A 57671-nucleotide genomic window follows, 5' to 3' on the forward strand; every position below is an offset into this window, starting at 1 on the left:
CTTCACGCGCATAGATATCAAAGGCTTGGCCAGTAAGCGTGTGAAGACATTTTACCCCGCGAACCAGATCACCCTGACGAATCAAACCGACCACTTGCGTGTGGTTAAAGATACGCCCGCCATGCTCTTTCGCATCAAGCACATTAGACGCACAAAGACGAAATGGATCGAGTGTGCCATCAGGCACTTGCACTGCACCCACCAAAGCTGGATTCACATTAGGCTCTAGCGCCAAGGCTTGAGAAGGCGTCAGCCTTTTTGTTTCAATCCCCGCGAGTGTACATTGTTGAATAAACGTGTCTTGGAACGCTAAATCGTCTTCCGGCAGAGTAATAAATAAGCCACTGGTTTGCTCGACACAATGACGAGCAATGTTTTTGAGAATCTTGTTTTCCTGGATGCACTCCTTCGCCGACTCAGAATCAGTGACAGCGTAACGAGCACCTGAATGCAATAAACCATGATTGCGCCCTGACGTACCAGAAGCGATATCGTCCTTTTCCAGTAAAATGCAGCTAATGCCACGCAACGAACAGTCGCGCATAATGCCAGTTCCCGTCGCACCACCACCAATGATCACCACTTCCGTTTCAAAATGACTGGAACTCACCATAGGTATCTTCCTATTCACTAATAAGCATACTGATAGTGTGTCATTTTTTTTCCTTCGTGTTCGATAACTCACTCACAAAATGAGCGTTCGAACATTTAACCTCATTAAATCGAGCAAAAGCTGGCGCTTTACGCTCAAAAAGCACATTTACGATACCTGCACATTACTGACAAAAAACACAATTGAGTAAAAACTCTACCTAGAACAAATCTCACATCTTTTATGTCAGAGAAAAAACAATTATTCGACATTTAAATTAAAAGTTAGGCACATATTCACATGACAATAATAAATTGAATTTCTTCAAGAGCATTTTTGAACCAAGATCACACTCATTTTATTTATTTTTTATAAAACAAATTATATTGACGAAATAACTAGTTAACTCGGGAATATATAAGTGAATTTTAAATTAGCATTATTATCTGTTATGACCGTTGCTGTTTTTTCATCCGTCTTATTTTTTAATAGTGAGATTGAATTAAGTAAAAACGTTATTACTGAAGAAAAATCAAACAACTTAAATGACGTAATTAATGAGAATAAAGTCTCTTCTTCGGATAATTTAGCCGTTGATATTCAGCCTATCGAAACGATTATTGAGCCCCACAAAAAGCCAGAAGAAAGCATCATAGAAGAAGTCGTCATTACAGAAGAGAAGATCAAACAACCGCAAAAATTCGATTCAGTCTGGTCAGACACTAACCCTCAGCAAGAGATCGAGCGTTTTAAACCGACCAGCCCATACATAGAAAACATTAAAGCCGTTGAAATTGCAGATATTAATCAATTTAAGGCACTCAATGAGGGCGATGTCATTACGATGAGTTTGCCAAGCAATGACAACATCGATATCAAAATTGATAACAACGAATTTCAGAATGAAGGTATTCGTATGTGGTCGGGAAATTTTGAACTAGAGGGTCAAAGTTATCCCGTTACGTTTACTTTTGGAAAAACTTCGATTTTGGGCTTTATTGGCCATCCTGAAGGACAAATTAAAATTGAAGGAAAAGGGAGCAGTGCATGGGTTTACGAATTACCTGCCAATCATGGATTTGATCACTAACACCTCTATCTATTAGTTTTACAAACACAACCAAGTAGGAAATAAATATGAAAAGAACGTTATTGGCGTTTGCCATAGCGTCAGGCATTGCTGTGCCTGCAGTGGCTGAAACAACGCAAATTGATGTGCTAGGCGTATATACAAAAGCAACATCTGAATGGTTTGAACAAGATCAACTTGCCGCGATTCAACATCGTTTTAACGTGGGCAACGTTATATTAAAAAACAGTGGCCTTGATATTAAGGTGAATCTTGTAGCAACAAAAGAATACAACTTTGATTCACAAGCGGGTATGAAGAAATCGCAAAAACAAGCGCTTAATGCCCTGACGCCAAGCCGTGCTCAAGATCCTATTTTTAGCGATATCGAAAGTGAACGAAAGAAAGCGGGGGCAGACATGGTCGCGATGTTCCGTAACCTCGATCTGAAAAACACGCCAGATTACGATGCCAGAAAAGGCCTCATCAGCTGTGGTCTAGCATGGGTGATCCCAGCGTCTGATTGGCGTTCTAACCCTCGCTATGCCAAAAGTCGCATGTACAGCCATTCTTACATGAACCAGTGCGGCGATGACACCTTTATCCACGAACTCGGCCACAACTGGGGCTTAAACCACGCGCACGAGCAATATGAAAATACGCCGCATTTCGGAAACGGCACGGAAAAAGATGCGTATGGTTATGGCGTTAAAGACAAGTTTGCCACCACCATGGCTTACGGCTTCTTGTTTGGCGTTCGTGGTCGCTCGTACACTTTCTCAACACCAGACAAGCAGTGCGAAGGCACACCTTGCGGCAAGAAAGATTACGCGAACGCTGTACGCGCTATTGGCTTGAGTGCACCACACGTCGCGAGTATTTACGCTTCAAAAGCAGCGACTCCAGATGACGGCACAACAGACACCGTAACGCCGCCAGCCGTCACAACAGGTAAAAATCAATACTTGCTTGAATCGCCACGCGCCTTGCCGGATGCCACTCAACTCGAACTGCCTTTTGATGTGAATTACCAAGGTGAGTTAACGAAAACCACCATTCGCGTCAACATTGAGCATCAGTTTATTGGCGATGTTTCTGTCTCTCTAGTGGCTCCTTCTGGCAAACAGTGGTCACTAAAAGAGAGCAATGGTCGTGATCGTGGTAATCGCTACCATGTTCTTTTCACGCTCAATGATGTTGAAAAGAGTGACGTGTTGGGCCAGTGGAAAGTGCTTGTCTCGGACGACTACGAAAAAGACACTGGCATCATCAAAGAAGTAGAGCTGCTGTTTAAGTAGAACCCCTCTTCATTATGTCTCCACCCGCCATAGTACTGTGGCGGGTTTTTACTACCCCTTAAACCTTTCACCAGCAGGCGAAGTGATCTTCGGTTAAACCAAGTACGTTTTCCAATCGGTGCTCTGCGCCATCATCGCCTTTGAGCACACCGTCGAAATGGCCAACAAATTGGCGAAAATTACTTTTGAGCACCAACAAGTTGAGCTTTTCTTTGCGGCAGTTCATGGGGGTAAACGTCAGATCAATGCGTTTGTCTGCACTGTATATACGCCAAGCCTCGTTTGGCTTAAAGCGATCAAAATCGAAATAGACCGCTGGAAGAAAGTGTCGTTCTCCCTCAACCCAAAGTACGTTTTCACAGCCTCCGGTCTCGTTCACCCCAGCCGCGAGATTCAAGCCCAGGCGAATGCCTTGCTGCTGAGTGTTAATGCTCGCCCAGCGCCAACTGGTTTCTCTACGCATATAACCCGCAGAAAAATCATACCCTGCTAACGCCGTTTTAAGGTCAACGGCTTTACCGAACACGTTTAACTCGCCATTCACCTTTAGTGCATTGTGCTTTTGTGTGTAAGTCCAACCTTGATAGCCGGTCGGCGTACACATGGCTAATGGCTGTTCGCTGTTTTCTGCCAACAATACCATATCAGCTTTCACCCATTTCGTATTGAGCACGACTCGCCACTGGCCTTGTTTGATGTCAAACATCAGCGCTTGATTGGCAATATGCGCTTTCCCCTCATAGGGTGAAGCCCGCATGCCACTATCAAAAAACAGCGGACGTAACCAACTTTGCTCAACCAACTGACCCGTTTCAAGGTCAACCACATAGCAAAATGCCGAACAGAGATAGCGGATGTCTGCGATCGCGATACCAATGAGATATCGTTCGCTCATAACGCTGACAAACTGAAATTGTTTGTAATGAAAATAGCGCGCCAATTTACTGGCCGATTTATCCATCACATTGCGGTAATCAAACTGCTCCGGTGCTAATTCACGGACCATCTGTTCAAAATGGCCATAGTGTGGCTGGCCTTGGTCATTTATTAGCGTCTCTGGGGCGGTTATCGCTTGGTTCATCCTGTTTTTTGTTCCTTTTTGGGTTGCACTTTCCTTGGCCTGCTTAGAACAAGCGGCGCTTTAAGCCTGTTTTTTCGAGCACTCTGGTCGAAATCTCTTCAACAGACAGCGACGTTGTATTGATATACGGAATGGCTTCACGCCTGAACAAAGCTTCGACATTGGCCAGTTCATGCTGACACTGCTCGGTGCTTGCGTAATCGCTGCCCGCCAAGCGGTTCTCTCGAATCTCAGTCAACCGCTTGGGATCAATCGTCAAACCAAACAATTTGTGGCGATGAATTTCAAACTCCGGCAACAGTTTCAATCCCTTGATGTCGTCATCAATGTAGGGGTAATTCACCACCCGCAAACCAAACTGCATCGCCATGTATAAACTGGTGGGTGTTTTGCCACTGCGTGAAACGCCTAGCAAAATAATGTCCGCCAACTCTAAACCTTTTAACGAAATGCCATCGTCGTGCGCCAAGGTGTACTCAATCGCCGCAATACGATCAAAATAGGTATCGGTGTCTTTTCCGACACTGCGCGAGCGTTGCAACTTTGGCGTCGGTTCCATTTGGATATCATCTTTCACCCGCTGCACAATGCTTTCCAACACATCGTAGCAATACGCCGGAGACTCCATTAAACGCGCTTTGAGATCAGGCAATACCAGAGAAAAAAACACCAGAGGTTTTATCCCATTGGTTTGGAATGAAATTTCAATGTGTTTGATTAATTCAGTGAGTTTCTCTTCACTTTCGACAAATGGGAAGGTTTTCTCATTGGCCACAAAGGGGAACTGCCCCAAAACGACGTGCCCTAACGTTTCACAGGTAATTGCCGTTCCGTCAGAAACGTAGAACACATCACGACTTTGCTTTTCTGTTTGCATTTTTGTTTAAAACTTAAAAATATTTTGAGTAGGATGTTAACCATAATACAAATAATAAACCCAGGCGTGCCATTACGTGCCCCACAGCTTTGAAAATTGATTTCTCTTTTTTTGAGCCCTCGCGTAATCGTTTGCCTATCCCTACGAAAGCTGCAATGTTTCTGGAGAAAGACATGCAAAAGAACACCCTCTGGTTCAATAGCCTATCCATGGAAGATGTCGATAAAGTCGGCGGTAAGAACGCATCTCTTGGCGAAATGGTGTCTAACCTCGCCAATGCTGGTGTGTCGGTACCTAATGGTTTTGCGACGACCTCATACGCTTTTAACCAGTTCCTTGACTACGAAGGACTGGATGAGCGTATCCACCAACTGCTGGATGAACTGGATGTCGATGATGTGGACGCTCTGCGTAAGACAGGCGCAACGATTCGTCAATGGGTTTTAGAAGCCCCATTCCCTGCTGACCTCGAGCAGGACATCCGTGAAAATTATTCAACACTGACCGATGGAAACGATGAAATTTCTGTCGCGGTACGCTCTTCTGCAACCGCAGAAGATCTCCCCGACGCATCGTTTGCCGGTCAACAAGAAACGTTTCTTAACGTGCGTGGTATCGATGCCGTATTAGAAGCAACGAAACACGTTTATGCATCTTTGTTTAACGATCGTGCGATTTCGTATCGCGTCCACCAAGGGTTTGACCACCGAGGCATTGCGCTTTCGGCAGGCATTCAGCGCATGGTACGTTCAGACAAAGCCGCTTCGGGCGTGATGTTCACGCTGGATACCGAATCTGGCTTCGACAAAGTGGTGTTTATCACTTCAGCTTGGGGATTAGGCGAAATGGTCGTACAAGGTGCGGTGAACCCTGATGAGTTCTACGTGCACAAACCGCTGCTTGAAGCGGGCCAAGCCCCCATTGTGAAGAAAACCTTTGGTTCTAAACTGAGTAAGATGATCTACGCCAACAGCCAAGTGATTGGTAAGCAAGTTGAGATTGTCGATACCTCAGAGGCTGAACGTAACCAGTTTTCTCTCACCGACGCTGAAATCGTAGAACTGGCCAAGCAAGCGATGATCATTGAGAAGCACTATCAACGCCCAATGGACATTGAGTGGGCCAAAGATGGCATTGATGGTCAGCTTTACATTGTTCAAGCTCGCCCAGAGACGGTCTGCTCTCAGTCTGACGCTAACGTCATCGAGCGCTATGAATTGAGCCACAAAGCGGAAGTACTGATTGAAGGCCGAGCCATTGGTCAACGCATTGGTTCTGGTGTGGTGCGTTTGGTGGACTCATTGGATCAAATGTCTTTGGTTCAAACTGGCGATGTTCTTGTCACGGACATGACAGACCCAGATTGGGAGCCAGTGATGAAGAAAGCCTCAGCGATTGTCACCAACCGTGGTGGCCGCACATGCCACGCAGCGATCATTGCGCGCGAACTTGGTATTCCGGCCATCGTGGGTTGTGGCAATGCCACCAGCCAACTGACGGATGGTGATTTGGTCACTGTCTCCTGCGCAGAAGGCGAAACAGGTTATGTCTACCAAGGTCAACTCGATTTTGAAGTACGCCGCTCAACGGTTGATGAACTGCCAATGCTGCCAACCAAAGTGATGATGAACGTGGGCAACCCAGATCGCGCATTCGATTTCGCGCAAATCCCGAACGAAGGTGTCGGCCTTGCTCGCCTTGAATTCATCATCAATAAGATGATTGGTATTCACCCGAAAGCGCTGCTCAACTTCGACCAACAATCGGAAAGCTTGAAGGCCGAAATCACCCAACGCATTCGTGGTTACCAAGACCCTATCGACTTCTACGTGAGTAAGTTGACGGAAGGGATTGCCACCATCGCCTCGGCTTTCTGGCCAAAACGCGTTATTGTGCGTATGTCCGACTTTAAGTCTAATGAGTACAGTAACTTGGTCGGCGGTAAAGCCTATGAGCCGCATGAAGAGAACCCGATGCTCGGTTTCCGCGGTGCTTCACGCTATATCTCTCCTGTGTTTGAAGATTGCTTCGAGCTTGAAACTCAAGCGATCAAACGCGTTCGCAATGAGATGGGCTTGAAGAACGTCGAAATCATGATTCCATTTGTTCGCACGCCAAGTGAAGCGGCTCAGGTCGTTGACCTGCTTGCGAAGTTCGATCTTCGCCGTGGCGAGCAAGGGTTAAAAGTGATCATGATGTGCGAACTGCCTTCCAACGCCGTGTTGGCCGATGAGTTCCTCAAGTATTTTGATGGCTTCTCGATCGGTTCAAACGACATGACGCAGCTGACCTTGGGCCTAGATCGTGACTCCGGTGATGTCGCGCATCTGTTTGATGAACGTAACCCAGCCGTGAAAGCGATGCTGAAAATGGCGATTGATGCCGCAACCAAAGCGGGCAAATACGTCGGTATTTGTGGCCAAGGCCCATCAGACCATGAAGATTTCGCTGAGTGGTTGATGGAACAAGGCATCAGCTCCGTCTCGCTCAATCCAGATACGGTGATCGATACTTGGATTCAATTGGGCAAAGCGAACCAAAAGTAAACGCTCCCTTCACCCAATGAAAAAGCGCCATTGTGGCGCTTTTTGTTCTCTATATCGAGAGACAAAAACAGTACGACGATTCCGCCAAATTAATTTGATAAAAACACCTCACAGTAAGAATTTTTTTCCTCCACCCTCGGTCATCTTGATGCTATTTATTGTGGAGAAAAAGCAAAATGAAAAAACAAAACACTGACTTAGGCACGCAAGGCCTAGGCTATCTTCTTGGTGTATTTGGGGTGGTATTGGTTTTATTGTGGATTGGTGTTTATAAGTTTACCCCAACGGAAGCCAAGCTTATTGAACCCTTGGTCGTGAACCATCCATTAATGAGTTGGTTGTACAACCTCTTCTCTGTACAAATGGTCTCTAACTTTATCGGTGCAACGGAAATTATTGTTGCGATTGGTTTGGTTATCGGTCTGAAGAAGCCGCAGATTGGTTACTGGTCTGGCATTGCAGCTAGCGTTATTTTCGTTGCAACGCTGAGCTTTTTGCTCACCACACCCAATGCGTGGAAAGTCTCAGATGGGATTTTGGTCACGAACTTCTTCCTAGTGAAAGATATTCTGTTTCTTGCGGTGGCAATCAGTGTAATTGAGCGCAGTAAGGCATTGATGTTGAAGGAACAACAATCTTAGTCCCCTTCAAAACAACCAAGATGGTTTGCATGACAAACCATCTTGGTTTCTTACTCCACTATTGAGTGAGTATCACTAAAAACTACGCCAAGCCATTCGCCGATGCGCTGCTTTGGTAGTTGCCAAGCAATGCCTGATAGATATGTTCCGTATCGAGCACGCCAACAAATTGATCATCTTCTGCCAACAAAATCGGCTGCCTGTTTTTCTTTTTCAACGCGATCATCTCGCGCATATCCAGATCAGGTGAAGCGACAAGAAGCACATTGTCATCAACCACTGGATCTTGCTGCTCACAAGGCCAAGCCAGCAGACGCTTGTCTGAATTGCGTAAGGTCATCTGCTTGTCCGACTGCTCCAACCACAAATCCTGCCTACCACACACTTGCCATGCGCCATCAGTCTGCGTCAATGATTCTTTGCTGAGCATCAAAGTACGCCCTTTCAGTACATTGAGAGGATTGGTGTGGGCCACGAAATCCTTCACATAATCGGTTTCTGGTGACAACACAATCTCTTCTGGCGCGCCATGCTGTATCAAGCAACCGGATTCCATGATCGCAATGTTGTTACCAATTTTTAGTGCTTCGTCTAAATCATGGCTAACAAAGAGAATGGTTTTGTTCATTTTTTTCTGCAGTTGAATCAGTTCATCTTGCAACTGAGCGCGAATCAACGGATCTAGGGCGGAAAAAGGTTCGTCCATCAAGAGAATATCGGTGTCCATCGCGAACGCTCTCGCTAGGCCAACACGTTGCTGCATGCCTCCCGACAGTTCATGTGGATACTTATCCTGCCATTCCGAAAGCCCCACCATTTCAAGCTGTTCTTTGGCTTTTTTACGGCGTTGCTTTTTCGCCATGCCTTGCATTTCTAGGCCAAACGCAACATTGTCGAGTACCGTGAGCCAAGGCATCAGCGCAAACTTTTGGAAAACCATGGAAACACGATGCGTTCGTAAATGCCTTAACGTTGCTTCGTCACATTGTGCTAGATCGACCTGTTGGTCCCCATCTTTTATACGCAACGACCCACGAGAAATGCTGTTCAAACCATTCACCGCTCGCAATAAGCTCGACTTACCAGAACCGGACAAACCCATCAACACACAGATTTCGCCTTCTTTGATTGAGAGAGAAACCTTGTTCACCCCCACCACTTGGCCTGCTTCATCAATGATTTCTTGGCGCGTTTTACCTTGATCGAGCAGCGCCAAAGCGTGCTCTGGCTTGTCGCCAAAAACCACATCAACATTCTCAATTGTAATGGCATCCATGATTAAGCCTCCTTCTGCTGAGGTATTTTACAAAGGCGATCCAAAATTATCGCCACCAGAACGATCGCCAAACCGGCTTCAAAACCTTGAGCGATGTTCACCGTGTTGAGCGCGCGAACCACAGGTTTGCCTAATCCATCCGCACCAACGAGCGCAGCAATCACCACCATCGAAAGCGACAACATAATGCACTGAGTAATACCGGCCATTATGCTAGGCAAAGCAGCAGGCAGTTCTACTTTAAGCAGTAACTTGAGTCGGTTAGCGCCAAAAGCTTTGCCCGCTTCAACCAGCTCTTCAGGCACTTTGGTAATGCCGAGGTAGGTCAAACGTATCGGCGCGGCGATAGCAAAAATAATGGTTGAGATAAGCCCAGGTACAATGCCTAAGCCAAATAACACCAAGGTAGGAATCAAGTAAACGAAAGTCGGCACGGTTTGCATCAGGTCAAGTATTGGCCTTAGCAAGGTGTATATCCAACGACGATGCGCAGCCATGATCCCAATCGGCACACCAATTAATACGGAAATCGTTGTCGCGGCGAAGACCAAAACAAAGGTTTCCAGCATTTCTTGCCAGTAGCCAAGATTTAAAATGGTCAGCAGAGCCAAGACCACAAAGAGGACTAACCCAATACTGCGATGCAGAAACCAAGCGATCAGTGCTGTAGCGATAATTGGCATCGCTGGCGGCATCCATTTAAATAGGTCCACAACGAATAAAATGATGCTTTCCAAAAAGAAAGCGACCGCATCAAAAAAACCGGCTGCGTTGAGTGTTAACCAATCGACGCCCATTTCCATCCACTCACCGAACGGGAGTTTGTTTTCAGTTATAAAGTTCACTGTATTGCCTTTGTTTTGTTGGGCGGGCTGTCGATTGCCCGCCTATCGGTATCTCTTAAGCTTGTGTGTTTACGTAGTCAATCACGGCTTGAGCTGCTGGTTTGCCCTCTAGCGTTTTTACGCCTTCAAGCCACGCTTTTATCTGCTCTGGGTGCTGCTTTAGCCAGTTCAACGCCGCCTTGGCAGGTTTCTCTTTTTGGTTGAGAATGGCTTCCATGAGCTGGTTTTCCATTTCTAAGCTGAACGTCAGGTTTTGCAGCAACTGACCTACATTCGGACACGCAGAGAGATAACCCTCTCGCACATTGGTGTAGACATTGGCGCCGCCGTAGTTTGGCCCAAAGAAGTCATCCCCTCCCGACAGGTACACCATCTCTACATTGCTGTTCATTGGATGCGGAGCCCAACCCAGATAGACGATCCATTGGTTTCGGCGCACTGCTCTCGCCACTTGCGACACCATGCCTGCTTCACTGGATTCCACCAAGCTGAATCCTTTTAAATCAAAGGCGTTTTGGTCAATCATGCTTTGAATTAGGCGGTTGCCATCGTTACCGGGTTCAATGCCGTAGATACGATTTTTGAACTTATCTGCGTACTTGCTGATATCGGCAAAGCTCTGCACGCCTTGCTCATAGACATATTTAGGTACCGCTAAGGTGTACTTAGCGCCTTCAAGATTGGCTTTGACTGTCTCCACTTCCCCTGAGTCTCGGTATTTCGCGATATCCCCTTCCATGGTTGGCATCCAGTTTCCGAGAAAGACATCCACATCACCGTTGGCCATTGACGAATAGGTCACAGGAACAGAAAGCAGATCCGTTTTGGTTTGATACCCCATTCCTTTGAGCAGCTGGCTAGTCACTGCGGTTGTTGCTGTGATATCGGTCCAGCCGACATCCGCAAAACGGACTGTTTGGCATTGATTGGCAGCGGCGGTAAACGAAAAGGCACTCAGGGCCAAGATTGAAAGTGTTTTTGTCGTCATAGACATTGTTTTTTCCTTGTAATGATTACTGACTTTTATGAGGGCACGCTGTTTGGCGTGGCTTATCTCATCGGCTCTCCAGTCCGCTGCTGAGTTTCCCAACTCGGGGCTAGCCAAACCTTTGAGCGCTGCGGAGGCAACGGCTGTTTATGCAAAATTAAATCGGCGGCTCTTTCCGCCACCATGATGGTAGGCGCATTAAGATTGCCGTTAGGAATCGAGGGAAAAACGGAGGAGTCCACTACGCGCAGGTTGGTGATCCCTCGTACACGACACTCTTCATCGAGCACCGCCATTGGGTCATCGTCTGCGCCCATTTTGCATGAGCATGAAGGGTGATACGCGCTCTCGACGTTCTCTTTCACCCACTGATCGATTTCCGCATCGGTCGCGACATTGATGCCGGGCTGTATCTCTTCACCACGGAACGCATCCATTGCTGGCTGTGCCAAAATTTCGCGAGTAAGGCGGATACAATCTCGCCAATCTTGACGATCGCGCTCGGTCGATAAGTAGTTAAACTGAATTTTGGGTTTGTCCAATGGATTGGCTGAGACGATCTCAACACGGCCTCGGCTCTCAGGCTTGTTTGGCCCAACATGGACTTGGAAGCCATGACCATCAAAGGCGGCTTGTCCATCGTAACGCATTGCCGCGGGCAAAAAGTGGTACTGAATATTCGGCCATTTTAAACCTGCACGAGAGCGAATAAAGGCGCAAGACTCAAAGTGATTGGTCGCCCCAAGCCCTTTGCGCGTTAAAATCCACTCGGCTCCAATCAACCCTTTGCTGAACCAGTCCAATTTTCCATTCAATGTGATGGGCTTTTGACAATGGTATTGGAAATAGACTTCGAGATGGTCTTGCAAGTTTTGTCCAACGCCTGGCAGATGGTGAACGGGCGTCACCCCCGCCTTATCAAGTACCGTTTTAGGGCCAATGCCAGACAGCTGTAACAGTTGCACCGAGCCAATCGAACCCGCACTGGAAATCACTTCATTTTTGGCAAAACAAGTACGCAGTTCGCCTGCCAGTTCAAACTCGACCCCTACGGCACGCTTTTCTTCCAGTAAGATACGTTGAACCACAACGCCTTTGATCAGTTTGAAATTGCTTCTTTTTTTGGCACGGCTTAAGTATGCGTTTGAGGTTGAAGCTCGCACACCATTTTTAACCGTCATATGCATCGGACCAAAGCCTTCTTGTTGGTAGCCATTGTAGTCCGATGTTTCTGGGTATCCGGCCTCCTTACCCGCGTCAATGAACGCGCGATAGAGTGGATTCAGCGTCATCTTATTGCCAGCACAGGTACTTAATGGCCCATCGCCACCGCGATACTCATCTTCCCCCTCAACCCAGTTTTCTGCTCGACGGAAATACGGCAGACACGCTTGGTAATTCCAACCTTTTGCACCCTGCTCTTCCCATTCATCAAAATCACAGGCGTGACCACGAACATAAACCATGCCGTTGATGGAGGAACTGCCTCCGAGCACTTTCCCTCTTGGGCAATGTAAACGGCGGCCATCTAAGTTCGCTTCTACATCGGTTTCAAATTGCCAAGCGTACTTCTCTGAGTTCATAGGGTAAGAGAGCGCCGTTGGCATTTGAATGAAAATACTCTTGTCGGAACCGCCCGCTTCGAGTAATAAAACACTGTGATCACCACTCTCTGATAGTCGATCCGCTAGCACACAGCCAGCGGAACCCGCACCGACGATAATGTAATCGTAGTGTTGCTGCATCTTTTTCTCCTAACTATTGATTGATTAAGCGTAAGGGGAGTCGAACGCACCCAGTTCGACAAACACGCTTTTGGTCTGCGTATAGTGCAGTAACGTCTCTTGGCCATTTTCGCGACCAATGCCCGACAGCTTGTAGCCACCCACCGGCATCTCTGCGGGTGAATTTCCCCAAGTGTTTATCCAGCAGATGCCCGCTTGCAGTTGATGAATGACGCTATGGGCTTTGGATAGATTTTGCGTAAATACCCCAGCGGCCAAGCCGTATTGAGTGTTATTCGCGCGAGCAATGACTTCATCTTCGTCATCAAACACCAGCACTGACATGACAGGTCCAAAGATTTCATTTTGCACATGAGGCATCTCATCGCGGCAATCGACAAAGACGGTAGGCGCAACAAAACACCCTTTCTCTAGCCCTCTTTCCGTCACTTGGAAACCACCAGTGAGCAACGTTGCACCGCTCTCTTTCGCACTGGAAATAGCACCGAGTACTTTTTCTAGATGCGATTTAGAAATCAGTGAGCCAATTTGCGTTTCCATGTTCATCGGATCGCCGACTATGAGCTTTTCCGTGCGTTCTTTTAGCTGTTCAACAAACGCGTCGTACATCGCTCGTTGAACATAAACTCGCGTGCCATGGGTACATACCTCACCTTGAGTGTAAAAATTTGCCACCATTGCTGCCGAGACAGCATCATCGAGATCGGTATCATCGAAAATAATCAAGGGCGATTTCCCCCCCAATTCCATGGTGACGGGTTTGAGTGTCGCAGCGCTGTCGGCCATCACTTTCTTGCCAGTGCCGGACTCACCAGTGAATGAGACTTTGGCGATTTCAGGATGCGCGGTGAGCATTTGCCCAACACGATAGTCGCCTTGAACAACGTTAAACACGCCATCAGGTACGCCCGCTTGCGTAAAGAGTTCAGCCAGTTTGAGTGCCGAAAGTGGCGTTTCTTCTGAGGGTTTAAAGATCATCGCGTTGCCAGCGGCTAATGCAGGCGCGGCTTTCCACATTGCAATTTGAATCGGGTAATTCCAAGCGCCGATGCCGGCACAAATGCCCAGAGGTTCTCTTCTGGTGTAAAAAAACTGATTCGAACCAAGGGATTGTTGCTCGCCACCTAAGCCATTCGCTAATCCAGCAAAATACTCGATAACATCTGCGCCAGTGGCAATGTCAACCACACTCGCTTCTTGAATTGGTTTGCCCGTATCGCGCACTTCCAACTCTGCCAGTTCATCATTGTGATCGCGAATCAGCTGCGCCGCTTTGAGTAAGCATCGGCTGCGCTCGGCAGCGCTCATAGATGACCACACAGAAAAGCCAAGCTTCGCGCTCTCGATGGCGTCAGCTAACACCCTTTCGTCGGCTTGCTCGATGTGCGCTAACACTTCTCCGGTTGCTGGATTTAAGGTCGCAAAAGATTCGCCAGTCTCACCAACGAAAGGCTCCCCTCCAATGTAATGTGCTGTAACTTCCATCTGAAATTTGACTCTAGGTTATTGTTGTGAATAAAACGTGAGCTGTTTTTCTAAATAATCGTTAATAATGATGCGCGCTTTATCCGCATTAATACCTTCAGGATTAAGCGCTCCACGCAGCCAGATCCCGTCGATAAGCGCGGCAATGCCTTGGGCGACAATGTCGGCTTGCTCTTTGCTCATCAACGCTTTGAGTTCTCGCTTTAAATGTGAAAGCAAGCGCTTTTCATTAACGCGCTGTAAACGCTTTAACGCTTCGTCATGCATGGAATAAGACCAAAACGCCAACCATGTTTTGATCACCTTGCTTTCAGATTGAAAGCCAACGAAATTAGCATCCAATATCGCGTTGATTCTCTGCATATGCGCCTGCTTCGGTAGTGAATTCAAGCGTTTTGTTGCATCACAAGATAGCTGCCTCAAAATATCGCGCATCGTTTCTTCAAGCAGTCCATGCTTACCACCAAAGTAGTGGTTGATGATGCCACTAGAGACACCAGCCTCTTGGCTAATCAAAGAAACACTGGCTCCGTGCAAGCCCACACGGTCAATGACCGTCATGGTCGCACTCACTAATTGTGGCCTGCGAATCTTTGGCATTCCTACCTTGGGCATCCGTGCTCCTTTTTTTATTTGAACGATTAGTTAAATTAAAATGGCACAAAAATAATTAGATCTCAAACCATAAAGCCACTTTTACCGTCGATCATAAAGCTCAATCACCCAACAAACCCATACACAATTCAACACATCCAACGCCACTCGCGCACAAAAACCAAACAAAAATGAAATTCTTAACACATTGTTTTTAAAGGAAAGCAGCTAAACCTAGTAACAAAACACGATAATTAACACCCAATTCACCAATTAACCTCTATTTGTTAACAAATAAAAAATTAAAAGAAATTTACTTAGACATCGAATCATTTAACGTTTTAGAATTGCCCTCTCTTAACTGAGTGAGAGATGGAGTATTGGATGGTGGGCGAAAGCAGTTCTGTGCATTCTGTTTTTCGTTATTCACACTCCGAACCGCTATTCGCACAACATACCTAAAGGTGGAGCCGTCCTTCTATGCGAGTTTTATTCATGTTTATGATGCTAATCAGCATCAACTTGCCCGCACAGGCCGAGCAGCAAACGTATTCCGACAGTGAGTTGCTCGATAGGCCATTAATGGAGAGATACATCCTTGATGAGCTCAAATCGCTAAGACAAGATCAACAAGACTTAGAAAAGCGATTAACCGTTCAGTTTACGGAGCGCGAACTCTCGGTAGCCGATAAGTCACTAAACTATGCCAATGTGACAGTGACTTACTTCTTCTACATCATTGCCGGTGTTGCTTCTCTTGTCGCCTTTGTTGGCTGGCAATCATTAAGGGAGTTAAAAAACAACACCAAAGCAATGGCCGATAAAAGGCTAGAAACCATTGCAGAGAAGTATGAGAAGAAGTTCATTGCGTTAGAAAGAGATTTGAAACGCAAAACACGCATCATCAGTGAAAACAACCGGGAGATCGAAATCATCAATGAGATTCATAATCTCTGGTTGAGAGCGCAAAGTATGCCAACCGCTGAGCAGCGTATTGATGTGTACGATGAGATTCTGGCGATAAGGCCGGGCGACCTAGAGGCCGTGACCTACAAAGCCGATGCTGCAATGGAAATCAAAGAGTACAACTGGGCACTCAGTCTTTGTAACCGCGTACTGGATATGGACAGTTCTAATGCCCCCGCGCTCTACCAAAGAGCCTGTGCATATTCTCGTCTGGGTTTGGAAGAGCAGTCGATCGAAGATCTCGAACGAGCAATCGAAGCAAGCCCATCGATACGTGACCTCATCGCCAATGAGCCCGATTTAGAACCATTACACGGTAACCCAAGCTTTGATCGCATGCTGACAAAAGGGCAAGAGAGTTAATTTAGAAGGCTAGAAACGTCAAATCTAGCCGTAACTCATGGAGATACAACTCGAGGCAACTAATGCCTCGAGTTGCTGTTCACTACAAGCCAAAAAAGCGGGTGAACCATGTGATTTCACCAAACGCAATTAAGTCGTAAATAGTGAAGAAAATTGCGCAGATTACCGCAAGTTTAATAAGCTTAATGGCAATTAACATCCTACTTTCTTCCATCATTTTCGTTGCGCACAGTGTAGCGGAAAGGTGAATAGAAACAATCAAAACAACCTGTGGTTAGCTTTGATTCCACCGTACCGTTTGAAGAATAAACCGCTCGGGATCGATAAAACCACTGAAAATGGGATGTCGCTCCGTATACCCTGCCATCCAACGCTCATCACCACTGCTTGGATAATCCGCTTTTTCTCCCAAACGTAACGCAAAATGCAGATGAGAGACCGTACCTATCCCATAACTCTCAGAGGGCTCGGCAATATAGCCGACAATATCCCCTCGTTTGATTGGCCCTAGTTCCACCATGTCACTTTTGAGAGATAAATGGCCATAAAGTGAATACAGCGATTCCTTACTGTGATCAATAACCACGAGGCCTGCGTAGCCATCCATTTCACCGGAAAAGCTCACCACACCGTCCGCCGCTGCGTACACTGGCGAACCCGGTTCTACCCTATAATCTATTGCTGCATGATGGAGGTTGGGATATCGAGTGGAGGTATTAAAAGACGCATAGTTCTGCAATAAAGAACGATTATCGAGTGGAAACAAATACGGTTGGTTCATCACATCGACCACAACCTGCAACTCGCCATGCACATGGTCTAACTCTTTCTCCGCTTTAACACGGTAGTTTTCTGAGTACGTTTTTGCGCCCCAAAACAAAAAAAACATTACTAAAAGCGTGACAAACGTCCATGTCAGCTTCTTACTTCGTTGATTCATCTAGCCATCCATTTCTTATAGATTTAATAATGTAACCTGAACTCAGGTTAATGAGCCTAAATCGTCTCAAGATGAAATTGCCAGAGCGAGCGTAGGGTTGTTGCGTGCAATAACAGGCGACAACGGCGATTTTCTATTCGACCCTCAAGAATGGAAATCATAGACCCCCTGATAAAACACGCTGCACTGCTTTGCCAACACATCAAGAAGTGATTTAGGAATAAACACACCTTTCACCGTCCGATCATTGTCAAAAAACAACCTAAAACAACCATAGTGACTGCGATTTTCGATCTGATTCACTCATCCAGCGCACCGTTAACCGATTGCTGCGACTGATGTTCACCCTCATCAAACATCAAACGGCGAATAAATCACCGACACTTTTATGACTCACTTCACAATTAACGCCAAATGCAATCGATTACACATTCACGTTCACAATACCCAGGTGGTTTTATATGCAACAGAATAATTTATAAAATAACCAGAGAGAAAGTAATGATTAGAACCTTTGTAATATCCGGAATTTTGTTGCTCATAACCGCTTGTGGCGGTGGGTCTTCTGGCGACAACACCTCAACAGCGCCCCCTTCCAGCCGAGATTTATCCGTCGAACTGGGTCAAGACCTTTTCCACAATGCCAATGACACCATAGAAATCGTTCCTCAATACCAGCATGACAGCGCATTTCCCCCCACGTTTCAGTGGCGACAAACCGAAGGTCCTAGCTTAGATACCTCCCCCTCTCACCAGAAAAGTCTTACGTTCACCCTTCCATCTGTCGCAGTTGAAACCACCGTCGCGTTTGAACTGACGTTAACCGACGGTCAAGGCAATCAAGCACAAGATACGATTCGCATTACCATCAAACCCACTCCTCAGCCAGACAACATCCCTCCCACCGTGCAAGCAGGTTCGCCCTTTAGCGTAGAAGAAGGCGCCTTTGCCGACGGACTGAGTGTCACCGCCCAAGATGAAGACGGGCAGATAGAAAAGATCGAATGGCAACAAACGGGTGGCCCGACGGTGTCCCTTTCTAACGTCAATTCAGCCTCACCGAAGTTCAAAGCACCTTTAGTGGATAACGATACGGATCTGGTGTTTAGCGTCACCGTGACTGACAACTTAGGGGCAACCGCGCAAGACCAACAGATCGTCACCGTACAGGACAGCGCGATCAATCAGCGTCCGCAAGTTTCAATTGGAGAAGACAAAGCCGTGGTAGAAGGCACGGAAGTGACACTCACAGCAAACGCCACGGATCCGGATGCTGATGGCAACATCGTCGCGTATCGTTGGAGACAGTTATCGGGACCAAGCGTCACGCTAAATGATGCCACTCAAGCCACTGTGACCTTTTCTGTGCCGACACAATGGACGCAAGGCGATAGCATCGGCTTAATGGTCAGCGTGACAGACAATCAAGGCGGCATTGGCAACGCCAGAATAACGCTGACCATCACTGCCGCAGAGCACAGCTTTAACGCCATTGAATACCTCGACCCGGAACTCAAACGTTGTGTAGATCAACACCGCACGCTGAAAGGCTGGCAGAATACACTCGAAGTGACGGAACTTGACTGCGCTTCTTCTTTCCAAATCAATACCAGCCGCGATTTGGTCAACTTTACCAACCTTGCAAAATTGACCATCAAGTCTCGTCTGTTTACCGATTTTTCTTCGGACCATGTACCCAACATTGAAAGCTTGTCGTTCCAAGGTTCTGCACTGAAAACACTCGACTTCTCGGGCAATAAGTCGCTTCGTTCACTGACGTTAGTCAGTATTAACACGCTGCAAAGCCTCGCCCTATCGCAAAACTTTGCTCTGACACAACTGACGGTCAATGGCAGTCAGATAGCAGATTTGGATTTGAGTCAGCAAACCGCTTTGCAATCCTTGTCCCTTCATATGGCGAGGCTAAGTCAACTGCAATTAGCAAACATGCCGGATTTAACCACGCTCAAAATCACAGGAACACAGCTCACCCAGTTTATTGCGCCCTCTCTACCGCAACTACGCACCTTGAACGTGAGCGACAACAAACTGCAAACCTTGGGTGTGACAGAGTTACCCGCTCTGACCGCTCTCTATGCAGGCAATAATGCACTGACGGGACTGAGCTTAGCCAACAACCTCGCGCTCACCGACGTTCGCGTGTCGAAAAACCCGCTGTCGACACTCAATATTCGACCACTTCTCGAGTTAGAAAGATTAGAGATCAGCGAAACCGACCTCACCACCATCGACTTTTCGCAAAGCCAGAAAATAGCGGCGCTTCTTGCAGGCAATAGCACTCAATTGCAAACCCTAAATGGCCCGCTTCTCCCCATCAAAGAAATCGATGTAAGTCATACTCGCGTCACCGATATCGACTTCAATCATCTTCAAGAGGGTATGGTGTTGATTGGCGCGTCAGGCAAGGGGCTCACCCAGTTTAATGCGGCGCGATATCCGAACTTGCAAACACTCTATATTGCAGATAACGCACTCACCACCTTGGCGTTATCACACAATCCTCAACTGCTTCTGCTTGATGCAAAAAACAACCAGCTCACTCAACTCGATTTGAGCGCTAACCGAGAGCTGGCGGATCTGGATGCGGCTCACAATCGCCTCACTTCTGTTCAATTGGCCGAAGAAAGCCGACTGAGTTTCATCGTGCTTTCTCACAATCAGTTGAAAGACGTGGATTTGTCTCCAGCGGTCAATGTTTTTGATGTGGAAGTGCAAAATAACCCATTGGTGAACATCGAGTTATCGGGGCTGCGTCAATTACGAACTTTGGATGTGTCAAACTCAGAGTTGGTTGACTTCGCACCGCCCCCTTCTACACACTTTTGGTGCCTGAGAGCGGAAAATAACCGCTTCAGTACCCAACTGCTTGAACAACTGGCGCAGTTTGACCAACTGCTTGGTAAGGTATTTTTGACAACGCCCATGAGCAAAAGCACCTTAAATGAAGAGTGCCACGCGCACCTTTAATAAAAAAAGCCGTGAAAGGCCACCTTTCACGGCTTTTGTCGTTTGCGACAAGATTAGAACAGATTGCTCAACCAACGCTTAAACCAATCGGTAATGCGTTTAAACAGCCCACCTTGCTCGACGGATTCTAACGCCACAAGGTCGACCTCCTTCACCACCTTATCTTCCACTTTATAAACCACCTGACCAACCACCTGATCACGCAAGATGGGGGCAGATAAGTCCGGCAGATAAATCAGCTCAGCTTGAAGCTTTTTGGTATCCCCTTTGGGTAAAGTAAGGAAAATGTCCTCTCTAAGACCAACGCTTAACTGATTCTTCTCTCCCATCCAAACTCGAGTGTCTGCCAGCGGCTGATTCGCTTTCGTTGGGGAAACCGTATCGAAGAAGCGGAAACCGTAGCTCAGCAGTTGTTTGCTCTCCGCTTCACGGCTTGAAGTACTGTTGGACCCCATCACCACCGAAATTAAGCGCATGTTGCCACTGGTGGCAGAGGTCGCCAAACTGTAACCCGCACCACTGGTGAAGCCCGTTTTCATGCCATCCACAGCAATACTTCGGTCTCGCAACAAACCGTTGCGGTTGTATTGCGTAATGCCGTTGTAGGTAAACGAGGTTTCACTGTACATCGGGTAAACGCTAGGCAAATCACGAATGATCGCCTGCCCCAACTTGGCAATGTCACGTGGTGTTGAGTAGAGACCCGTGCTGTCCAAGCCATGAGGGTTGGTGAAGGCGGAATTTTGTAAACCAAGCTTGTCGGCCCACGAGTTCATCAAACTGACAAACGCATCTTGGCTACCGGCCACATGCTCGGCGATGGCGACACTCGCGTCATTGCCCGACTGGATGATCAGACCTCGGTAAAGGTCTTCTAAACTCACAGAAGTACCCACTTCGATAAACATTTTCGAAGAGTCTGGGAAGTTTTTTGCCCATGCGTTGCGGCTGATCACCACTTGATCTGAAAAGCGAATGTTGCCGCGATTCATTTCTTGCCCCGCCACATACGCCGTCATCAACTTGGTTAAACTGGCAGGATTTAACTGGGTATCGGCATTTTTGGCGACCAAGACCTCCCCTGAATGGTAGTCCATCAGCACATAGCCTTTGGCCCCCAAAGCGGGAGGATCGGGAATGACGGTCGGCGCGGCATGAGCGGAAAAAGCCATAACGCTGGCACACAAAGCGGAAGTAAGAGAAACAATAGATTTCATGAAAGCAGCCATCCGTTAAATAAGACTTTCTCGAGTATATTCAAGGGAATTTTGCTTACAGCCTCTCTGTTACTAATGGTTACGTTTCTTCGAAAAATGTCTCAATTTGCCTGAAAAATCCATTGATCGGCAAAAAGAAGTGAACAAATTCATAGCTCAAATCTATTGTTCTCAATATTTTATCGTCGTTACAGCAACTCTTTGGCGATGAGACGCAGTAGGAAAGTTTCGCGCTCAATGCTCATGCCTTTTTTGGGGCTTTCCGCCATAGTCTGCTCATTATGTGCTATCGCTTGATGGATATTGACCCAAAGTGGCTTCATGCCATTTTTCACTTCGTATTCCTCAAAGCGCGTTTCGCCTAACTCTCGGTCAATCTTGCAGGTGTAGCAGTAAGAATGCATGTGCATCACGTTTGCTTCCCCTTTGTACCAAGGACGAAACTCTTCATAGATGCCAAATGGTTTGATGTTGTGGATGTTCTTTGCGCCAGTTTCTTCTTCAAGTTCGCGAACCAACCCGGCGATCACATCCTCTCCTTCATCGATGCCACCACCAGGAATGGTGTAATCGTGGTAGCGCTCGGTGTAGAGCAATAAAATATCTTCACCATCGACACAAATGGCGCGCGCGGCGCTGCGTTGGAAAATGATTTTTTCGTCTAGATGTTCGATATCAGGGTGAATCGTTGTTTTCAGATGTCTCATGAGAAAAACGCGCTGTGCTGAAGTCCAAAATTAATTTGGCGGCATACTAACAAAAAAAGCCTCGCGAATGCGAGGCTATTGGTCTTTAACCGTCCCGATTTATCTGCTCAATCAGTTGAGCTTGGACACGCTCTGCGTCTTCAAGGTTGATCTGACAGGTACCTGCCGCTTGGTGCCCACCACCGCCATATTTCAACATCAATTCGCCCACGTTGGTTTTAGAGCCTCGATCGAAAATCGATTTGCCCGTTGCGAAAACCACGTTTTGCTTTTGAAAACCCCACATTTTATGGATTGAAATATTGCAGTCAGGAAACAGGGCATAAATGATGAAGCGGTTGCCTGCGTAAATGGTCTCTTCGTTGGTGAGATCCAACAGCACCAAATTCTTATGCACCGTGGCACAACGTTGAATCTGCTCTTTAAACTTAATTTCGTGTTCGCGATATAAATCAATGCGCTCTTTGACGTCTGGCAAGTCGAGAATTTGCTCGATGGTGTGATTCTTACAATAGTCAATCAAGTCCATCATCAAGTTATAGTTGGAAATGCGAAACTCTCTGAAACGCCCCAAACCAGTACGCGCATCCATCAGAAAATTGAGTAAGTTCCACCCTTTTGAGTCCAAAACGTCATCGCGACTAAACTGAGCAGAATCACCTTTGTCTACCGCTTCCATCATTTCAATCCATTCAACGGGGAACACCGAAGTGCCACCATAGTAATCCCACACCACTCGTGCGGCAGATGGGGCATTAGGGTTGATAATATGGTTCTCATGGCGACCACGATTACGGATGGTTTCAGAGAGATGGTGGTCGAACACTAAGTGTGCTTCTGCGACATAAGGCAAGTTGGTAACAATATCGTTTTCCGTAATATCAATCAGGCCGTCTTGCATATCTTTGGGATGGACAAATTTTATCTCATCAATCAAATCTTGTTGTTTTAATAAAACAGCACAAACCAAGCCGTCAAAATCACTGCGGGTTACCAAACGGAATTTTTGTTGTGACATTTACATTTCCTTTGCCAATGATGGGTTGCGATACGATAACCGCAGAGCGAAAAGTGACGCAACAAACCTGTTAATATCAATGGTAAAAATCGGAGCTTTACCACTTGAAACTCTTCTAAGCGTAGTCGAGCGTGCGCTAACTTCCAAATTACTCAATAAGGTTCATCAGTCCCTTAAAGCCTGTTCCGGATCGAAGCGACGATTTAGCCCCACTAAGGTGTGGTTAAAACAACGAGCAATCTGAGAAATCGTTGCCGCCTCTTGCTCAATATCGCTCTCTTCGATCCACTGCTGAAGCTGCGCAAAATCGTGATAATAAGGAGACCAATCCGTATTTTGTGCCAGCACGGAACGAATGGCGCTTAATGCATCTTGGGCTTTTTGGTAGGGAATACGGCGCACCTCTTTTAATGGCCGTTGAAACACGCCGCGCGCCACCCCTTCCAGATACACGCGATAGGTGGTGAGCTCATCAATCAACAAAAACAGTTGTGCTTCGCCGCCGACATTTGGGTACGGGACACTCACATGCGCCTCCAGATCATGGCGGATGTCAAGGTGCACACCGTGTTGAGCACATCGCTCACGCAACACGCGCAATAGCCCTTGTTCGTCCATTAATTGTTGGATTTCAAAGATACGCTTGAGATGGTAATCATTGGAAACGAAAGTGACTTTCAAAACGCTGCCCTCTGAACACTGACCACGTTGAATCAGCAAACGGGACACTTCAAAAATGTTCTCTACTGTGCTGGTCGAACGTTCTTCCAGCAAAATGTTCTGAGCCGAAAAAGTCAGGTTTTTCGCAAGGCAACACTGTTGGAAGTAATCGAACATGGCGTTGGCTTCTGAGCGAGCCTGCCCCTGAGTGACGCCACCACAAAATGCAATACGACTCCCAGGCTCAATCTGCCCCGAAGCCATTGCCTCAACCAAAGCCTCCACTCGGCTAACACCTTCTGGCGTTAACGCGTTTTTAAACAGTCTTTTACCCAGCACGATGACCAGACGTTTCTCTTCCATTATTTACAGATCTCTCGTTTTAAACACATCTCTCTCATCTTCTGCTGTACTTTTGTTCAAGCTGAGGCTATTTTCACCGCATTAAGATTCATTAACAAAATTTCAACATACATACTCAAGATGAACTGGTACAACACACTGCTTCATCCATACTTACTAGCAGGTTGTCAGATAGGAAATCATTATGCTGTCGATTTTTGATATTTTTAAGATTGGCGTTGGCCCTTCAAGCTCTCACACCAATGGTCCCATGATTGCGGGTTATCAGTTTACGCAATTGTTGGCAAATGATCTTGATAAAGTGCAACGAATTCAGGTCGATCTCTACGGTTCTTTGTCGCTAACAGGAAAAGGCCACCACACCGATCGCGCCGTCATTTTAGGGCTGTTAGGCAATCGCCCTGATACCATCCGTATTAGCAGTGCCAATCAAGCGATGCGACAAGCCATTCACGAAGGGCAACTCTCGCTACGTGGCGAGCGCTTTATTGAATTCGACTTTGCCAGTGACATTCTCTTCCATACCGAGAACTTGCCTCTGCATGAGAATGGCATGACCATCAGTGCGTTCGACGAAGCCAATCAACGTATCCATTTCGAAACCTACTACTCCATCGGTGGTGGTTTTATTGCCACCGAGGATGAACTGAAAAATGGCAAACAAGAATCGCCTATAAAGGTGGATTTCCCCTTTAGAAATGCCGATGAAATGCTAGAAATGGCGGAAAAGAACGGGCTGAGCCTGGGAGGAATGGTGCTGCGCAACGAGCAGACGTTCCACAATATGGACACCATCGATGCCAAAGCCGAGCAAATTTGGAAAGTGATGAGCTTGTGCATGAAGCGCGGTTTTGAAACCGAAGGCATACTTGAAGGTGGCTTGAGTGTCACTCGCCGCGCCCCCAACTTGCTGAAAAAGCTCGAAGCCAATGCTGCGATTGAAAACGATCCGATGGAAATCATGGATTGGATTAACTTGTTTGCCTTCGCCGTCAGCGAAGAAAACGCGGCCGGTGGCCAAGTGGTCACCTCCCCGACCAACGGCGCAGCAGGTGTGATTCCAGCGGTGTTAATGTACTACCACAAGTTCATCAAAGAGCTCGATACCAAGCAGTTGAAAGACTTCCTTGCCGTGTCTGGCGCAATTGGCATTTTATACAAAACCAATGCCTCTATCTCCGGAGCGGAAGTGGGCTGCCAAGGTGAAATTGGTGTTTCCTCCTCAATGGCGGCGGCGGGATTGACCGCATTACGGGGTGGCAGCAACGAGCAAATTTGCATTGCCGCAGAAATCGCGATGGAACATTCACTCGGCATGACGTGCGATCCGATTGGCGGCTTGGTTCAAGTGCCGTGCATTGAACGCAATGCGATGGGCGCAATGAAAGCGATAAACGCTTCGCGCATGGCCTTAAAGCGCACAAGTAAGTGCCTCATCTCATTAGATAAAGTTATCGAGACCATGTACCAAACGGGCAAAGACATGAATAAAAAATATCGAGAAACCTCGCTCGGCGGTTTGGCTCTGATTCACATGGCGCCTCCGTGTGAATAGCCTGTCATTTCATCAACTTGACTAAATAAACATCACAAAGGGTAGCGCTGCTGCCCTTTCTTTGTCTGGCTTGTGCGCAACCTCACTGCCCCTCTCTTCTTCCTCTTTTCTGTGCGCTTTTACTTACCAATACCAATACATTTGTGAAATTTCACAAAAAACTGCCGTTAGTTTCATCTGACGAATATTAACCCAATCAACACATTTGATTTAGAACAATGCATTAGTTATGCAATCGTTTGTCATTAGAAAATGTAGTGCAAAACTTTTACTTTGTGCGACAATTGTTTCAAAATATTACACACCATTAATCTACAATAAATCCAGTCATAACCACTGCAAATAATCCAACAGTGAGCAATAAATTATGTGGAATAAACTCAATAAATCCATGATGTTCTGCCAAATGATGTTTGGCTTGTCATTTTACGGCGTGCTCGTTAGCTTAACGCGCTTTTTCTTAGAGGATCTGAATTACAACGAAGCAGATACAATGATGATCGTCGGCGCATTCTCCGCCATCGGTCCATTGTTTGCGATTGCGGGTGGCTTTATCGCGGATAAATTTTTAGGCGCATATCGCTCATTGTCTATCGCATTCCTTGCGTTTTCTTCTGGCTATGTGCTGTTGGTGCTGGGCGCATCCGCCAGTAACGTTCCCCTTTCAATGTGCGGTATCGCGTTGGCCAGCTATGGCCGTGGCTTGATGTCGCCATCCTACCCAAGCCTGTACAAGCGCACTTTCAACTCTCAAGAAGATTTTGAAAAGGGCTACCCTATCAACTATTCCGTTAACAACGTTGGGGCATTTTTAGGTCAATACCTCTTCCCAATGCTGGTGTTGGTCATTGGCTTTAACGGCGGTTTCGTCATTTCAGCCGTGATGGCAGCCGCGGCACTGGTCACTTTGATTATTTTCCGCAAAGGCTTGGTGGGTGTCGCAACGGATTTGGATAGACAGTCCGTGAGTGTAAAAAATTGGGTCTTCTTTGCTGTGATTTCTGCAGCCATGATTGCGTTGGTGTTCTTCATGTTCTCAAACATGGCGATTGGCCAAAACATCGTTTACGCCATTGGCGGCGCAGCCATCCTCTACTTTATCTCTTTGATGTTTAAAGTGAGCAAGTCAGAGTCATTGAAGATGGGCACCATCTTAATCGTGACATTCCTGACTACATGTTTCTTCGTCTACTACGGTCAGATGATGACGTCGATGAATATGGTGGCGATCAACACGCTAAAAGGCGACCTCTTTGGCTTCATTCCACTTGAGCCAGAAGCGGCCATGGCGATGAACCCATTGTGGTGTATGGTGGGTGGTCCTATCGTGGCGGGTTTCTTTGCAATGCTAGAGAAGCGCGATATCTTCCTCTCAACCGCAACAAAGATCGCTTTGGCATTTGTTTTAACCGCCATTGCCTTTGGTATTCTGACCTTCGCCGTCATCAATATCAGTGAAGATGTGATCATCCTGCCAGAGATTTTCCTCGCGATTCACTTCTTCCAAGCGATTGCTGAAGTTATCGTGGGCTCAATGGTGGTTGCGTTTATCCTATCGGTTGCACCAAAACACATTGAGAACTTCTCTGTCAGCTTGTTCTCTGTGGCGCTTGCGCTCAGTGGCATCGTTGGCGCGGTATTCTCTACTTCTATCGCCCTAGAGAAAGGCCAAGCCATCACGCAAGAGATCGTGCAAACGGTCTACGGTGATTACTTCCAATTGCTCACCGTATTGGCGGTTGTCATGGTGGGTGTAGCGCTGGCTGCTTCTTGGATTATTCGTAAGATGCTTGATGCAGCAAAAGAGAGCGAACAGCCTGAAGTGCTAGCAGAAGCTGAAGTGCAAGGTTAATCACTGACGCATTCTAAACGAATCAAGCCCGCGTTTTGCGGGCTTTTTGATCGTACGATGCCTTAGTTCGTTCTTCGTGTTTGAGTCGTTTATCTCGCGAGGCCTTGCAGCACTCCTTGGGTGATCGCATGGCGATATTTATTGAGATAATCGATGTCATTCAGATAGGCCAAGTGATGACCTTGTGCGATATTTTCTGCGAACTGTGCATTCCCTTCACTGGCTTGAGTTCGCATGTAATCCACCAGCACGGTCAGTCGTAACGTCATGGTTTCAACCAACTCCTCTCGTTGTAGTCGGCTGCACTCATAGGCATCACAAAATATTCTCGCTCGGGTAATTTGCTCTTCTAAGGTGCCGAGTTGATCATGGATATCGGTTTTAAACGGTGCCCAGCCATAAACCGCAAAGGCAATGTCCCATATTCTTGGTGCTGGGTGCGCGGTATCAAAATCAAACACGCCAACCACTACATCTTCTTCAAGCACCACGTTGTAAGGCATAAAGTCACCATGACAAATGACCTCCATCGGCGCTCTCTCGGGCAGCATCCAGTGTAGGTTCTCATGCGAATGTAAACTGAGAAAAGATTGTGATGCGTCATGCAGGTTTCTCAGTAGGCGAGCCGCTGATTTGAGAGCATTGATTGACGTGATTTTGCCACTTAACGGGTAGTTATAGCAGTCCCCTTGCACAAAGCTAACGGTTTCGCGACCTTGCTCAAGATCCAACGGCTCTGGGCAGGCATGAAATCCATGCTGATGCAGATGTCGCAGCAGTTGATGGACTGTCACGGTTGATGCGCTCGCCGGACGAGTGACATGATTTCCTTGTCGCAAAATGACCCCTTCTCGTCCCCCATTGAGTACTTCCATTTCACTCCTCCCGCTTTTGTTCCGCACCACATACAGCGGAAAAATATCGGTGAGATAGTAACAACGATTGCCTTTGATTCGAAAAGAGCAAACGCGTAATTTGTCTGCCGCCTCTCAGCGATTTTTGCAACAATCTGTAAGCCAGTGAACAAACGCATCCACTTGAGGTTTGTCTGCGTTTCGTACAATCAAATGATGTGCGCCAGCACTGGGCATAGACCACTCTCCCACTTGAACCAAGCTGCCTTGGCGTAAGTGGTCATCCACCAATAAATCCCGTACCAACAGCACACCCAGTTGATGCACTGCCGCTTCGATGGAGAGTGTCGAATGGTCAAACTCTAAAGCCATTTTGCCGCAGGCGGCGGAGATTTCATGGTAGTCAAACCAGCGTGGCCAGGTTTCCACATACCCACTGGTCGCCAAGCGAGGCACATTGATGAGATCGTCTAACGTGGCTATCGGATTGAGTTGCAGGAAGCCGGGGCTCGCGACCAATATCCAGTTTTCCTCTGTTAATTTCGTCACTTGATCGTATTGCCAATCACCATAGCCATTGATGATCTCAACATCTGCCGTGGCGCTGTTATCAGGTAAAGTATTTGATGTTGTGGAAATTTTTAGCGGCCATTGTGGATAGCGACGTCGAAAATCGCCCAAACGTGGTAACAGCCATTGCAAACAGAAACTGTGCGCCACGTGTAAAACCAATTGCCCATTTTGCCTACGATTGAACAATTGATCAGTGGTCACCGCCAATTGCTGAAAAAGATTGGAAACCACGGGCAAATAATCTCTCGCCGCCTCAGTGAGAACCAACTGCGCGCCGTGCCGCTCAAACAAAACCGCCTCTAATTGAGATTCAAGCGCTTTCACTTGCTGACTCACGGCAGCACGGGTGACGTTTAACTCCTCCGCCGCCTTGGTAAAACTCTGCAATCGCGCAGCGGCTTCAAACGCTTTCAGCGCATTCAGTGGTGGTAGGTTTTGCATTCATTACTCTCACTTGAGCGAAACCAAACACGCGCCCCAAATAAGAAGACAACCGCGTGTTTGTTTTCCAATTTACAATGTAAAGAGCAGCCTATCGTCGGTTAGTGACAGTAATATTATTCAAGCTTGTCCGCCTTGCCAGCAGGGCCAGCGAGCTTCGCCAGCCATTTATCCCAAATCCAAGGCGTTTGTTCGTTGTCTTCCGCCTCTTCTTTTCGTCTCACTGCATTGCGCACCATCATGGCACCCAACCAACGAAACGGCTCTGGTGGAAATTGCCCTAACGGACCTTTCGCCAAGCCGCACTGGCTCCATTCGTTCTCGATTCCCAACACCAAAGAGGACAAAATCTTGCCCCCCATGCGCGTTTGAGCCACGCCATTGCCTGAATAACCAAAACCGTAGAAAACATTACTTTGTCCTGCTAAGTGATCGAAAAAAGGGAAACCCGTGGCAGAACGATCCGAACCACCTGTCCAACTGTAAGCAAATTCTTCGCCTTTTAAGCTTGGAAAGAGCTTATCGAAGGAACGACGTAGCAAATCTTGGTAGCGTGTAGCACGCTGGAACATCGGCTCTACCGCATTGTTATAGGAAAAATGGTTCCCCCCCTTTCCAAGCATTAAGCGGCCATCAACCGTATCGCGGTAATAATGCACAAAAATTCGCGAGTCCAACACGCTGCTTCCTACCTTCCAACCAGCATCAGCGAAAGCTTCAGGTGCAAGCGGTTGGGTAATCACCATATCTGACGAGACCACCACGATACTGCGCTTAAATTGCGGAAACTGTTCCACCATCCAAGCATTCAGCGCAAGAACCACTTGCTGTGCATAAATTTCCCCTTGAGGCGTAGTGACTTTCGCTGGTTCTCCATATGCTAACGCTGTCATTGGTGTGTGTTCATAGATCTGCACGCCCATCTCAATGGCCACTTTTCGTAGCCCTCTTGCTAACATTGCAGGTTGAACCGTGGCCGCGATCGCCGAATAGTGACCATCAACATTGCGAGGCGAGCCGCTATGGGTGGCGAGTTCGTGTTGCTCACAATGACGCCAACTGTTGATATTCAAACGCTCTAGCTCCGCGACTACTGGCTGTAATGCGCCTTTCTGCGCCGAGTTGGTGGCGGTGTAATAAACGCCCTTTGACGAAAGTTGTGCGTCAATTTGGTGTCGTTGGCAAAATGCCTCAATGTCTAAGACGGCTTGTTCCGATTGCTCAACCAACCACTTGGCGTGGGCTTCACCAAACAGTCGCTTGAGCGTCGGATACTTGGTTGACCATGTCAGCATACAGCCACCATTTGCGCCCGAGGCTCCGCTGCCACACAGCCCCTTTTCAATGACTGTAATCTGTTTTTCTGGTGCCTGCTCTTTGAGCATGATGGCCGTCCACAACCCCGTGTAGCCACCACCAACAATCAAAACGTCCGTCTCGAGCGGCCCCTGCAATGGTTTTGCTGATGGAGGTTGCTCCTGTTCGATCGCTTGTTTAAACCAGAAAGAAGGGTGTGAATGGCTCGACGATGAGTCCGATTGTTCTGTGGCATTAACATTCCGCATGGGGTTTTCCTTTGCAATAATCATAGCGATAAATTACAAAACACTCGCCAAAGGCACGAGCGAGAAAAACTGTTGTACAGCGTAAGAAATGATAACGATGACTGAAAAACGCAACTTGACTCGGCACCTAAGCCAAGAGTGTTTAGGTAAGCGTTAACACTAATCCAGCCACGATAGAAGCAACGCCAATCCCACGTGTGAGGTACCATTTCTCACCCAAAAATTGAATACCCATCAGCAAACCAAACACGATGCTGACTTGGCGCAAAGCAACCACCAAACTGACGTTATCAGTCATGGTCATCGCAAACAGCACCAAACCATAAGTCGATGCCATCATTACCCCAGCCAAACTTGCGCTCAAGCGGATATTCCAGGCATAGTCAAATTCGGTGCGCTTGGAGAACTTTAAACACCAAAGCAACATAGGTAACCCCATTGCCCAGAACTGAATACCAAGATAAAAAATAGCACTGTATTGATCCGCCAAAACGGAGTGCGCGGTTTGCGTGACCAACGCCAACGCTTCTTTGTCGATCACCGAGTAACCTGCGGTACCCAACGCTGCCACCAGCGCCCAAGCAACCCCAACATTCAGGTAAGAGGCTGGTCTCATCTGGTTAAAATGAGTCAATGGCACCAGCATGCAACCTAAAGTGATCAGCATAAAACCGAACCATTGTTGGGCAGTAAGCTCGTATCCCAACACTAGGCTTACTCCACCCACCATCATGACTGGCAGTGAACGCGCGATGGGATACACCACACCAACGTCAGCGTGTTTGTACGCGATGATGAGGCCAACCAGATAGATCATTTGTGAAATGCCGCTAATAATCAGCAGCCACCAGAACGTTCCGGGTAACGCTGACCAACCAACTTGGCTTAGGTACCAGATCAGATAAGGCGTGAGCAATAGGGAGGCAGCCAAGCTGGCCACCATAGTAAAGGTAGGGCCTGAACCCGAATGGCTCTTACCAAGGATATTCCAACCTGCATGAAAAACGGCTGAAATGATGACTAACACTATCGCCAATGAATTCATCTGCGTTCCTTATAGAAAAGGCTCCAGATGGAGCCTTAACACTGCATAGAAGAATGCTTATCGATTAGGAAAATACTCGGATATGAAACAGACTTCAATCGGCTTATTTCACCACGTGATCATCTTGCCAATTCTGCGAGAGACTCGATACAAATGGCATCGTGACGCCAGTATTCAATATCGCAGTCAATGAGTTCGCCATGCTGATTGTAGTTAATGCGCTCCACCACCATTGCAGGCGTCCCAGAAGTTGCACGTAGTGCCTGTGCCATCTCTCCGAGCAAGGTACTGGTGGAAATGCGGTAGCGCGTTTTTTGATAGCTGACCCCAAAGTGCTCACGATAGATATCCGTCAGTGAGTTCGACAAATCGTGGTCTAACAGATTGGGAAACAACTCAGGGCGAACGTAGTTTGTTACGTACACCACAGGGCGGTCTTCAAGATAACGCACACGATCCACTCGAAACACATCAGAAAATGGCTGAAGGTTAAGTAAGCGAGCCGCCACTTTGTTGGCTAAAATCGCTTTTGCGCCAAGCAGTTGTGTTTTCGGTACTCGATTCTGCGCTAACGCCATATTGGTAAAATTCAGTGTTTGAGTTGGGTCGTAACGCAACGGTACAGGCGAGATAAACCAACCGCGGCGGTCTTCGCGATAGATTCGACCTTCCGCTTCCAATAGAGACAACGCCTCGCGTAGCGTAACTCGTGTGGTATCAAACGACTCTGCCAATTTGCGCTCTGCTGGCAACTTTTGTCTTGGCGCTAACATGCCCGCTTCAATCTGTTCAACAATCGAATCTTTAATTTTTACGTATTGCACGAAGTGTCCTTATCTTTTCCGCCAAGCTTGAGTGCGACTGTCTAACCATTGGCCCAATATCATTTGCACGATTTTTGCGATAGCTGCCGATAGCATGATCATCACCGCCATTGCTGCCGCTGCGCCCGTTTGGCCTGCATCGTCCATATTTAGAATCGATACTGACGCAGGAATGGTATCCGTCGAGTAGAGGAATACTACCGCAGAAGTGGTGGTTAATGCATTAACAAACAAGTAGCTAGCAATATCCAAAACCGCAGGAAAGCACACTGGCAAACTCACTTTGAAAAAGAGCTTGTACTGTGGCAGCTTGACCGATGCCGCTGTGGCTTCAATTTCCGAAGGCAGTTGCTTGAGAGCGGTTAATGCGGTCATATGGCCGACCGTGTAATAGTGCACTACGGTGTTAATCACCAGAAACGCCATCGTACCGTAAAGCACGTTCAAAGGATTGTTCGCATCGTTGAAGTAAAATATGTAACCCAAACCAAGCACCATCCCCGGAACCGCCATTGGTACTACGCTGAGCATTTGCATCACTTGACGAATTGGACCAAACGCACGCCCTTTTTCAATGCAGTAAGCGCCGACAAAGATGATGGCTGTACCAATAACCGCGGTCCAACCTGCCAGCGTTAGCGAGTTAAAGAATGGACTCCAACCGTAAGTGCTCATTTCAGCAAAATTGTAATTGTTTAGCGTCAGTGCTTTGTTCCAAGGCCAGAACGTGACCAACGAGCCGTAAACTGCCATACCCAATACTGCCAGCACTGCGATAGAAATGATGCTGCAGTAAACTAGGCAGATGCTGTCGCGCGCTTTGTTGGGTTCTGGCTGATAAGGCACTGAACGTGTGTCGAATAAGCTCTTCTGTTTTTTCTGTACCCAGCGGTCTGCACCGAACGCCATGACCGCAGGAAATAGCAGCATAATGCTGGTTACCGCCCCCATGGCAAAGTTTTGTTGCCCCACCACTTGCTTGAAGATGTCCGTCGCCAGAACGTTATAGTTGCCACCAATCACTTTCGGCACACCAAAGTCCGTGATAACCAGCGTAAAGACCACGATTAGCGTACTGATCAAACCGTATTTCGCCGCAGGTAAGGTCACCATAAAGAAGGTTTTGATGGGTGAGGTTTTTAGCGCTCGGGCGGCTTCGTACAAACGAGCATCGGAAGTACGCATCGAAGTGGTCAAAATCATCAATGCATGAGGGAAGGTCCAAAAGATCAACCCCATTGAAATACCAATCACGCCGTAAACCGAGTTTCCTAACAGCATTTCTTTGGCAATGCCTTGATTGCCGAAAAGGAAGATCAAACTGATCGCTGGCAACAACGAAGGCGCAAGGATTGGCGCAGTACCTAGGATTTGAAACAAGCCTTTCAACGGCATACATGAACGAGTCAGCGCGTAGGCATAACCAAACGCAAGCACACCCACAACCGAGGTCACTATCACGCCCAAAGTAAAGGTGTTGCCCACTGACACCCACAAGCTTGAAGAGGCAAAGTAAGTCACAAAGTTGGCTAACCCAACAAACTCACCATCGCTGTTTTGTACGCTTTTGGTTAACATTGCCCAAAGCGGCATTAAGATGAACAGCACCATCAATACCGATAAACCTGCCAACAAGCCAAACAACACGAGGTTGTCACGACTGATGCGTCCAAGTAAAGATTTCGCTTTGTCATGAGTGGTGAGGCTATTCATTGTCATTATCTTTGCGTCCATGTTTACACCTACGCCGCTAGCGCTTTATCAACCGAAGGCACGGGGTAACCATGCAACCCTTCTTCCGCAAACTGGACGTAACGTACATCGCCCGCCTTGATATTGAGTTTTTGAACCGTTTCTACAGGCACATCCACCACCATGGTTTGGTTTGAGCTGTCATTTTGCAATACACAATCAATGCGGAAAAACGCCCCCAGAAACTCGGTTGCGGTCACTCGCACAGGTAAAGCGTTGCTGTAGTTCTCAACGAACTTGATGCGTTCAGGGCGTACTGCCAGATCAAATCGGTCACCACGTTCGATCTTACGGTTGGTCAGGCTTGGCGCTGGCATCAAGGTTTCCGCAATACGCACTTGGGAATCCGTCGCGACTGAGGTTTCAATAAAGTTCATACTGCCGACAAACTCAGCAACAAAGCGCGTGGCTGGCTGCTGGTAGATTTCTTGAGGCGAGCCAACTTGCTCAATCACCCCATGGTTCATCACCACGATGCGATCGGCCATCGACAGGGCTTCGTCCTGATCGTGTGTCACCATAATGGTGGTGATGCCGAGCTTGCGTTGCAGCTTGCAAATTTCATTGCGCAAGTGAACGCGCACTTTTGCATCCAGTGCGGACAAAGGCTCATCGAGTAACAGTAGACCTGGAGACAACGCCAACGCGCGAGCCAAAGCAACACGCTGCTGTTGCCCACCGGAAAGCTGGTTCGGGAATTTCTCACCGGAAGTTGGCAAGCCAATAGTTTCTAACCACTTCTCCACAGTCTCTAACGCTTCTTTATTCGACATGCCTTGGTTCTTCAAACCCACCGCAATGTTCTCTTGCACCGTTAGGTTCGGAAACAGCGCGTAAGATTGGAATACGATGCCAAAGTCGCGCTTCTCGGGTGGTAGGAATGTGGTCTCTTGGCCGTTTTGAAAGATTGCACCAGACGTTGGTAGGTCTAAGCCAGCGATGGCTCGTAATAACGTGGTTTTACCGCAGCCAGAAGGGCCCAAGAAACAAACGAATTCGCCTTTTTCGATCGCCAGCGAGATATTTTTTAATGCCGTGAACTGACCGAATTGCTTCACAACATTTTCAATACTTAGGTAAGGTTGGTTAGTTGACATAACACACACTCCAAATGGTATATACCAAATTTAGTTTTAGAGTGTTACGTTCCAATGACAAATTTATAGCCAGAAGATGACAAATAGATGAAGGGAGGTTATCGCCTCAACCTAGCACAACTCATCGTTAAAAAATCTATGACCAACTTAAGCGCCAGCACCAAGCAATTACCATGGATCCCCGATCACGCGCCTTCGTCGCTATCGGGAATAACACTTAAAGCGCGACACTTCCATTATCAAAGAGTGCGTCATTCCGGACGAGCCTGAGCGAGCTATCCGGAATCCATTCCGCCGCGAGCACCCATAAAACGAATGACATCGAACCTAAAGCGTCGAAACGATAAAAGACAACCTCACCTTAGTGCCAATAACAAACAATCCATTTCTATCGTGGTGAACTTTCGCATTCGCGCCAGAAAACACCATGGATCCCCGAACACGCTCCTTCGTCGCTATCGGGAATGACACTTAAAGCGCGACACTCCCATTATCAAAGAGTGCGTCATTCCGGACGAGCCTGAGCGAGCTATCCGGAATCCATTGTGACGCGAGCACCCTAGAACGAATGACATCGAACCTAAAGCGTCGAAACGATAAAAGACAGCCTCGCCTAGGTGTGGATAACAAACAATCCATTTCTATCGTGGTGAACTTTCGCATTCGCGCCAGAAAATACCATGGCTCCCCGATCACGCTCCTTCGTCGCTATCGGGAATGACACTTAAAGCGCGACACTTCCATAATCAATAAGCACGTCATTCCGAACGATCCTGAGCGAGTTATCCGGAATCCATTCTGCCGCAAGCACCCATAAAACGAATGACATCGAACCTAAAGCGTCGAAACGATAAAAGACAGCCTCGCCTAGGTGTGGATAATAAACAATCCATTTCTATCGTGGTAAACTTTCGCATTCGCGCCAGAAAATACCATGGGTCCCCGATCACGCTCCTCCGTCGCTATCGGGAATGACACTTAAAGCGCGACACTTCCATTATCCAAGAGCGCGTCATTCCGGACGAGCCTGAGCGAGCTATCCGGAATCCATTGTGCCGCGAGCACCCATAGAACGAATGACATCGAACCTAAAGCGTCGAAACGATAAAAGACAGCCTCGCCTAGGTGTGGATAACAAACAATCCATTTCTATCGTGGTGAACTTTTGCATTCGCGCCAGAAAATACCATGGTTCCCCGACCACGCTCCTTCGTCGCTATCGGGAATGACACTTAAAGCGCGACACTTCCATTATCAAAGAGTGCGTCATTCCGGACGAGCCTGAGCGAGCTATCCGGAATCCATTGTGCCGCGAGTACCCATAAAACGAATGACATCGAACCTAAAGCGTCGAAACGATAAAAGCCAACCTCGACTTGGTGCCGACAACAAACAATCCATTTCTATCGTGGTGAACTTTTGCATTCGCGCCAGAAAATACCATGGCTCCCCGATCACGCTCCTTCGTCGCTATCGGGAATGACACTTAAAGCGCGACACTTCCATTATCAAAAAGCACGTCATTCCGGACGAGCCTGAGCGAGCTATCCGGAATCCATTGTGCCGCGAGCACCCATAAAACGAATGACATCGAACCTAAAGCGTCGAAACGATAAAAGACAACCTCACCTTAGTGCCAATAACAAACAATCCATTTCTATCGCGGTAAACTTTCGCATTCGCGCCAGAAAACACCATGGATCCCCGATCACGCTCCTTCGTCGCTATCGGGAATGACACTTAAAGCGCGACACTTCCATAATCAAAAAGCATGTCATTCCGGACGAGCCTGAGCGAGTTATCCGGAATCCATTGTGCCGCGAGCACCCATAAAACGAATGACATCGAATCTAAAGCGTCGAAACGATAAAAGACAGCCTCGCCTAGGTGTGGATAACAAACAATCCATTTCTATCGTGGTGAACTTTCGCATTCGCGCCAGAAAATACCATGGCTCCCCAATCACGCTCCTTCGTCGCTATCAGGAATGACACTTAAAGCGCGACACTCCCATTATCAAAGAGTGCGTCATTCCGGACGAGCCTGAGCGAGCTATCCGGAATCCATTCCGCCGCAAACACCCATAAAACGAATGACATCGAACCTAAAGCGTCGAAACGATAAAAGCCAACCTCGACTTGGTGCCGACAACAAACAATCCATTTCTATCGTGGTGAACTTTTGCATTCGCGCCAGAAAATACCATGGCTCCCCGATCACGCTCCTTCGTCGCTATCGGGAATGACACTTAAAGCGCGACACTTCCATTATCAAAAAGCACGTCATTCCGGACGAGCCTGAGCGAGCTATCCGGAATCCATTGTGCCGCGAGCACCCATAAAACGAATGACATCGAACCTAAAGCGTCGAAACGATAAAAGACAACCTCACCTTGGTGCCGACAACAAAAAATCCACCTCAACCGAGGTGGATTTCAACATTCAACGCAAAGCAAATTCAATTAAGATTTTGGCTCTGATTTCGCGTCGAACTTCTTAGACCATGTCGCTAGAATTTCTGCACGCTTGCTGCCCATTTGCGCAAAGTCCATCTTCGCCATATTCTCTTGAACGTTCGGGAAGTTAGACACGATCGCTTTCACCTGTTTGTGACCCACCACTGGGTACATTTCTACGTAAAGCTCATTTGCCGCTTTAGAGATTGACCAGTCGACAACGCGCTTCGCTGCATCCGACTCTTTTACTAAACCCACCGCTTCTGATTCCCAGCCGATGCCTTTTGGTGTGATAACCGCTAGTGGTGCACCTTGTGTTTTCAGTTTCGCGCCGCGGCTTGCCATCGAAATACCGATAGCCACTTCACCCATGCCCGCTTGCACACATGGCTTAGAGCCCGAGTGCGTGTAGTGTGCAATGTTCTTATCTAGCTCACGCATGTAGTTCCATGCCTGATCTTCACCCATGTTTTGTAACCAAGCAGAAACCTGCATGTAACCCGTGCCTGAAGACGCTGGGTTCGGCATTGCAATGTGACCTTTGTAAACCGGCTTCGTTAAGTCTTCCCAAGACGTTGGTTTCGGCAGGTTAAGTTGTTTCGCTACCGCTTCGTTGAAACAAACTGCGTTAAAAAACGCATCGTTACCAAACCAAGCTTGGTTTGATTGAGGGTCGTTTAGGTTCGCGTGCAGCTCTTCCAAACCTTTTGGTGTATATGGTTTTAAAAGGCCTTCTTCTTTAAGCAGTGCCATTGACGAGCCAGCAAGACCCCAAACAACTTCCGCTTGAGGGTTGTTCTTTTCTGCCAGCAATTTCGCCGTCATGATACCGGTTGAATCGCGAACCCACTTAATCTTGATATCTGGGTTGTCTTTCTCAAACGCAGACTTGTATTTCGCAAGAATGTCAGTTTCGAAAGCGGTATAAACCGTGACTTCCTGTGCTGCCATTGCATTCGTAGCTAGCAGAGAGACAAGTGCAGCCAGCGATCCTTTCATCAAACGGTTTTTCATCATTTTCTCCAGTTAATTTGGCCAAGTTTTCACTTGGTCTGTACCAGTTGACGATAACCACCCTACTGAGCCTTTGTGACGAAATCATGACCATAAAATGGCAGTTTTGAGAAAATTATCGATAAATAGGCGACCAACTGATCGGTGAAATTTTGGATATGAAAGTTTTATGAAATTCACTGAATGGCTATTTACGACCCTTTTTCATCCTTGCTAGAGTGAACCCAATTTCTGGTGTAGACCAATTAATTTATTCTGATGGAAATCGAGATGAAAAACGAATACCTACTACTGACTCCAGGTCCTCTATCTACTTCTGAAGCGGTACGCGAAGCCATGCTTAAAGACTGGTGTACTTGGGATGATGAATACAACAAAGACATTGTAGAAGTGATCCGCACTAAGCTTGTAAAACTGGCGACAAAGCATAGCGGCTACACCAGCGTACTCATGCAAGGTAGCGGCACCGCATCAGTAGAAGCGACGATTGGCAGCGCCATTGGCAAAGAGGGGAAATTATTAGTTGTCGACAACGGTGCTTACGGTGCGCGTATCGCTCAGATCGCTGATTACCTAAATATTCCATGCCATGCCGTTTCCCCAGGCGAAACATCACAGCCACACTTGAACGAGGTGGAAACTGCATTGGCATCGGACCCTGCTATCACACACGTGGCGATTGTTCACTGTGAGACAACCACTGGCATGCTTAACCCAATTGAGGCATTTGCTTCTGCGGCAAAAGCACATGGTAAAGTGGTGATTCTCGATGCCATGTCGAGCTTCGGCGGGATTCCTATCGATATCGCAGAGCTTGGCATCGATTTTATGATCAGCTCTGCAAACAAATGTATTCAAGGCGTGCCGGGCTTTGGCTTTGTGATTGCGAAAAAAACAGAGCTCGAAAAGTGCCAAGGTCAGGCACGTTCACTCAGCCTTGATCTTTACGACCAGTGGCACTGCATGGAAGTGAACCACGGCAAATGGCGTTTCACCTCTCCAACGCACACGGTTCGCGCTTTCTATCAAGCATTGTTAGAGCTGGAACAAGAAGGCGGCATTGAGGCTCGTCATAACCGTTACCAAACTAACCAGAAAACACTGGTTGCAGGTATGCGTTCTTTGGGGTTTGAGCCACTACTGAGTGATGACCTTCACTCACCAATCATCACTTCTTTCTACTCTCCGACGCACAGTGATTACCAATTCAAAGCGTTCTACACACGTTTGAAAGAGCAAGGTTTTGTGATTTATCCGGGTAAGGTGTCGAACGCAGATTGCTTCCGTATCGGCAACATTGGCGAAGTTTACCCAGCAGATATCGAGCGCTTAATCGGTGCGATTGAAAAAGCAATGTACTGGCAAGTTGCGTAAAGCAGCCTTCTGATTGAGAGAGCGCTATGACTCAGAATATAAAGCCGACTCATTTCCGCAGCGAAGGCGATGTCAACACGACACCGGCGCGCCAAGCTTGGAATGCATCGATGGACGACGAACGCACGCAAGCATTACTAAAGCGTGATTCGGAGGTCTTTCTTCATCAAGCTATGTCGACGCCTTGCTTAGATACCTTGGAAGCAGCAGAAGGCATCTACATCCAAGATGCTACGGGCAAAAAGTACATGGATTTTCATGGCAATAACGTCCATCAGCTGGGCTACGGTCATCCGCATGTGATTAAACGTGTGCAAGAGCAAATTGCCAAACTGCCGTTTTCACCACGTCGTTTTACCAACGAGACCGCGATTGAATGTGCCGAAAAGCTCACCCAAATCTGTGGCGGCGAATTGAACCGCGTGCTGTTTGCTCCTGGTGGCACATCTGCGGTTGGCATGGCACTTAAACTAGCGCGCCACATCACGGGCAACTACAAGGTGGTGTCTCTGTGGGACTCCTTCCACGGCGCATCGTTGGATGCCATCTCTGTGGGCGGCGAAGCGTGTTTCCGCCAAGGCATGGGACCATTAATGGCAGGTGTTGAACGCATTCCACCAGCGGTGTCTTATCGTGGTGCTTTCCCTGTCGCGGACGGCAGCGATGTGCATTACGCCGACTACCTTGAATACGTGATTGAGAAAGAAGGCGGCGTGGGCGCATTTATCGCAGAAGCGGTTCGCAACACGGATGTTCAAGTGCCGAGCAAAGCCTACTGGAAACGCATCCGCGAAATCTGTGACAAACACAATGTCATGTTGATCATCGACGACATCCCGAATGGCATGGGTCGCAGCGGCGAATGGTTTACCTACCAAGCCTACGACATCGAGCCAGATATGCTCTGCATCGGTAAAGGTTTGGGCGGAGGCTTAGTGCCTATCGCAGCCATGGTAACCAAAGACAAATACAACACCGCCGAGCAAATCTCCATGGGTCATTACACTCATGAGAAAAGCCCTATCGGTTGTGCTGCGGCGCTGGCAACCATGGAAGCGATTGAGCAGGGCGGCTTGTTAGATAAAGCCAAAACCGACAGCCAGTTTATGCGTGAAAAGTTGCTAGAGATGAAAGCCAAGTACCCAGTGATTGGTGATGTACGTGGCATCGGCATGTTGTGGGGCATTGAACTGGTTACTGACCACGAAAGCAAAGCGCGTGCGTATGACGAAGCGGAAGCTGTGTTGTACCAATGCCTCAACAATGGCGTGAGCTTCAAGGTATCTCAAGGCAACGTGATTCAACTCAGCCCACCGCTGATCATTACTCGCGAACAACTAACAGAAGCGTTGGCGATCTTCGAAGAAGCCATCGCCAAAGTGTGTAAAGACTTTAACTACTTTTAGGGTCAATAGACCTCAACAAAAACCAATTTACCCAGAGCGCGGTTCCTACGTGTAGGCAAGCGCTCTGGCAAGCAAGAAAAAGGATTGAACATGAGCAACTCACCAATTCAAGCAGTGATCTTTGACTGGGCTGGTACTATCGTCGATTTCGGCTCTTTTGCACCAACCAGTATCTTTGTGGAAGCGTTCAAACAAGGCTTTGATTTTGAAATCGGTCTTGAAGAAGCGCGTGAACCAATGGGGCTTGGTAAGTGGGATCACATCCAAGCAGTGGGTCGTATTCCTGCGGTTGATAAGCGTTGGAATGAGAAGTTTGGGCGCTCAATGACCAACGAAGACATCGACGCAATTTACGCGGCATTTATGCCTCTGCAAAAAGCAAAAGTGGCTGACCACGCAGAACCAATCCTCAACGCAGTTGAAGTGGTAAACGGTCTGAAAGACAAAGGTATCAAGATCGGTTCTTGTTCTGGTTACCCTCGCGAAGTGATGGACGTGCTGATTCCGGAGGCAGCGGATTACGGCTACAAACCGGATTACGTAGTCGCAACGGATGACCTGCCACAAGGTGGTCGCCCTGCGCCATTTATGGCACTCAAGAACGTGATTGAGCTGAACGTGACCGACGTAAATGCCTGTATCAAAGTGGATGACGCAGCCCCGGGTATCGATGAAGGTCATAACGCCGGTATGTGGACCGTTGGTTTACTGCTTTCTGGCAACGAAGCAGGTCTTACGTTTGAAGAGTACCAAGCCGCGGACGAAGCGACACTTAATGCCGCTCGTGAAAAAGCGCGTGCAAAATTACTCAAGAGCTCGCCGCATTACCTCATCGACACCATTGCTGACTTCCCAGAAGTGGTAGCAGATATCGAACGTCGCCTAGCAGCAGGTGAGCGTCCATAGCGATTAAAATCACGGCACCATAAAACGCCGCGTGGATAACACGTGGCGAACTCGTCCTCAGAAAAGCGCCTCAGAAAAAACTGATAGGCAGATAAAAATCCAGCTCGAACGCTTCACTTTCATTGACAAAATGATTGCTGTGATAGTGTACATAAGCGGGCGTTGAGCGCAGTTTGAAGCCTGACGCTGGCAACCATTTTTCCAACACCATGCTGATTTGAGGCAGCAATTCCCCATACACCCCATGCAGACGAAACACCGCGTGCAAACCACCAGGAATCACCATTTGATTCACCACTCCCCGATATTTCAAAGGCTTATCTATCGCGATACAGGCCACATAACGGCACTTATCCAACTCAACCCACGCTGGGTTGGAATGGTGCAAGCCAAATTGCACCTCAAATGAGCGCCCTTCACTGTTTGCCCACGCTTTGAGGATCAGCCACGCATTTTTGATCGAACGGTTATATCCCACATGGCGCACATACGCCGCCATGCGCTCTGGCACTTCGGTAATTTTCGGTTCGGGTAAGGTCCGTTTCGCCACGCGATGATAACCCGCCGCTACCTCAGGATCCTTCAAATAGGGTTTATCGGAGATGTGTAAATCGTGACAACGCCACTCTCCGGGCGCCATAGAGAATGTCGCTTTGAACGCTCGGCTAAACGAAGAGACCGAGCTAAAACCGCATTTGTTGGCAATATCGAGTACCGACGAGCGCGTATCAAACATCAATTGATTGGCCGCGTACTCCATTCTAGTGCGCCGAATATATTGATGAATGGACTCGCCAACGACCTGTTTAAACACGCGATGAAAATGCTGCTCGGAGTAAGCTGCCACATCGGCCAGTGCTTTGGCAGACAGTTCACGACTGATGTCTTGATGAATGAAGTAAAGAACGTCATTGATACGGGATATGTGCTGCTGGCTCATCAACGAAAATAGCATAAATGGACATATTCAAGAGCATAAATGGACATTTCACAAAACTCAACCCCATGTACTATCAGTCGAATAAACAAAATAAAAGACAGACAGGAAACACAATGGAAATCGCTCGTTCGTTACAACAAATTCAATCGTCCTATATTCGCGAAATCCTCGCTGCTGCGAGCGATCCTAGTGTCATTTCTCTTGCTGGTGGTTTGCCTGATGAGCAAACTTTCCCAATCGAGTTAATGAAACCGACATTGGAAAAACTCTCTGAGATGCCGCAAGTATTCCAATACGGTGCCACGGCGGGTTACGCCCCACTGCTTAACTTTCTAAAAACCTACATGTCGCTGCCTGAAACACACATGGCAATGGCGTGTACCGGTTCGCAGCAAGGGCTCGACCTCATCGCTCGCGCTTATATTAACCCGGGCGACACCGTGGTGATGGAAGCGCCAAGCTATCTTGGTGCGATGCAAGTGTTTGGCCTTGTCAGTGCCAACATTGTCACGGTTTCTCAAACCGAAGCAGGGCCGAATCTTGACGAACTTGAAGCGTGTTTTAAGCAGCATTCGCCAAAAATGTTCTACGCCGTACCTGATTTTCACAACCCAACTGGCGTGTGTTGGTCACTCGAAACGCGCAAACAGGTTGCCAAACTGTGTATCGAACACAAAGTGGCATTTATTGAAGATGCGCCATACCGTGAGCTTCGCTTCCAAGGTGAAGCGCTGCCGCTGGTTTCCGATTTCTGCCCGCAAGATTCGATTGTGCTTCGTTCGTTTTCAAAGATCGCCTCTCCGGGTCTACGCATTGGTATCGTAACCGGCAAAGTCAGCTACCTAGAACCGTTAATCAAAGTAAAACAAGGGGCCGACCTTCATTCCAGCGTGCCGATGCAAGCCCTGCTGCTCGGTTTGCTTGAGCATGAAAAATTCCCAGAGCATATGGAAAAAATCCGCACGCTATATCAATCTCGCTACCAAGTATTGGCAGAGGCGCTGCAAACGCAGTTGCCTGCAAACTGCCAGTTGAAATCGGTCGATGGCGGCATGTTTGTCTGGGTAACGCTACCAGAATGCGATACGTTCGCACTGGCTAAATCGCTGCTCGGTAATGGTGTCGCGGTGGTCCCTAGCCCGGTGTTTTACCCTGCGGGACAAAAAGCGCAAGCCGCGCTGCGTCTCAACTTCACCAATGCTACGCCAGAACAGTTGAAAGAAGCCGTGACGCGATTGGCGGAAGGTCTTAAACTGGCCTTGGTTTAAGAACATGAAAAATCGAGACTAAACCGCCTACGGGCGGTTTTTTCATCGTCGTCGTAATGGTGTGAGGAACATTGTGGCTACAAAAAACAGATTAGTTCGTTATCTCAGTATTGATGCAGAAACGATGTTCGAGCGAGAAGAGGCGTTGATCAAGCAGGTACAGGCTGGTGAACTCGATCAGGTTCTGTTGCTTTGGCAAGTAAAGCACCCCACGCTTGTGCTACCCGCGGGTAATAAATGGCCACAAACCGAACATTTACGCGCTGAACTCGCCGAGCTTGGCTGGAAACTGACGGCACGAAAAACTGGGGGAGCGCCGGTACCACAAGTGCCGGGCATTATTAACCTCTCGCACCTCTACCACTGGCCGCAAGATCAAGCCTATGACATCCGTTCAGCCTATTTGAAACTGTGTGATACTCTGCGCGGCTTTTTTCAGCAATTTGGCTTAGAGGCCAATGTTCATGCCACTCCGGGGTCTTATTGTGATGGTGATTACAATCTCAACATTGCTGGACAAAAAATTGTGGGGACCGCGCAACGTGTGCTGCTGAAAAAATCCGGAGGGCAGATCATCCTTGCTCAAGCGTGTTTATTGATCGATGCCGACATGGCCAAGATAGTCAAACCCGTTCAATTGTGTAATCAACTGAGCAATCATAACGCGGAAATCCTTGCCGATGTGCATACGCCGTTGTTTGAGCATATTGAGCAAAGACCGTCGATAGACCGCTTGTTTCAATCCTTGTCGGATGCGTTTGTCAGACAAGTGAAATCCTGAGAGAGGGAGTGCGCGTCCCTGCGCCGTTGGGGAAATTATTTTACGTCAATCAGTGCTTGAGTAATTTGCTTCGCCAGCTCGTGGTTAGAACCTGACAACGATAACGCCGTTCTGGTGTCTTCAACCAAACGATGCATATTACTTTGAATCGTATGTGAATCTGATAGCTGCTTTTGCACACTCTCAATAACATTCGCCACCGAGCGTTGGCTTTCACCAGACATCTGCACCAAGCTTTCCATATCACTCACGGTTTTTTCTGCAATTTCTGCACTGTAGTGGATGACTTGCTCCACTTCCTTCTGCTTTTCCATCACCTGCGCAGAAATATCCATAATGGATTTCATCTCAAAGCTAATGCTGTCGGCAGATTCCGTTGCCGTGTTGGCCAAAGAGCGCACTTCGTCTGCGACTACCGCAAAGCCGCGTCCGTGCTCACCGGCGCGCGCAGCCTCAATCGCCGCATTCAGTGCCAACAAGTTGGTTTGTGCAGCAATACCTTTGATGGAGTCCACCAATTTTCCGATGTTTTGGTTGTTTTGCTCTAACGAATTCAACAACTTGGTAAATTCGCAAATCTGCACTTTTGAATCATGGATTTGCTCCATAACACTATGCAACTTCAAAATGGCCTGTGACGCAGTGTCTGCTGTTTGCGTCGCTGAGCGATAAGAATCTGCGGATAAACGTTCAATATCGTTAGATTGCTCGATGAAATACCCCACCAACTCGGAGCTTTCTGTAATAGAAGTCATGCGATTGGCAGACGCCTTATTTACATTGCTCGCGTTGGTGACAATTTGCTGCGCATAAGCCAAGGGATTATCTTGGACAAACTGCTGATAGCGTGCTTCGGTTGCTTCTAATTCTACTAGTCGTGAGCGATCAATAATGATCTGGTCTTGCTCTAATTTCTTTTGGAATAGTCTAAATTTCATTCAGTTACGCACTCTTTCGCATGGCCAATGTTGCACTCACGCTGGCTTGGGTAGAAACACAAAATGGCACCATATAAGTCAGCAAAATTTTTAGTACGCGCTCACTCTCGACCTGACCCGCGAATAATGCATCACCGTGATTGATCATCATTAGTACCGTACCGACAATCGCCGCCACCTTGATGGAGCGTTTCAAAATTGAAGGGGTTTTCGCGGTCGAGATAAAATCACTCAACGTTGTTTTTCTGCTTGTCGATTTCAATTCTGAAGTTGGCATGGCAAAGGTCAGCTCCCTTTTGTCTTAACGCGTTGTCTTATCGCGGTTTAGTTTGTGTGATTACTTTGGAATTACCACCAACAAATGCAGGAATAATTCGTTTTAACGGGGTTAACAGTAAAGGAATTGTTCTGTACGATGAATGCTTTCTCGTCCACAAATTATGCTCAGGAGTACAATTTGGAGCCCTTTTCTCATTTAATTCAACATATGCGGTTGGACGTTGAGGTGTATCACAATGCCCAAGTGTGCGGAAACTGGGTGATAAATAAAGACGAAGCCACCCACACCAGTTTCCATATGGTGACCAAAGGCGACTGTCGTTTAGATGTTCCTGACGTGATGCAAGAAACCCTGCGCACGGGTGACTTGGTCATTTTCCCCAAAGAGCTCAACCATCGCCTCTCCCCCATTACACCATTGATTGGCGAGCAGCAGCATCTCAGCTATGCGCAATGCCAAGATCCAAACTCCACTGGATTATTATGCGCGAAAGTCGAATTCCAACACATTGGCATTCATGGCATTTTGCAAGCCTTGCCTTGTGTCTTCGTCATCAAAGCAGAAGAAAGTGAAAAATGGCTGACGCCAATCATGTCAATGATTCTTGCTGAAAGTTACCAAGACGGAACAGGGTCGGATGTGATCATCGGCAGGCTTGCCGAACTGCTGTTTATCAACGCGTTAAGGGCTTACTTGTACTCGCACCCCGAACAAGTGGGGCTGCTCTCTTTGTACGCCCACCCCAAGCTGCGTCATGTCATTTCTGCGGTTCACCAGCAGCCACAACATGACTGGACATTGGAATCTCTCGCCAAGCACTGCGCTATGTCGCGCAGTGCACTCGCGAACACGTTTCGTCAGATCAGTGGTTCAACGGTCATCGAGTATTTGACGTGGTGGCGCATGCAGCTTGCTTGGAGCCAAATTAAGGCTGGAGACAGCATCGCTTTGGTCGCCGAATCGGTGGGCTATCGCTCGGAAGCGGCGTTTTCAAGGGCCTTTAAGAAAGCGTTTCTTATTAGCCCCGGAAAAGCTCGCAAAGAAGCTTGATCTTACGCTTGAAGAATGGCTTTCAGCGCTGACAGTGACGTCACGGTGTAGTGAGGAGCAATCGCGGCATCAGGCTGACTCCCTGGATGTTGCAACCAACAGGTTTCAATACCAAAGTTCAGCCCGCCGAGAATGTCAGAGTGAAGGTTGTCTCCCACCATCAGAATTTTGCTTTTGCATGGCAATCCTGCCACTTGCAACGCGTGGTCAAAAATGGCGAGATCCGGTTTCGCAACGCCCACTTGTTCTGAGATCACCACTTTGTCGAAATAGGCACTCATTCCGGTGCGCTCTAAACGTACGGCCTGCAACTCAGTAAAACCGTTGGTGATAATGCCCATCTTCACTTTGCCGTGTAGCGCTTCCATCAGTTCTTGTGCGCCAGGCAGTAAAGTACAAATATCCGCCATGGCATCGAGAAACGCAGAGTTAAGCTCCAAAGTCGTGGTGTCCAGTCTTTTCGCCCACTCAGCAAAACGTCGATGCTTGATCTCTTCTGCGGTGATCTTGCCATCTTGGTAGTCTACCCAAAGTGGTTTGTTGACAGTTTGATACTCTTGAAAGTCCTCTTGCGTGAAATCCACGCCTTTACGGGCAAACATCAATTGCATGCCTTTAAAAGCATCAAAGTGAAAAAGGGTTTCGTCTGCGTCAAACCAGATCCATTCGTATTTCATTGTTTTACTTCCACAACCAACTCATTTTTCGCTAGTTTAGATTGTTTTTCTATTTAAGATAATCACCACACTAAGAAAAACATTGTATCCTTAGTGGCAACAATCTCATTTTCATCACGAGCCCTATGCATAGTCAATTCTCCGATTTGCCGATTTTTGTCTCGGTTGTTGAATGCGGTAGCTTTTCCTCTGCTGCCAAACAGCTCCATTTAACCAAATCCGCCGTTAGTAAACGCATCAATCATCTCGAAGATAAACTCGGTAGCCGCTTGTTGAATCGTACCACTCGAAAGCTGAGCTTAACGGAGGCGGGAGAACGTTACTACGAGTATGCGGTGCAAGCACTCAATCTGGCCAGACAAGGGGTTGATGCCGTTACCGAACTCCAAGGTGAACCACGAGGAAGACTGAAAATCACGGCCCCAATGACTTTTGGTGTGCTTCATGTTGCCCCACTAATCAGTGAATTTTTGAGCCGTTATCCTAAGGTCGAAGTAGATTTGCAGTTGGAAGATCAGATGGTCGACCTCGTGGCTGGCCGCTTCGATCTCGGTATTCGTATTGGTCACCTGCCTGATTCGAACCTTATCGCAAAACGTCTTGCGCCCTGCCGCACCGTGTTATGTGCCTCGCCAGACTATGTTTCCCGCATGGGTTCACCGAGCAAACCGGCCGATCTCGCTCAGCACAATTGCTTGCGCTACAGTTATTTTCGCGGTGGTAACGAGTGGCTTTTTCTCAATCAAGGTAACGAATACAGAGTTCTGCCTAAGGGCAATTTTATCGTCAACAATAGTGAAGCCATCCGAAGAGCACTGCTTGCCGGCATTGGCATTGCGCAAATGCCGACATTTATCATCGGCAAAGAGTTACGTGATAGAAAACTCGTCAACCTCATGCCTGAGTATCAGTTGCCACAACATTTTCTCTACGCTGTTTTCCCAGAACGCAAACACATGCCATTGAAAGTCCGGATGTTTATCGACTTCCTCAATGAAAAGCTGGGCAGTGATGCACCGTACTGGGATTCGGCTACTGACACGTTCTGACAGCGAAGAGAGGTAATGTGAGTTTGACTATCACACAACAGGAGAATCTCTCATGGAACAAGTTATCGAGTTAGTAAGCTACACATTAGTGGAAGGGGCAACAGAGCAAGACATCGTTGCAGCGACAGAACAAAGCCATCGATTTATCGCCACTCTACCCGGTTTTCTTTATCGCTCGCTAAGTCACGACTGCACCACCAATCGTTGGACAGACATTGTTTACTGGCAAACAATGGACGATGCCAAGAGTGCCGGTGAACAGTTTACGACTTGCCCTGATTGCCAACCATTGATGGGATTGATCGAGCATCCGTCATTAGTGATGCAACATCAGTTGATCAAAATGAGTTCATGCAGTACTCAGTAATCGACAAGCCTCACTTAACCCAGTTTGTTTAATTTAGGAACACCATGAGTAAATCAGAACGACTATTTGAACTGCTCACTCTATTACGCTCAAAGCGTTACGCAGTCACCGCCAAGCAACTTGCCGAAACAATGGAAGTGAGCGAGCGGACGATTTATCGTGATATTCAGTCACTGATTCACTCAGGGGTTCCCATTCAAGGAGAAGCGGGCGTTGGCTACTTACTCCAAAGTGGTTCTCACCTGCCACCGCTGATGTTTACTGAAAAAGAGATGATGGCACTGGAACTTGGCATGCGAATGGTGCGAGCTTGGTCAGATGCAGAATTGGCCGACGCGTCGCGCTCCGCCTCCATCAAGATTCTTTCCGTCCTGCCGGATAAACTCAAACAGCAAGTGGAAGATTTTCCTCTCATTGTGCCAGAGTTTCATACCCATTCAGAAACCGCAAAGCGCGGGCAACTGCTGCGACACGCGATAGAACATCACTTTAAAGTCAGCCTCGATTATCAAGATGAAAACGGCCAAACCACTGAACGTAAAATCCAACCTCTTGGCCAGTTCTTTTGGGGCAAGGTTTGGACACTGGTCGCCTGGTGCGAACTTCGCCAAGATTACCGTCAGTTTCGCCTAGACCGAATCCAAGCAATGCGTATGCACGATGAAGAGTTTGAAACAACCGCAAGCAAATCGCTCAAGCATTATCTAGCGCTATACGAACCAACGGATTGATAGCGAACAAGCAGCATGAGCGTTTTCCGCATCAAAGTCCTTAGCAAACTGTTTGCGCTACTTGTCTAACCGTCGAATCAGTTTCGCTGGGGTGCCCCCATACAAACAGTCAGGCGGGACATCATGATTAACCACCGAGTTCGCAGCGATGACAGAACGAGCTCCAATGGTGACCCCCTGATTGATGACGCAATTTCCACCAATCCAAACATCATCTTCGACAACAATTGGTTTGCAGAAGGTTTCCCACTGGCGTCGACTTCGATAATCAAGGGAATGAGAAGCGGTATAAAACTGGCAACTCGGGCCAATTAACACGTGACTGCCTATCGTAATGTGCGCCCCATCCAGCATCACAACATTCATGTTGATGAACGTTTCCTCACCAATAGAGATGGTTTTGCCAAATTCACACATAAATGGAGGCTGGATATAACTGTTGCCCATGCTGGCAAAGAGCTGTTTTTGCAGTGCGATGCGTTGTTCTGTTTCCGTTGCCGCGTTGATCTCTTTCAATAACACCGCCGCACGATTGCGAATCGCATCAATTTCCGCATCCGCGCCATCAAAGATTTGCCCGGAATTCATTTTTTCAAATTCAGTCATCGGATATACCTCATCCTAAGTGACGAAAAATACTCATCCATCCTAACTAGAAGTCAAAAAGAAAAAAGAGAAAAGCCTTCACTTTTCTCTTCCGCTTTATCGAGTTATTTGTGTCGTTTGGATTTAAACGATTTCCCAGCTGTGCGTCATTTCGACACCGGCACCGAGCATTAAGCACACAGAACAATATTTTTCGAGAGAGTCCGCCGTCACTTTTGCCACGATCGCTTCATCAAGTTGTTCACCCGAAACGACGAAATGGATGTTCACTGCGGTAAAAATACGCGGGGCGGTTTCACGACGCTCTGTGCTCAGTTTTGCATTCACAGAACTCACTTTCTGACCTGCCGTTTTCAAACCGTCTACCACATCAACAGAGCTACAACCACCCGCGGCCATTAGCACCATTTCCATAGGGCTTGGCGCCGTTGCACCCCCATTTCCGTCCATAACAACGGAATGTCCTGACTGCGAGGTACCCAAAAATTTAAAATCTTCTACCCACTTAACTTCTGCTTGCATGGCTTCTATTCTCAACATTGACCATTAGTGGCTCTACTCTAGCCAGCTAAAACCGGATAGCAACGGAAAATTGCATTTCTAGGAAATTTTTTTGGCCTTTGGCCTTTCTTGTTACGTATGTTCTCAATAAATTCCATTGAGGTAGTAATGAAAAAACTCAGCAAATTACTCATTTCCGCAGCCATTGCGCTGCCACTTATGTTCACTCTGCTCGCCAAAGTCGGCGTTGCCGATACCATGGACAAAACCTCACCAAACTTAGCATCCTTGCCCGTTGCAACGCTAGCCGGCGGTTGTTTTTGGTGTACTGAATCAGACCTTGAAAAACTAAATGGAGTGTATGATGTGGTGTCTGGTTATTCGGGTGGCGAAATGGCGAATCCGACGTATAGACAAGTCTCCTCGGGTAAAACGGGTCATATTGAAGTGATTCAATTTCGCTACGATCCTAACGTTGTCAGCTATGAAGCGGTGTTAGATTACTTTCTACGCCATATTGACCCTACCGACGATAAAGGTTCGTTTGTCGATCGAGGTCCACAATATCGCCCTGCTATTTTTTATCATACTGCCGAGCAAAAACAGATTGCGGAGCGGTTTCTTAAAGAAGTCGATGAGGCGCAGATCTACCCAAAACCACTTAAAACGGAACTGATTGAGTACGAAGCGTTTTATCCCGCAGAGCAATACCATCAGGATTACTACAAAAAAAGTAGCTTGAAATACAAGTATTACCGCCACGCCTCTGGTCGTGACCAGTATCTCGATAAAGTCTTTGGTGATGACCGCATTGAGCAACCCAAAACACTGCGTCAGTTGATTGATGAGAAAGCACTGACGAAAAACGCCAAAACCTACTCGCGCCCATCGGACAAAGAGATCAAAGCACAACTGACAGATTTACAGTATTACGTCACACAGAAAGAAGGCACTGAAAGACCCTTTAACAACGAATATTGGGACAACAAAGAGGCGGGTATCTATGTCGATATTGTCTCTGGTGAGCCACTCTTTTCTTCAACCGACAAGTATAAATCCGGTACAGGCTGGCCAAGTTTTACCAAACCGATTAGCTCGGCTTACATTGTCACCAAAACCGACTACAAACTGCTGTACCCTCGCACCGAGGTACGAAGCAAGTTTGCGGATTCGCACTTAGGACATGTGTTTGACGATGGACCAGCACCAACCGGATTGCGTTATTGTATGAACTCAGCGGCCATGAAATTTATTCCAGTGGCTCAAATGGAGAACATGGGTTACGGCGAGTATTTAACCTTGTTCCAATAGCAACGTCGGTTTTCTGTTTATTCTCCAATGAGGGGCATATTTTGTGTCCCTCATTTTCTTTTCAATTCGTCTCATACCTACAAACAGTGATTTCAAACTGGATTTTACAAATTATCTGGTTTAAGGTTCCATCCATTGCAATTCACTCTGTTGCACATTTATTCCCCAAATTTGTTCCGCGAGAGGTAAGGCAGTTGTTTCAACACCATCTTTCTCACTTCCCTGCGGAACACTTCCCTTTCAAATCACAATTCAATAGATCGCATACCAGCCATTAAATATATTGATTGCTGCATGGTTTTTTTTAATAATTCCTGCTCAAAAATGATAAAAATTAAAGCACTACAATCATTGTTCCGCTACTCTTAGCTATATGATTGTTAGCTCTCGTTAAAAGCATAATTAGAATGACAAGCGACGACTTTAAGAAATCCACCGCTAATTTAAAAAAAGCGGTACCTTTGATGATTAAGAACCACGTAGCGGCCACACCTGCAAACTATGCCCTTTGGTATACCTACGTGGACAACGCTATTCCTCAACTCAATCAGGAAATGGATACCGTTTTAGAAAACTACGGTATCTGCCCACCCGCGACTAACGAGCAGCTCTACAACAACTACGTAGCGAGCAAAGCGGAAACCAGCATGAAGGACCTGAGAAGCAACATTGAAGTGTTGTTGCTCGAGGTTGCGAGCTCCATGACGGATACCATCGCGGACACTTCCTCTTTTTCGACACTCGTTGATAAAAATTTCAGCAAGTTAGAGAAAGTAGAAGATGAAGGCTTGAGTATTGAAGAAGTGATGGGCGTTATACGTGAACTGGTGACGGAGTCACGCGAGATCCGCCACTCCACCCGTTTCCTCACGAGCCAACTCAATAACGCAAGCAACGAAATCTCTCGCTTGAAAGAGCAGTTAGCGGAAGTGCAAAGAGACGCTCTCTTTGATGGACTATCCGCACTTTATAATCGCCGTGCGTTCGATAGCGATCTCAAGGCACTAGTAAATGCCCAGCAAAACCTAAGCCTTATCTTGCTCGACATCGATCATTTTAAAACCTTCAACGACAACTATGGCCACCTGTTTGGCGATTCGGTGATTCGTGCGATTGCCAAACGACTGCAAACAAGTTGCCGTGAAGGTATTGCGGCGTATCGATTTGGCGGAGAAGAGTTCGCGTTGATTGTGCCCAATAAATCTCTGCGAATTGCTCGTCAATACGCTGAGTCACTTCGCCGCACCATCGAAAAACTGAAAGTCAAAGACAAACGCTCTGGCCAGCAAGTGGAAAACATCAGTGCTTCATTTGGTGTTGCCGAGTTGAAGCCAGACGAAACTTCAGAATCGTTGATCGAACGTGCTGACAAACTGCTTTATGAAGCGAAGCAACTTGGTCGTAACCGCGTGATGCCACTGTAAAGACGCCAAGGAAAGCCTCGAGAGGACTTCGAGTGCCCGCACTAAGAAAGACATACTGCATGCTGAGCGTTCAAAAATGATAACGGTCAACAAACTCAACACAAACAACAAAGCCCCAAGAATCAACAGAGATACTCGGGGCTTGAGTTGTGTGTCTATTTAGATGCTATAGCAGTAACTCAGTACATAATCTTCACCACTTTTCGCGGTATATTCTTTATCTTCACTGCTGGCCATTGGCTTACCATTCACGTCGCCTTTCACTAGACTGATCCAATGACGCATTGCCGTTGGTGCATCACCAGTTAATTCAGGGCTAAAGGTCGTGCGCGTTTCCAATTGAATATCGTCGATATCGACAAGTTCCACACTTCCTGTGCCTTTGTGGCAACCCAGCATCACTTCAATGTGGCTGCCTGATTCATCGCGTAGCAAGATAGAGCAAGGATCTTCCTTCTCTCCCGTGAAAGCGACAAAATGTTTTGGTGCTTGAAGGCCACTGTGAGAACCATCTGCAAAATATGCCATCAGGTGGCGATAGTCGATCACATAGCTGGTTACGTCTTGATGAGAGCCAGATTCTAGCGGAAACATTCTGTCGAGAAGCTGTTTCGCTTTTTGTTGTTTTTCATCTTGCTGATTAGAATTTACCGCTTCGACGGCAAATACGGCTTCAGCGATAAATGGGCGTTGTTGTTGGTTTTCATTTTTATCGAATGTCAGCATATTCATCGTCTTGTCCTCTTGGATAACACACAACAATTTTGTTTTAGAGCACATACTTCAAACTTACGTTTTAGTTGCAAGCAAATTTGTGAAGTTGAAGGTTCTTTTCCTTGCTCTCTTAGTATGTAGACTAGCGAATTTTTTACTACAATTTCACAACAAAAATTTTACAGTGTGAATTTTACAAAATGTCTGTGTCAAAAAGCTTGATTCGCCAATCGCATTTTCTGGGGACAAAAATTAGAAATTTGCGGAAAAATAACCACTTAACAATGGAAGACCTTTCTGCGCGCTGTATTCGTATTAACCCTGAATACGCACCTTCAGTTTCCTACCTATCGATGATCGAACGGGGAAAACGCGTTCCAAGCATCGATATGTTAGAAGTGATTGCTGAAGTTTTTCAAAAAGATCCCGCTTGGTTCCTCGACGATGAACCCGAGCTCGAAGCGATTACCCCCAACAAAGGCAATCGCGGTGGCTTAAATGGAATGGCGTTAGAACCCAGCTTTCTTTTCTCCAACGACATTTTACAAATCGCCATTCCCGAAATGCTGTCACAAACGGGCATTACAGGACGCCAATTCGCTCACTTATTGATCCGTGCTCACCAAGAAGCCAACCAAAACCATTTCCCAGATTTGGAAAGAGCTGCGGAAGAGGTTGGCAAGAAACGCCTGAATTTATCGGCAGAAGATCTTATCGACATTGCGAAAAGCCTTGGCTTGGACATCCGTTGGATCAATCGCACGCCGAAAGATGTAGTGGACGAACTTGGCGTTAACGCCAAGCAACTCGTCACCTCTTTTATGGAGCCACCGGGCACTATCTACCTCAACAATCTGATGAAAGAGTACCCAACCCGCTTAAAATACGATTTGGCGGTGTACATCGGTCATCGAATTTTGCACAGCTCAGACAACGTGAAAAACGTGCTCTCCATCGGTCACCAAAATAACTGGGATCAGAATGACGATGTTAACCCAACCTCTGAGCTCAATTCACAAGACATTCTGCAAGCTTGGCGAGATTTTGAATCCAGTTTTTTTGCTGGTGCACTCCTTTGCCCTAAAGTGCCTTTCCGCCAATTGCTTGATCGCTCAGGTTACGAAATCGATGTGCATCAGAAAGCGGGCGTCTCGCCTTCGGTCGCCATGCGACGTATGACAGTGGTGTCACCCTACCCTCACTGGCACTACTTTGATGCTTATGGCCCGGGCAAGTTAAAGGCGGTTTATCGTGGTAACGGTATCCCTCTGCCTTGGGGAAACATGCGAACGGTTAACGACCCATGCCAGCATTGGGCGGTATTTCGCCGACTATCCGAACCACGCAATGGCAGTTCTGCACAACTTTCCATCTTAAACGTGGGTAATGAGCCAAGGCTATATTGCTGTGAATCCATTAACGTGATGGACCCTGCGGGCAACAACCGAGTGTTGTGCGCTGGCATCGACCTTAACCCTGCAATTAATGCCCAAGGTGGCGATGCACTCGAGATTGCTGAAGAACTGAAACGCCTATGTGTCAAACAAGGCGGAAGTGCTGAGATTCCTTTCCACATGCGGAAAGACCTCAAGACCATCGCAAAAATATTGAACATCAAATGGATTGAACGAGGAATCGAAGCCCCTGCTCGTCTTATTTGTTCTCGTGGCGCTGTCTGTCCAAGACAGCCAAGCTGTTATGCTAAATGTTCAGAAGAGGAATAAAAAAAGGCCAAACACAATCAGGTGTTTGGCCGTATATATGTGTGAACAAGTCATTATTCACTAACAACGTCAGTTGGCTAGGTGACCCTCGGCTTAATAAGGGTCACCTTAACTAAAGCAGAATACGTGCCAAGTTTAATATGGGCATAAAATCACGATTCCCGTATCAAATTGGCGCATTTATACACGCGAAATTGCATATTGCATTTGCATAATGCAATCACAGTTCAATATGCTAACAATTTCATTATCAATAACGCATTATACTCTGTGGTTGCGTTTTAAACGCTTGATATAAATCCGATTAAAATTTATGTGATTCACTCAACGTTATCTCA

Annotated in this window: 49 protein-coding genes (1 of these 49 cut by a window edge); 20 read left to right on the forward strand and 29 right to left on the reverse strand. The window is 47.3% G+C overall.

The features are described from left to right. On the reverse strand, nt 1–613 hold the 5' end (the start) of the coding sequence (gene glpA, locus AOT11_RS22650) for an anaerobic glycerol-3-phosphate dehydrogenase subunit A (protein WP_017422498.1). 1031 nt of this gene lie to the left of the window's left edge; the window shows 613 of its 1644 coding nt (coding positions 1–613); it begins with the start codon at nt 611–613; its stop codon lies beyond the left edge, outside the window. 400 nt (nt 614–1013) lie between these two features. Between glpA and AOT11_RS22655 the strand changes: the two genes are divergently transcribed. Continuing rightward, on the forward strand, nt 1014–1682 hold the full coding sequence (locus AOT11_RS22655) for a hypothetical protein (RefSeq protein ID WP_223848363.1): 669 nt from the start codon (nt 1014–1016) through the stop codon (nt 1680–1682). A 47-nt stretch (nt 1683–1729) separates the two neighbouring features. Next, nucleotides 1730–2959, forward strand: coding sequence for a zinc-dependent metalloprotease family protein (locus AOT11_RS22660; protein ID WP_017422496.1), 1230 nt, complete (start codon nt 1730–1732; stop codon nt 2957–2959). 67 nt (nt 2960–3026) lie between these two features. Here AOT11_RS22660 and AOT11_RS22665 read toward each other — a convergent pair whose 3' ends face one another. Together AOT11_RS22665 and ppsR are read right to left on the reverse strand one after the other, a co-directional pair. Then, a complete protein-coding gene (locus AOT11_RS22665; RefSeq protein WP_017422495.1) occupies nt 3027–4040 on the reverse strand; it encodes a DUF2804 domain-containing protein in 1014 nt (337 codons plus the stop codon). A gap of 43 nt (nt 4041–4083) precedes the next feature. After that, nucleotides 4084–4917: a posphoenolpyruvate synthetase regulatory kinase/phosphorylase PpsR gene (gene ppsR, locus AOT11_RS22670; protein WP_017422494.1), complete on the reverse strand. Its 834-nt coding sequence runs from the start codon at nt 4915–4917 to the stop codon at nt 4084–4086. A gap of 155 nt (nt 4918–5072) precedes the next feature. Between ppsR and ppsA the strand changes: the two genes are divergently transcribed. After that, entirely contained in the window at nt 5073–7463 is a 2391-nt protein-coding gene (gene ppsA, locus AOT11_RS22675) for a phosphoenolpyruvate synthase (RefSeq protein ID WP_026050736.1), read from the forward strand. A 176-nt stretch (nt 7464–7639) separates the two neighbouring features. Further along, nucleotides 7640–8104, forward strand: coding sequence for a DUF417 family protein (locus tag AOT11_RS22680; RefSeq protein WP_017422492.1), 465 nt, complete (start codon nt 7640–7642; stop codon nt 8102–8104). A gap of 82 nt (nt 8105–8186) precedes the next feature. Here the strand turns inward: AOT11_RS22680 and choV are convergent, their stop codons facing one another. From choV to betI, 6 genes are read right to left on the reverse strand one after another with little or no spacing between them, the layout of a single operon-like run. Then, nucleotides 8187–9380 (reverse strand): choline ABC transporter ATP-binding protein, encoded by a 1194-nt coding sequence (gene choV / locus AOT11_RS22685; RefSeq protein ID WP_017422491.1) that lies wholly within the window; start codon nt 9378–9380, stop codon nt 8187–8189. A 2-nt stretch (nt 9381–9382) separates the two neighbouring features. Then, nucleotides 9383–10225: a choline ABC transporter permease subunit gene (gene choW, locus AOT11_RS22690; protein ID WP_017422490.1), complete on the reverse strand. Its 843-nt coding sequence runs from the start codon at nt 10223–10225 to the stop codon at nt 9383–9385. 55 nt (nt 10226–10280) lie between these two features. Then, nucleotides 10281–11219 carry a choline ABC transporter substrate-binding protein gene (locus AOT11_RS22695; RefSeq protein ID WP_017422489.1) on the reverse strand — a complete coding sequence of 313 codons (939 nt, stop codon included), beginning with the start codon at nt 11217–11219 and terminating at the stop codon, nt 10281–10283. A gap of 56 nt (nt 11220–11275) precedes the next feature. After that, entirely contained in the window at nt 11276–12958 is a 1683-nt protein-coding gene (gene betA, locus AOT11_RS22700) for a choline dehydrogenase (RefSeq protein WP_017422488.1), read from the reverse strand. Between the two features lie 24 nt (nt 12959–12982). After that, the gene (gene betB / locus AOT11_RS22705; RefSeq protein ID WP_017422487.1) at nt 12983–14443 is read right to left on the reverse strand and encodes a betaine-aldehyde dehydrogenase; all 1461 of its coding nucleotides are present in this window, start codon (nt 14441–14443) and stop codon (nt 12983–12985) included. An 18-nt stretch (nt 14444–14461) separates the two neighbouring features. Beyond that, nucleotides 14462–15058: a transcriptional regulator BetI gene (gene betI, locus AOT11_RS22710; protein ID WP_017422486.1), complete on the reverse strand. Its 597-nt coding sequence runs from the start codon at nt 15056–15058 to the stop codon at nt 14462–14464. Between the two features lie 474 nt (nt 15059–15532). On the opposite strand from betI, the gene AOT11_RS22715 reads away from it, so the two are divergent. Continuing rightward, entirely contained in the window at nt 15533–16366 is an 834-nt protein-coding gene (locus tag AOT11_RS22715; RefSeq protein WP_370293232.1) for a tetratricopeptide repeat protein, read from the forward strand. A 274-nt stretch (nt 16367–16640) separates the two neighbouring features. Here AOT11_RS22715 and AOT11_RS22720 read toward each other — a convergent pair whose 3' ends face one another. Then, complete coding sequence (locus AOT11_RS22720; protein ID WP_017422484.1) at nt 16641–17306, reverse strand: M23 family metallopeptidase; 666 nt, start codon at nt 17304–17306, stop codon at nt 16641–16643. 501 nt (nt 17307–17807) lie between these two features. Here AOT11_RS22720 and AOT11_RS22725 point away from each other — a divergent pair. Next, on the forward strand, nt 17808–20294 hold the full coding sequence (locus AOT11_RS22725; protein ID WP_017422483.1) for a leucine-rich repeat domain-containing protein: 2487 nt from the start codon (nt 17808–17810) through the stop codon (nt 20292–20294). 53 nt (nt 20295–20347) lie between these two features. On the opposite strand, the gene AOT11_RS22730 is transcribed toward AOT11_RS22725, so the two are convergent. From AOT11_RS22730 to AOT11_RS22745, 4 genes are all read right to left on the reverse strand, one after another. Then, entirely contained in the window at nt 20348–21511 is a 1164-nt protein-coding gene (locus AOT11_RS22730; RefSeq protein ID WP_172840620.1) for a D-alanyl-D-alanine carboxypeptidase family protein, read from the reverse strand. 188 nt (nt 21512–21699) lie between these two features. Continuing rightward, on the reverse strand, nt 21700–22218 hold the full coding sequence (locus AOT11_RS22735) for an NUDIX hydrolase (protein WP_011151870.1): 519 nt from the start codon (nt 22216–22218) through the stop codon (nt 21700–21702). An 85-nt stretch (nt 22219–22303) separates the two neighbouring features. Beyond that, nucleotides 22304–23236 (reverse strand): DHH family phosphoesterase, encoded by a 933-nt coding sequence (locus tag AOT11_RS22740; RefSeq protein WP_017422481.1) that lies wholly within the window; start codon nt 23234–23236, stop codon nt 22304–22306. Nucleotides 23237–23401: 165 nt separating this feature from the next. Then, a complete protein-coding gene (locus tag AOT11_RS22745; protein ID WP_017422480.1) occupies nt 23402–24259 on the reverse strand; it encodes a YdcF family protein in 858 nt (285 codons plus the stop codon). 184 nt (nt 24260–24443) lie between these two features. Here AOT11_RS22745 and AOT11_RS22750 point away from each other — a divergent pair, with 184 nt between their 5' ends. Then, nucleotides 24444–25814: an L-serine ammonia-lyase gene (locus AOT11_RS22750; RefSeq protein WP_017422479.1), complete on the forward strand. Its 1371-nt coding sequence runs from the start codon at nt 24444–24446 to the stop codon at nt 25812–25814. A gap of 367 nt (nt 25815–26181) precedes the next feature. Further along, a complete protein-coding gene (locus AOT11_RS22755; protein WP_017422478.1) occupies nt 26182–27666 on the forward strand; it encodes a peptide MFS transporter in 1485 nt (494 codons plus the stop codon). An 89-nt stretch (nt 27667–27755) separates the two neighbouring features. Here the strand turns inward: AOT11_RS22755 and AOT11_RS22760 are convergent, their stop codons facing one another. The 8 genes from AOT11_RS22760 to AOT11_RS22795 all read right to left on the reverse strand — a co-directional run bounded on the left by AOT11_RS22760 (nt 27756) and on the right by AOT11_RS22795 (nt 39289). Continuing rightward, nucleotides 27756–28541 carry a phosphotransferase enzyme family protein gene (locus tag AOT11_RS22760; protein WP_026050738.1) on the reverse strand — a complete coding sequence of 262 codons (786 nt, stop codon included), beginning with the start codon at nt 28539–28541 and terminating at the stop codon, nt 27756–27758. A gap of 114 nt (nt 28542–28655) precedes the next feature. Beyond that, nucleotides 28656–29534 carry a LysR substrate-binding domain-containing protein gene (locus AOT11_RS22765; RefSeq protein WP_017422476.1) on the reverse strand — a complete coding sequence of 293 codons (879 nt, stop codon included), beginning with the start codon at nt 29532–29534 and terminating at the stop codon, nt 28656–28658. A gap of 116 nt (nt 29535–29650) precedes the next feature. Next, nucleotides 29651–31099, reverse strand: coding sequence for an FAD-dependent oxidoreductase (locus tag AOT11_RS22770; protein WP_049798008.1), 1449 nt, complete (start codon nt 31097–31099; stop codon nt 29651–29653). A gap of 142 nt (nt 31100–31241) precedes the next feature. Beyond that, nucleotides 31242–32144, reverse strand: a complete 903-nt coding sequence (locus AOT11_RS22775; protein WP_017422474.1) for a DMT family transporter — start codon at nt 32142–32144, stop codon at nt 31242–31244. Between the two features lie 119 nt (nt 32145–32263). Further along, entirely contained in the window at nt 32264–32968 is a 705-nt protein-coding gene (phnR, locus tag AOT11_RS22780; protein WP_011151851.1) for a phosphonate utilization transcriptional regulator PhnR, read from the reverse strand. A gap of 9 nt (nt 32969–32977) precedes the next feature. Continuing rightward, the gene (locus tag AOT11_RS22785; RefSeq protein ID WP_017422473.1) at nt 32978–34702 is read right to left on the reverse strand and encodes a putative 2-aminoethylphosphonate ABC transporter permease subunit; all 1725 of its coding nucleotides are present in this window, start codon (nt 34700–34702) and stop codon (nt 32978–32980) included. Between the two features lie 8 nt (nt 34703–34710). Beyond that, nucleotides 34711–35817, reverse strand: coding sequence for a putative 2-aminoethylphosphonate ABC transporter ATP-binding protein (locus tag AOT11_RS22790; protein WP_017422472.1), 1107 nt, complete (start codon nt 35815–35817; stop codon nt 34711–34713). Nucleotides 35818–38278: 2461 nt separating this feature from the next. Continuing rightward, nucleotides 38279–39289 carry a putative 2-aminoethylphosphonate ABC transporter substrate-binding protein gene (locus AOT11_RS22795; RefSeq protein ID WP_017422471.1) on the reverse strand — a complete coding sequence of 337 codons (1011 nt, stop codon included), beginning with the start codon at nt 39287–39289 and terminating at the stop codon, nt 38279–38281. A 267-nt stretch (nt 39290–39556) separates the two neighbouring features. On the opposite strand from AOT11_RS22795, the gene phnW reads away from it, so the two are divergent. From phnW to phnX, 3 genes are all read left to right on the forward strand, one after another. After that, on the forward strand, nt 39557–40660 hold the full coding sequence (gene phnW / locus AOT11_RS22800) for a 2-aminoethylphosphonate--pyruvate transaminase (RefSeq protein WP_026050740.1): 1104 nt from the start codon (nt 39557–39559) through the stop codon (nt 40658–40660). A gap of 26 nt (nt 40661–40686) precedes the next feature. Then, the gene (locus tag AOT11_RS22805; RefSeq protein ID WP_017422469.1) at nt 40687–42066 is read left to right on the forward strand and encodes an aspartate aminotransferase family protein; all 1380 of its coding nucleotides are present in this window, start codon (nt 40687–40689) and stop codon (nt 42064–42066) included. Between the two features lie 90 nt (nt 42067–42156). Then, the gene (phnX, locus tag AOT11_RS22810; RefSeq protein WP_026050741.1) at nt 42157–42972 is read left to right on the forward strand and encodes a phosphonoacetaldehyde hydrolase; all 816 of its coding nucleotides are present in this window, start codon (nt 42157–42159) and stop codon (nt 42970–42972) included. Between the two features lie 70 nt (nt 42973–43042). On the opposite strand, the gene AOT11_RS22815 is transcribed toward phnX, so the two are convergent. Further along, entirely contained in the window at nt 43043–43912 is an 870-nt protein-coding gene (locus AOT11_RS22815; protein ID WP_026050742.1) for an AraC family transcriptional regulator, read from the reverse strand. A 113-nt stretch (nt 43913–44025) separates the two neighbouring features. Here AOT11_RS22815 and AOT11_RS22820 point away from each other — a divergent pair, with 113 nt between their 5' ends. Continuing rightward, a complete protein-coding gene (locus tag AOT11_RS22820; RefSeq protein WP_026050743.1) occupies nt 44026–45180 on the forward strand; it encodes an aminotransferase-like domain-containing protein in 1155 nt (384 codons plus the stop codon). Between the two features lie 73 nt (nt 45181–45253). Then, a complete protein-coding gene (locus tag AOT11_RS22825; RefSeq protein WP_026050744.1) occupies nt 45254–45961 on the forward strand; it encodes a lipoate--protein ligase family protein in 708 nt (235 codons plus the stop codon). A gap of 35 nt (nt 45962–45996) precedes the next feature. Here the strand turns inward: AOT11_RS22825 and AOT11_RS22830 are convergent, their stop codons facing one another. Continuing rightward, nucleotides 45997–46899, reverse strand: coding sequence for a methyl-accepting chemotaxis protein (locus AOT11_RS22830; RefSeq protein WP_017422464.1), 903 nt, complete (start codon nt 46897–46899; stop codon nt 45997–45999). 4 nt (nt 46900–46903) lie between these two features. Next, nucleotides 46904–47176 (reverse strand): nitrate/nitrite transporter NrtS, encoded by a 273-nt coding sequence (gene nrtS, locus AOT11_RS22835; RefSeq protein ID WP_011151841.1) that lies wholly within the window; start codon nt 47174–47176, stop codon nt 46904–46906. A gap of 126 nt (nt 47177–47302) precedes the next feature. Between nrtS and AOT11_RS22840 the strand changes: the two genes are divergently transcribed. Next, the gene (locus tag AOT11_RS22840) at nt 47303–48229 is read left to right on the forward strand and encodes an AraC family transcriptional regulator (protein WP_017422463.1); all 927 of its coding nucleotides are present in this window, start codon (nt 47303–47305) and stop codon (nt 48227–48229) included. A 2-nt stretch (nt 48230–48231) separates the two neighbouring features. Here the strand turns inward: AOT11_RS22840 and yjjG are convergent, their stop codons facing one another. After that, nucleotides 48232–48906 (reverse strand): pyrimidine 5'-nucleotidase, encoded by a 675-nt coding sequence (yjjG, locus tag AOT11_RS22845; RefSeq protein ID WP_017422462.1) that lies wholly within the window; start codon nt 48904–48906, stop codon nt 48232–48234. A gap of 125 nt (nt 48907–49031) precedes the next feature. Here yjjG and AOT11_RS22850 point away from each other — a divergent pair, with 125 nt between their 5' ends. From AOT11_RS22850 to AOT11_RS22860, 3 genes are read left to right on the forward strand one after another with little or no spacing between them, the layout of a single operon-like run. Further along, nucleotides 49032–49955, forward strand: a complete 924-nt coding sequence (locus AOT11_RS22850) for a LysR family transcriptional regulator (RefSeq protein WP_017422461.1) — start codon at nt 49032–49034, stop codon at nt 49953–49955. 52 nt (nt 49956–50007) lie between these two features. Then, a complete protein-coding gene (locus tag AOT11_RS22855; protein ID WP_017422460.1) occupies nt 50008–50322 on the forward strand; it encodes a hypothetical protein in 315 nt (104 codons plus the stop codon). 44 nt (nt 50323–50366) lie between these two features. Further along, complete coding sequence (locus AOT11_RS22860) at nt 50367–51053, forward strand: helix-turn-helix transcriptional regulator (protein WP_017422459.1); 687 nt, start codon at nt 50367–50369, stop codon at nt 51051–51053. Nucleotides 51054–51110: 57 nt separating this feature from the next. Here AOT11_RS22860 and AOT11_RS22865 read toward each other — a convergent pair whose 3' ends face one another. Together AOT11_RS22865 and AOT11_RS22870 are read right to left on the reverse strand one after the other, a co-directional pair. After that, nucleotides 51111–51659, reverse strand: a complete 549-nt coding sequence (locus AOT11_RS22865; protein WP_011082492.1) for a sugar O-acetyltransferase — start codon at nt 51657–51659, stop codon at nt 51111–51113. Between the two features lie 123 nt (nt 51660–51782). Continuing rightward, entirely contained in the window at nt 51783–52181 is a 399-nt protein-coding gene (locus tag AOT11_RS22870) for an OsmC family protein (protein WP_026050746.1), read from the reverse strand. 147 nt (nt 52182–52328) lie between these two features. Here AOT11_RS22870 and msrB point away from each other — a divergent pair, with 147 nt between their 5' ends. Together msrB and AOT11_RS22880 are read left to right on the forward strand one after the other, a co-directional pair. Next, a complete protein-coding gene (gene msrB, locus AOT11_RS22875) occupies nt 52329–53471 on the forward strand; it encodes a peptide-methionine (R)-S-oxide reductase MsrB (RefSeq protein WP_026050747.1) in 1143 nt (380 codons plus the stop codon). A 407-nt stretch (nt 53472–53878) separates the two neighbouring features. Next, nucleotides 53879–54895: a GGDEF domain-containing protein gene (locus AOT11_RS22880; protein WP_026050748.1), complete on the forward strand. Its 1017-nt coding sequence runs from the start codon at nt 53879–53881 to the stop codon at nt 54893–54895. A 159-nt stretch (nt 54896–55054) separates the two neighbouring features. On the opposite strand, the gene AOT11_RS22885 is transcribed toward AOT11_RS22880, so the two are convergent. Beyond that, nucleotides 55055–55627, reverse strand: a complete 573-nt coding sequence (locus AOT11_RS22885) for an aldolase/citrate lyase/malate synthase family protein (RefSeq protein WP_015727639.1) — start codon at nt 55625–55627, stop codon at nt 55055–55057. Between the two features lie 182 nt (nt 55628–55809). On the opposite strand from AOT11_RS22885, the gene AOT11_RS22890 reads away from it, so the two are divergent. Next, a complete protein-coding gene (locus AOT11_RS22890) occupies nt 55810–57333 on the forward strand; it encodes a DUF3612 domain-containing protein (RefSeq protein ID WP_017422455.1) in 1524 nt (507 codons plus the stop codon). Nucleotides 57334–57671 lie beyond the last annotated feature (338 nt).

Source organism: Vibrio vulnificus NBRC 15645 = ATCC 27562, from assembly GCF_002224265.1.
Taxonomy (GTDB): domain Bacteria; phylum Pseudomonadota; class Gammaproteobacteria; order Enterobacterales; family Vibrionaceae; genus Vibrio; species Vibrio vulnificus.

Bases quoted from the DNA above. Each gene is read 5' to 3' on its own strand.
- ppsA (WP_026050736.1), top strand. From the start codon at position 5,073: ATGTTTCTGGAGAAAGACATGCAAAAGAACACCCTCTGGTTCAATAGC.
- AOT11_RS22860 (WP_017422459.1), top strand. From the start codon at position 50,367: ATGAGTAAATCAGAACGACTATTTGAACTGCTCACTCTATTACGCTCA.
- AOT11_RS22795 (WP_017422471.1), bottom strand. From the start codon at position 39,289: ATGATGAAAAACCGTTTGATGAAAGGATCGCTGGCTGCACTTGTCTCT.
- AOT11_RS22755 (WP_017422478.1), top strand. From the start codon at position 26,182: ATGTGGAATAAACTCAATAAATCCATGATGTTCTGCCAAATGATGTTT.
- betA (WP_017422488.1), bottom strand. From the start codon at position 12,958: ATGCAGCAACACTACGATTACATTATCGTCGGTGCGGGTTCCGCTGGC.
- betI (WP_017422486.1), bottom strand. From the start codon at position 15,058: ATGCCCAAGGTAGGAATGCCAAAGATTCGCAGGCCACAATTAGTGAGT.
- AOT11_RS22785 (WP_017422473.1), bottom strand. From the start codon at position 34,702: ATGGACGCAAAGATAATGACAATGAATAGCCTCACCACTCATGACAAA.
- AOT11_RS22735 (WP_011151870.1), bottom strand. From the start codon at position 22,218: ATGAGACATCTGAAAACAACGATTCACCCTGATATCGAACATCTAGAC.
- AOT11_RS22830 (WP_017422464.1), bottom strand. From the start codon at position 46,899: ATGAAATTTAGACTATTCCAAAAGAAATTAGAGCAAGACCAGATCATT.
- betB (WP_017422487.1), bottom strand. From the start codon at position 14,443: ATGGAAGTTACAGCACATTACATTGGAGGGGAGCCTTTCGTTGGTGAG.
- AOT11_RS22890 (WP_017422455.1), top strand. From the start codon at position 55,810: ATGTCTGTGTCAAAAAGCTTGATTCGCCAATCGCATTTTCTGGGGACA.
- phnX (WP_026050741.1), top strand. From the start codon at position 42,157: ATGAGCAACTCACCAATTCAAGCAGTGATCTTTGACTGGGCTGGTACT.
- ppsR (WP_017422494.1), bottom strand. From the start codon at position 4,917: ATGCAAACAGAAAAGCAAAGTCGTGATGTGTTCTACGTTTCTGACGGA.
- choV (WP_017422491.1), bottom strand. From the start codon at position 9,380: ATGGATGCCATTACAATTGAGAATGTTGATGTGGTTTTTGGCGACAAG.
- AOT11_RS22725 (WP_017422483.1), top strand. From the start codon at position 17,808: ATGATTAGAACCTTTGTAATATCCGGAATTTTGTTGCTCATAACCGCT.
- AOT11_RS22820 (WP_026050743.1), top strand. From the start codon at position 44,026: ATGGAAATCGCTCGTTCGTTACAACAAATTCAATCGTCCTATATTCGC.
- AOT11_RS22750 (WP_017422479.1), top strand. From the start codon at position 24,444: ATGCTGTCGATTTTTGATATTTTTAAGATTGGCGTTGGCCCTTCAAGC.
- phnW (WP_026050740.1), top strand. From the start codon at position 39,557: ATGAAAAACGAATACCTACTACTGACTCCAGGTCCTCTATCTACTTCT.
- AOT11_RS22665 (WP_017422495.1), bottom strand. From the start codon at position 4,040: ATGAACCAAGCGATAACCGCCCCAGAGACGCTAATAAATGACCAAGGC.
- AOT11_RS22855 (WP_017422460.1), top strand. From the start codon at position 50,008: ATGGAACAAGTTATCGAGTTAGTAAGCTACACATTAGTGGAAGGGGCA.
- AOT11_RS22775 (WP_017422474.1), bottom strand. From the start codon at position 32,144: ATGAATTCATTGGCGATAGTGTTAGTCATCATTTCAGCCGTTTTTCAT.
- AOT11_RS22865 (WP_011082492.1), bottom strand. From the start codon at position 51,659: ATGACTGAATTTGAAAAAATGAATTCCGGGCAAATCTTTGATGGCGCG.
- msrB (WP_026050747.1), top strand. From the start codon at position 52,329: ATGAAAAAACTCAGCAAATTACTCATTTCCGCAGCCATTGCGCTGCCA.
- AOT11_RS22730 (WP_172840620.1), bottom strand. From the start codon at position 21,511: ATGAAATCTATTGTTTCTCTTACTTCCGCTTTGTGTGCCAGCGTTATG.
- AOT11_RS22740 (WP_017422481.1), bottom strand. From the start codon at position 23,236: ATGTCACAACAAAAATTCCGTTTGGTAACCCGCAGTGATTTTGACGGC.
- AOT11_RS22805 (WP_017422469.1), top strand. From the start codon at position 40,687: ATGACTCAGAATATAAAGCCGACTCATTTCCGCAGCGAAGGCGATGTC.
- AOT11_RS22745 (WP_017422480.1), bottom strand. From the start codon at position 24,259: ATGGAAGAGAAACGTCTGGTCATCGTGCTGGGTAAAAGACTGTTTAAA.
- AOT11_RS22880 (WP_026050748.1), top strand. From the start codon at position 53,879: ATGACAAGCGACGACTTTAAGAAATCCACCGCTAATTTAAAAAAAGCG.
- nrtS (WP_011151841.1), bottom strand. From the start codon at position 47,176: ATGCCAACTTCAGAATTGAAATCGACAAGCAGAAAAACAACGTTGAGT.
- AOT11_RS22790 (WP_017422472.1), bottom strand. From the start codon at position 35,817: ATGTCAACTAACCAACCTTACCTAAGTATTGAAAATGTTGTGAAGCAA.
- AOT11_RS22870 (WP_026050746.1), bottom strand. From the start codon at position 52,181: ATGCAAGCAGAAGTTAAGTGGGTAGAAGATTTTAAATTTTTGGGTACC.
- AOT11_RS22680 (WP_017422492.1), top strand. From the start codon at position 7,640: ATGAAAAAACAAAACACTGACTTAGGCACGCAAGGCCTAGGCTATCTT.
- AOT11_RS22850 (WP_017422461.1), top strand. From the start codon at position 49,032: ATGCATAGTCAATTCTCCGATTTGCCGATTTTTGTCTCGGTTGTTGAA.
- AOT11_RS22715 (WP_370293232.1), top strand. From the start codon at position 15,533: ATGTTTATGATGCTAATCAGCATCAACTTGCCCGCACAGGCCGAGCAG.
- AOT11_RS22770 (WP_049798008.1), bottom strand. From the start codon at position 31,099: ATGCGGAATGTTAATGCCACAGAACAATCGGACTCATCGTCGAGCCAT.
- AOT11_RS22695 (WP_017422489.1), bottom strand. From the start codon at position 11,219: ATGTCTATGACGACAAAAACACTTTCAATCTTGGCCCTGAGTGCCTTT.
- AOT11_RS22815 (WP_026050742.1), bottom strand. From the start codon at position 43,912: ATGAGCCAGCAGCACATATCCCGTATCAATGACGTTCTTTACTTCATT.
- AOT11_RS22760 (WP_026050738.1), bottom strand. From the start codon at position 28,541: ATGGAAGTACTCAATGGGGGACGAGAAGGGGTCATTTTGCGACAAGGA.
- AOT11_RS22660 (WP_017422496.1), top strand. From the start codon at position 1,730: ATGAAAAGAACGTTATTGGCGTTTGCCATAGCGTCAGGCATTGCTGTG.
- AOT11_RS22765 (WP_017422476.1), bottom strand. From the start codon at position 29,534: ATGCAAAACCTACCACCACTGAATGCGCTGAAAGCGTTTGAAGCCGCT.
- AOT11_RS22720 (WP_017422484.1), bottom strand. From the start codon at position 17,306: ATGAATCAACGAAGTAAGAAGCTGACATGGACGTTTGTCACGCTTTTA.
- yjjG (WP_017422462.1), bottom strand. From the start codon at position 48,906: ATGAAATACGAATGGATCTGGTTTGACGCAGACGAAACCCTTTTTCAC.
- AOT11_RS22885 (WP_015727639.1), bottom strand. From the start codon at position 55,627: ATGAATATGCTGACATTCGATAAAAATGAAAACCAACAACAACGCCCA.